Annotated in this window: 47 protein-coding genes, 1 tRNA gene and 1 pseudogene; 17 read left to right on the top strand and 32 right to left on the bottom strand. The window is 66.6% G+C overall.

Annotated features, from left to right (window positions below):
• Nucleotides 1-194: 194 nt before the first annotated feature.
• The 3 genes from RYM47_RS15545 to RYM47_RS15535 form a co-directional block, all read right to left on the bottom strand.
• Entirely contained in the window at nt 195-608 is a 414-nt protein-coding gene (locus RYM47_RS15545) for a pilin (RefSeq protein ID WP_315388957.1), read from the bottom strand.
• Between the two features lie 65 nt (nt 609-673).
• Complete coding sequence (pilB, locus tag RYM47_RS15540) at nt 674-2,398, bottom strand: type IV-A pilus assembly ATPase PilB (protein WP_315388955.1); 1,725 nt, start codon at nt 2,396-2,398, stop codon at nt 674-676.
• A 102-nt stretch (nt 2,399-2,500) separates the two neighbouring features.
• Nucleotides 2,501-2,920 (bottom strand): pilin, encoded by a 420-nt coding sequence (locus tag RYM47_RS15535; protein ID WP_172448096.1) that lies wholly within the window; start codon nt 2,918-2,920, stop codon nt 2,501-2,503.
• A gap of 359 nt (nt 2,921-3,279) precedes the next feature.
• Here RYM47_RS15535 and RYM47_RS15530 point away from each other — a divergent pair, with 359 nt between their 5' ends.
• From RYM47_RS15530 to coaE, 3 genes are read left to right on the top strand one after another with little or no spacing between them, the layout of a single operon-like run.
• A complete protein-coding gene (locus RYM47_RS15530) occupies nt 3,280-4,539 on the top strand; it encodes a type II secretion system F family protein (RefSeq protein WP_315388953.1) in 1,260 nt (419 codons plus the stop codon).
• A 7-nt stretch (nt 4,540-4,546) separates the two neighbouring features.
• A complete protein-coding gene (locus RYM47_RS15525) occupies nt 4,547-5,410 on the top strand; it encodes an A24 family peptidase (protein ID WP_315388951.1) in 864 nt (287 codons plus the stop codon).
• Nucleotides 5,411-5,434: 24 nt separating this feature from the next.
• Nucleotides 5,435-6,040: a dephospho-CoA kinase gene (coaE, locus tag RYM47_RS15520; RefSeq protein ID WP_315388950.1), complete on the top strand. Its 606-nt coding sequence runs from the start codon at nt 5,435-5,437 to the stop codon at nt 6,038-6,040.
• 89 nt (nt 6,041-6,129) lie between these two features.
• Here the strand turns inward: coaE and RYM47_RS15515 are convergent, their stop codons facing one another.
• From RYM47_RS15515 to RYM47_RS15490, 6 genes are all read right to left on the bottom strand, one after another.
• Entirely contained in the window at nt 6,130-7,452 is a 1,323-nt protein-coding gene (locus RYM47_RS15515) for a HAMP domain-containing sensor histidine kinase (RefSeq protein ID WP_315388949.1), read from the bottom strand.
• Nucleotides 7,453-7,456: 4 nt separating this feature from the next.
• Nucleotides 7,457-8,134 (bottom strand): response regulator transcription factor, encoded by a 678-nt coding sequence (locus RYM47_RS15510; protein WP_017356179.1) that lies wholly within the window; start codon nt 8,132-8,134, stop codon nt 7,457-7,459.
• A gap of 7 nt (nt 8,135-8,141) precedes the next feature.
• On the bottom strand, nt 8,142-8,615 hold the full coding sequence (locus RYM47_RS15505; protein ID WP_315388948.1) for a hypothetical protein: 474 nt from the start codon (nt 8,613-8,615) through the stop codon (nt 8,142-8,144).
• 233 nt (nt 8,616-8,848) lie between these two features.
• Nucleotides 8,849-9,754: a 30S ribosomal protein S6--L-glutamate ligase gene (gene rimK, locus RYM47_RS15500; RefSeq protein WP_315388946.1), complete on the bottom strand. Its 906-nt coding sequence runs from the start codon at nt 9,752-9,754 to the stop codon at nt 8,849-8,851.
• 311 nt (nt 9,755-10,065) lie between these two features.
• Nucleotides 10,066-10,139: transfer RNA gene (locus RYM47_RS15495), tRNA-Gly, on the bottom strand.
• Nucleotides 10,140-10,225: 86 nt separating this feature from the next.
• Entirely contained in the window at nt 10,226-12,055 is a 1,830-nt protein-coding gene (locus RYM47_RS15490; RefSeq protein WP_315388945.1) for an autotransporter domain-containing protein, read from the bottom strand.
• Nucleotides 12,056-12,259: 204 nt separating this feature from the next.
• Here RYM47_RS15490 and thiS point away from each other — a divergent pair, with 204 nt between their 5' ends.
• Genes thiS through RYM47_RS15470 form a run of 4 tightly spaced genes read left to right on the top strand, consistent with a single transcriptional unit; the run spans nt 12,260 to nt 15,910 of the window.
• The gene (gene thiS / locus RYM47_RS15485; RefSeq protein WP_315388944.1) at nt 12,260-12,460 is read left to right on the top strand and encodes a sulfur carrier protein ThiS; all 201 of its coding nucleotides are present in this window, start codon (nt 12,260-12,262) and stop codon (nt 12,458-12,460) included.
• Nucleotides 12,461-12,506: 46 nt separating this feature from the next.
• Entirely contained in the window at nt 12,507-13,301 is a 795-nt protein-coding gene (locus RYM47_RS15480) for a thiazole synthase (RefSeq protein ID WP_315388942.1), read from the top strand.
• Nucleotides 13,301-14,035 carry a tRNA (guanosine(46)-N7)-methyltransferase TrmB gene (trmB, locus tag RYM47_RS15475; RefSeq protein WP_315388940.1) on the top strand — a complete coding sequence of 245 codons (735 nt, stop codon included), beginning with the start codon at nt 13,301-13,303 and terminating at the stop codon, nt 14,033-14,035. Before RYM47_RS15480 ends, trmB begins: the two co-directional genes overlap by 1 nt.
• A 27-nt stretch (nt 14,036-14,062) precedes the next feature.
• Nucleotides 14,063-15,910 (top strand): SLC13 family permease, encoded by a 1,848-nt coding sequence (locus tag RYM47_RS15470; RefSeq protein WP_315388938.1) that lies wholly within the window; start codon nt 14,063-14,065, stop codon nt 15,908-15,910.
• Here RYM47_RS15470 and RYM47_RS15465 read toward each other — a convergent pair.
• Entirely contained in the window at nt 15,894-16,250 is a 357-nt protein-coding gene (locus RYM47_RS15465; protein WP_315388936.1) for a Rieske 2Fe-2S domain-containing protein, read from the bottom strand. The genes RYM47_RS15470 and RYM47_RS15465 overlap by 17 nt on opposite strands.
• 177 nt (nt 16,251-16,427) lie before the next feature.
• Between RYM47_RS15465 and RYM47_RS15460 the strand changes: the two genes are divergently transcribed.
• The 4 genes from RYM47_RS15460 to RYM47_RS15445 all read left to right on the top strand — a co-directional run bounded on the left by RYM47_RS15460 (nt 16,428) and on the right by RYM47_RS15445 (nt 19,543).
• The gene (locus RYM47_RS15460) at nt 16,428-16,703 is read left to right on the top strand and encodes a hypothetical protein (protein WP_070207477.1); all 276 of its coding nucleotides are present in this window, start codon (nt 16,428-16,430) and stop codon (nt 16,701-16,703) included.
• A 61-nt stretch (nt 16,704-16,764) separates the two neighbouring features.
• A complete protein-coding gene (locus tag RYM47_RS15455; RefSeq protein ID WP_315388935.1) occupies nt 16,765-17,472 on the top strand; it encodes a fumarylacetoacetate hydrolase family protein in 708 nt (235 codons plus the stop codon).
• A gap of 58 nt (nt 17,473-17,530) precedes the next feature.
• On the top strand, nt 17,531-17,935 hold the full coding sequence (gene mscL / locus RYM47_RS15450; protein WP_102945209.1) for a large-conductance mechanosensitive channel protein MscL: 405 nt from the start codon (nt 17,531-17,533) through the stop codon (nt 17,933-17,935).
• 186 nt (nt 17,936-18,121) lie between these two features.
• A complete protein-coding gene (locus RYM47_RS15445) occupies nt 18,122-19,543 on the top strand; it encodes a M28 family peptidase (protein ID WP_315388932.1) in 1,422 nt (473 codons plus the stop codon).
• Between the two features lie 52 nt (nt 19,544-19,595).
• On the opposite strand, the gene RYM47_RS15440 is transcribed toward RYM47_RS15445, so the two are convergent.
• From RYM47_RS15440 to RYM47_RS15395, 10 genes are all read right to left on the bottom strand, one after another.
• Entirely contained in the window at nt 19,596-21,041 is a 1,446-nt protein-coding gene (locus RYM47_RS15440; protein WP_315388981.1) for an alanine/glycine:cation symporter family protein, read from the bottom strand.
• A gap of 34 nt (nt 21,042-21,075) precedes the next feature.
• A complete protein-coding gene (locus RYM47_RS15435) occupies nt 21,076-22,071 on the bottom strand; it encodes a hypothetical protein (RefSeq protein WP_315388930.1) in 996 nt (331 codons plus the stop codon).
• A 556-nt stretch (nt 22,072-22,627) separates the two neighbouring features.
• Nucleotides 22,628-23,401, bottom strand: coding sequence for a TrmH family RNA methyltransferase (locus RYM47_RS15430; protein WP_315388979.1), 774 nt, complete (start codon nt 23,399-23,401; stop codon nt 22,628-22,630).
• 52 nt (nt 23,402-23,453) lie between these two features.
• Nucleotides 23,454-24,971, bottom strand: a complete 1,518-nt coding sequence (locus tag RYM47_RS15425) for an alanine/glycine:cation symporter family protein (RefSeq protein WP_315388928.1) — start codon at nt 24,969-24,971, stop codon at nt 23,454-23,456.
• A 180-nt stretch (nt 24,972-25,151) separates the two neighbouring features.
• On the bottom strand, nt 25,152-25,691 hold the full coding sequence (locus tag RYM47_RS15420) for a GNAT family protein (RefSeq protein ID WP_315388926.1): 540 nt from the start codon (nt 25,689-25,691) through the stop codon (nt 25,152-25,154).
• Entirely contained in the window at nt 25,684-28,809 is a 3,126-nt protein-coding gene (locus RYM47_RS15415) for an efflux RND transporter permease subunit (protein WP_315388924.1), read from the bottom strand. Before RYM47_RS15415 ends, RYM47_RS15420 begins: the two co-directional genes overlap by 8 nt.
• A complete protein-coding gene (locus RYM47_RS15410; RefSeq protein ID WP_315388922.1) occupies nt 28,806-29,996 on the bottom strand; it encodes an efflux RND transporter periplasmic adaptor subunit in 1,191 nt (396 codons plus the stop codon). The genes RYM47_RS15415 and RYM47_RS15410 overlap by 4 nt, the downstream gene beginning before the upstream one ends.
• A 402-nt stretch (nt 29,997-30,398) precedes the next feature.
• Nucleotides 30,399-32,465: a TonB-dependent copper receptor gene (locus RYM47_RS15405; RefSeq protein WP_315388920.1), complete on the bottom strand. Its 2,067-nt coding sequence runs from the start codon at nt 32,463-32,465 to the stop codon at nt 30,399-30,401.
• 74 nt (nt 32,466-32,539) lie between these two features.
• Nucleotides 32,540-32,992 carry a DUF2946 family protein gene (locus tag RYM47_RS15400; RefSeq protein ID WP_315388978.1) on the bottom strand — a complete coding sequence of 151 codons (453 nt, stop codon included), beginning with the start codon at nt 32,990-32,992 and terminating at the stop codon, nt 32,540-32,542.
• Nucleotides 32,993-33,236: 244 nt separating this feature from the next.
• Complete coding sequence (locus RYM47_RS15395) at nt 33,237-34,220, bottom strand: LysR family transcriptional regulator (protein WP_315388919.1); 984 nt, start codon at nt 34,218-34,220, stop codon at nt 33,237-33,239.
• Nucleotides 34,221-34,456: 236 nt separating this feature from the next.
• Between RYM47_RS15395 and cysK the strand changes: the two genes are divergently transcribed.
• Entirely contained in the window at nt 34,457-35,416 is a 960-nt protein-coding gene (gene cysK, locus RYM47_RS15390; protein ID WP_315388918.1) for a cysteine synthase A, read from the top strand.
• A gap of 117 nt (nt 35,417-35,533) precedes the next feature.
• A complete protein-coding gene (locus RYM47_RS15385) occupies nt 35,534-36,130 on the top strand; it encodes an O-acetyl-ADP-ribose deacetylase (RefSeq protein WP_315388916.1) in 597 nt (198 codons plus the stop codon).
• Nucleotides 36,131-36,232: 102 nt separating this feature from the next.
• On the opposite strand, the gene RYM47_RS15380 is transcribed toward RYM47_RS15385, so the two are convergent.
• From RYM47_RS15380 to gap, 6 genes are all read right to left on the bottom strand, one after another.
• Nucleotides 36,233-37,237: a class I fructose-bisphosphate aldolase gene (locus tag RYM47_RS15380; RefSeq protein WP_315388914.1), complete on the bottom strand. Its 1,005-nt coding sequence runs from the start codon at nt 37,235-37,237 to the stop codon at nt 36,233-36,235.
• Between the two features lie 196 nt (nt 37,238-37,433).
• Nucleotides 37,434-38,900 (bottom strand): pyruvate kinase, encoded by a 1,467-nt coding sequence (gene pyk / locus RYM47_RS15375; RefSeq protein ID WP_315388912.1) that lies wholly within the window; start codon nt 38,898-38,900, stop codon nt 37,434-37,436.
• A gap of 161 nt (nt 38,901-39,061) precedes the next feature.
• Nucleotides 39,062-40,237, bottom strand: a complete 1,176-nt coding sequence (locus RYM47_RS15370; protein WP_315388911.1) for a phosphoglycerate kinase — start codon at nt 40,235-40,237, stop codon at nt 39,062-39,064.
• Between the two features lie 98 nt (nt 40,238-40,335).
• Nucleotides 40,336-41,688 (bottom strand): DUF3999 domain-containing protein, encoded by a 1,353-nt coding sequence (locus RYM47_RS15365; RefSeq protein ID WP_315388910.1) that lies wholly within the window; start codon nt 41,686-41,688, stop codon nt 40,336-40,338.
• A complete protein-coding gene (locus RYM47_RS15360; protein WP_315388909.1) occupies nt 41,685-44,357 on the bottom strand; it encodes a DUF2339 domain-containing protein in 2,673 nt (890 codons plus the stop codon). Before RYM47_RS15360 ends, RYM47_RS15365 begins: the two co-directional genes overlap by 4 nt.
• Nucleotides 44,358-44,592: 235 nt before the next feature.
• Nucleotides 44,593-45,594 (bottom strand): type I glyceraldehyde-3-phosphate dehydrogenase, encoded by a 1,002-nt coding sequence (gene gap / locus RYM47_RS15355; RefSeq protein ID WP_312325319.1) that lies wholly within the window; start codon nt 45,592-45,594, stop codon nt 44,593-44,595.
• Nucleotides 45,595-45,793: 199 nt separating this feature from the next.
• Between gap and RYM47_RS15350 the strand changes: the two genes are divergently transcribed.
• The 3 genes from RYM47_RS15350 to RYM47_RS15340 all read left to right on the top strand — a co-directional run bounded on the left by RYM47_RS15350 (nt 45,794) and on the right by RYM47_RS15340 (nt 48,136).
• Entirely contained in the window at nt 45,794-46,420 is a 627-nt protein-coding gene (locus RYM47_RS15350; RefSeq protein ID WP_315388908.1) for an OmpW family outer membrane protein, read from the top strand.
• Between the two features lie 83 nt (nt 46,421-46,503).
• Entirely contained in the window at nt 46,504-47,319 is an 816-nt protein-coding gene (locus RYM47_RS15345; protein ID WP_315388907.1) for a S1/P1 nuclease, read from the top strand.
• Nucleotides 47,320-47,329: 10 nt separating this feature from the next.
• Nucleotides 47,330-48,136: an MBL fold metallo-hydrolase gene (locus tag RYM47_RS15340; protein ID WP_315388906.1), complete on the top strand. Its 807-nt coding sequence runs from the start codon at nt 47,330-47,332 to the stop codon at nt 48,134-48,136.
• A 9-nt stretch (nt 48,137-48,145) separates the two neighbouring features.
• Here the strand turns inward: RYM47_RS15340 and RYM47_RS15335 are convergent, their stop codons facing one another.
• Genes RYM47_RS15335 through RYM47_RS15325 form a run of 3 tightly spaced genes read right to left on the bottom strand, consistent with a single transcriptional unit; the run spans nt 48,146 to nt 50,299 of the window.
• Nucleotides 48,146-48,700, bottom strand: a complete 555-nt coding sequence (locus RYM47_RS15335) for a hypothetical protein (protein WP_315388905.1) — start codon at nt 48,698-48,700, stop codon at nt 48,146-48,148.
• Complete coding sequence (locus RYM47_RS15330; RefSeq protein WP_315388904.1) at nt 48,697-49,941, bottom strand: TonB family protein; 1,245 nt, start codon at nt 49,939-49,941, stop codon at nt 48,697-48,699. Before RYM47_RS15330 ends, RYM47_RS15335 begins: the two co-directional genes overlap by 4 nt.
• Nucleotides 49,934-50,299 (bottom strand): BlaI/MecI/CopY family transcriptional regulator, encoded by a 366-nt coding sequence (locus tag RYM47_RS15325; RefSeq protein WP_315388903.1) that lies wholly within the window; start codon nt 50,297-50,299, stop codon nt 49,934-49,936. The genes RYM47_RS15330 and RYM47_RS15325 overlap by 8 nt, the downstream gene beginning before the upstream one ends.
• A 125-nt stretch (nt 50,300-50,424) precedes the next feature.
• Between RYM47_RS15325 and RYM47_RS15320 the strand changes: the two genes are divergently transcribed.
• Nucleotides 50,425-52,377 carry an acetyl-CoA hydrolase/transferase C-terminal domain-containing protein gene (locus tag RYM47_RS15320; protein WP_315388902.1) on the top strand — a complete coding sequence of 651 codons (1,953 nt, stop codon included), beginning with the start codon at nt 50,425-50,427 and terminating at the stop codon, nt 52,375-52,377.
• Nucleotides 52,378-53,232: 855 nt separating this feature from the next.
• On the opposite strand, the gene tkt is transcribed toward RYM47_RS15320, so the two are convergent.
• From tkt to RYM47_RS15305, 3 genes and pseudogenes are all read right to left on the bottom strand, one after another.
• On the bottom strand, nt 53,233-55,242 hold the full coding sequence (tkt, locus tag RYM47_RS15315; protein WP_315388901.1) for a transketolase: 2,010 nt from the start codon (nt 55,240-55,242) through the stop codon (nt 53,233-53,235).
• 79 nt (nt 55,243-55,321) lie between these two features.
• Nucleotides 55,322-56,644, bottom strand: coding sequence for a dicarboxylate/amino acid:cation symporter (locus RYM47_RS15310; RefSeq protein WP_315388900.1), 1,323 nt, complete (start codon nt 56,642-56,644; stop codon nt 55,322-55,324).
• Between the two features lie 60 nt (nt 56,645-56,704).
• Nucleotides 56,705-57,157, bottom strand: a pseudogene (locus RYM47_RS15305) (protein BatD); the annotation flags it as partial.

Raw genomic sequence — 57,157 nt, 5'->3', positions numbered from 1 at the left:
GCCGGCACGTGGCCGTATTTGCCCGCAGTGGGGATGCACGCCCAAAGTTGAGCGTCTTCCTGCGTGTAACTCGCTCTCAGCCAAATACGATAACAAGTGTCCGGGCAACAGTCTGGAGCCAGCCTCACAAGCGAAGAGCCCCGCAATCGCGGGGCCCCATGTCCACCTGACCCGCGGCAAGCGTGTCGCCAGCGTCAGGTCCGGCACCCCGACGGCACGTGCCTGTTCTCGCCCGCGGCTCTGACGCACGTCCAGCGAATGGCATCATTTTGCGCGAAGCTCGGCCGGAGCAGAAGCGTTACTCCCCCGGCTACCGGCGTGGTAACGACGGTGAGGACCCCATTCCCGGTGCACGTCATGGACACCACGTTGTGGGAACCCACAGTCTGGTCCTCTACCCCCGAACAGGCGGTAGCGTCCAGCGCGTTTGCGTTGTTGATGTTCTCACCGACGGTTACCTTCGGGCCGGAGGCGATAAGCAACGCCTCTGACACTCGTGCCCTGATCGTATAATCCTGATAGGCAGGTAACGCTATCGCTGCCAAGATGGCAACGATCGCCACCACGATCATCAACTCGATGAGGGTAAACCCCTTCACAATCTTCACCACTCGACTCCCCGGTCGGCTGCTCACCTTACCAGCAAGCACGTTTCGTGCCATGTCCAGGCAGATCAGTCTTTGGTAACGCGATTGATCTCAGCAAGACTGGTCGTACCCGCAGCGGCCTTCACCAGCGCAGACTGGCGCAGATCCCTGATACCGGCACGCTGGGCAGCCTCGGCAATCTGGATGGCATTACCTCCCTCCAAGACTATTACCGATATCTCCTCGCTCATCGGCATCACCTGGTAGATACCCGTACGGCCCTTGTAGCCTTCCGTGCATTCCTCGCAGCCAACCGGCTCGTATAGGGTGACGCCCGCATCCAACTGCGCCTGCGTGAAGCCCTCGGCAAGAAGCGCATTGTCCGGCAGGTCGACCGGGCGTTTACAGTTGCTGCACAGCCGACGTGCCAGTCGCTGGGCGATGACCAGAGTGACCGAACTGGTAATGTTGAACGGTGCGATACCCATGTTCATCAAACGCGCGATGGTCTGCGGGCCGTCGTTGGTGTGCAGGGTGGAAAGCACCATATGACCCGTCTGCGCGGCCTTGACGGCAATTTCAGCGGTCTCCAGATCCCGGATCTCGCCGACCATGATGATGTCTGGATCTTGACGCAGGAATGAGCGGAGCGCGGCGGCGAAGGTCATGCCCCGCTTTACGTTCTGCTGCACCTGGTTCACGCCCGGAAGGCGGATTTCGACCGGATCCTCGGCCGTTGAAATGTTGCGGGTTTCGTCGTTGAGAATGCCCAGCGCGGTGTACAGCGAAACGGTCTTGCCCGAACCGGTGGGGCCGGTGACCAGCACCATGCCGTAGGGCTTATGAATGGCATCCAGGAACAGCTTTTGTTGGTCGGGTTCATAGCCAAGCTTGTCGATGCCCAGCTTGGCTGCACTTCCGTCCAGAATACGCAGCACGATCTTTTCGCCGAACAGGGTCGGCAAGGTGCTGACGCGGAAGTCGATCTGCTTGGTCTTGGACAGGTTTAGCTTGATGCGTCCGTCCTGGGGGACGCGCTTTTCCGCGATGTCCAACTGAGACATGACCTTCAGGCGGGCGGCGATGCGCTGACTGAGCTTGACGGGCGCCTTGGCCACGTTTTTGAGCAGGCCGTCGATACGGAACCGCACGCGGTAGTCGTCTTCGTAGGGCTCGAAGTGGATGTCCGAGGCGCCCTTACGGATGGCGTCCACCAGCACCTTATTGACGAACTTGACCACAGGAGTGTCGTCGCCCTTGGCATCCACGCCTGATTCTGCGCTTCCGCCGTCTTCATCGCCGACGGAAACATCCAAGTCGCCCATGCTGTCGTCGTCGCCGCCCAGCGAACCGCCAAGAGTATCGTGCTTGGCCTGCCACTGCTCCAACGTACGCTTGATCTGGTCTTCATCGACCAGAATCGGTTCCACCACCAGATTGGTGTGGAACTTGATCTCGTCGAGCGAATGGGTTGGGTCGCTGGTACCTACAAACAGCTTGCCACCGCGTTTGAACAGCGGAAGGACATGGTGCTTGCGCAAGAGCTCTTCGCTGACAAGGTTGATCGCGCTCTGCGCGCTGTCGAACACGCCAACATCCAGCAGCGGCATGCCGAACTCCAGCGCATTGGCCGCTGCCAGTTGGGCAGCAGTGACCAGCCTTTTCTCTGCGAAGTACTGCGGTAGCGGCTGTTTGGCGGCCCCTGCCTTCGCCATTGCGTCGCGCGCAGCTGACTCTTCCAGTGCGCCATCCTGGACGAGACGACGGGCAATGCCGGTGATACCTACAAGGTTGGCGGTTATAGCGTTCATCTGTGGGCTCCCGGACGATCTTCAAGCATGCAATAGCGTAACCTACCGCAAAAAAAACCCCGCATGCGCGGGGTTTTTCTTTCGGCAACGAACCGTCAGCTGTTACGGACGGCACTCGGCCGGACGATACTTGGCGGCCAGCGTACCGGTCTTGCAGGTCCAGGTGACGTTGGTTGCCGGCGGCGTGCCAGCGACCAGGGTCGGGGCCGGAATGAAGATGATGGTGCCAGCGCCAGCCTTCGCGGCGGTGGTCAGGGTGATCTGACCATTGCCAGCATCAACTTCCACCGAAGCGACGTTGTCAGTCGCGGTCGGCTCAATGTAGCCACTGTCGAAAGCATTGCCGGTGGAAGCGTTCTCAACGACGCTAACCTTGGCAGCCGAGACCAGGCCCATGCCTTCAGCAACGCGCGAACGGACGGTGTAGTCCTGGTAAGCCGGCAGTGCAATGGCGGCCAGGATGGCGATGATCGCGACAACGATCATCAGTTCGATGAGGGTAAAGCCCTGCTGCTTCTTCATTGTGTACATCCCCTAGAGGTAAGTAAGTAACGAACACCGGTGCGAGGCCTGGCCGGCGGACCGGCTGAGCAAGGCTGGACGCCCGTGCGGATGGTTCATAGCAGGTTGCGTGCCAAGTGCTCAGCAATGCTCCCCAGCATTTCCCCGGCGCAATGATGGCAGCAATCTCCAGAATTGGAACCCCTCTCACAACAAAGTGCGACCTGACCGGCATTGTGACCCTCTGCGTCACCTTGTGACAGATCCAGACCCTGCCACAGGTCACGGATTGCCGTGCAAGAGGGATGCCACTCCGCCCCGGAACCGGCTACCATTCGGCGAGAAGCCCGCCTGGGGAAGGCGAGGCCGGGGAGCCTTACATGTCTGTCAGCCGTAGTGCGATCAAGAAAGAGCCCGTGGCGCGTAGCACCATGGAGCTGCAGCCGTTTGTCTGGGAGGGGACCGACAAGCGGGGTGTGAAGATGAAGGGCGAGCAGGTGGCGAAGAACGCCAACCTGCTGCGTGCCGAATTGCGCCGCCAAGGGATCATGCCCGGGGTGGTCAAGCCCAAGCCCAAGCCCCTTTTCGGTGCAGCCGGAAAGGCAGTCGGGTCAAAGGATATTTCCTTCTTCAGTCGCCAGATGGCGACCATGATGAAGTCCGGCGTGCCGATTGTGAGCGCCTTGGAGATCATCGGCAGCGGGCACAAGAACCCGCGCATGAAGAAGCTGGTAGACGGCATCCGCGCCGATATCGAGGGCGGCTCATCGCTTTATGAGGCGATCAGCAAGCACCCGGTGCAGTTCGATGAGCTTTATCGCAACCTGGTTCGAGCTGGTGAGGGCGCAGGTGTGCTTGAGACGGTTCTGGATACGGTCGCGACTTATAAGGAGAACATTGAAGCCCTGAAGGGCAAGATCAAGAAGGCGCTGTTCTATCCGGCGATGGTTGTTGCAGTGGCGATCATCGTTAGCGGCATCCTGTTGATCTTCGTAGTTCCGCAGTTTGAAGAAGTTTTCGCCGGTTTTGGCGCTGAATTGCCCGCCTTTACCCAGATGATCGTCAACCTCTCACGCTTCGCGGTGTCTTACTGGTGGGTAATGCTGCTGGGCGCAATCGGTGCGTTCGCCGGCTTCATATACACATACAAGCGCTCTCCCAAGCTGCAGCACACCATGGATCGCCTGATCCTCAAGGTGCCGGTGATCGGCGAGATCATGAATAACAGCGCTATCGCCCGCTTCGCCCGCACCACGGCCGTGACCTTCAAGGCAGGTGTGCCGTTGGTCGAAGCCCTGGGCATCGTGGCTGGCGCTACCGGCAACAAGGTCTACGAAGAAGCGGTGCTGCGCATGCGCGACGACGTGTCGGTCGGCTATCCGGTCAATATGGCCATGAAGCAGGTCAACATCTTCCCGCATATGGTCATCCAGATGACCGCCATCGGCGAAGAGGCCGGCGCGCTGGACACCATGCTGTTCAAGGTGGCCGAGTACTTCGAGCAGGAGGTCAACAATGCCGTGGACGCCCTGAGCAGCCTGCTGGAACCGATGATCATGGTGTTCATTGGTACCATTGTCGGCGGCATGGTGATCGGCATGTACCTGCCCATCTTCAAACTCGGCGCCGTCGTCGGCTAAGGTAAACATGGCATTTCTTGACCAGCATCCCGGCCTCGGCTATCCCGCCGCGGCCGCACTGGGGCTGTTGATCGGCAGCTTCCTCAACGTCGTCATCCTGCGCCTGCCCAAGCGGCTGGAGTGGCAGTGGAAGCGTGACGCCCGCGAGGTGTTGGAGCTGCCGGACATCTACGAGCCACCACCGCCCGGGATCGTGGTCGAGCCGTCGCACTGCCCGCATTGCAAGCACAAGCTGTCCTGGTACGAGAACATCCCGCTGTTCAGCTGGCTGGCCCTGCGCGGCAAGTGCCGCCATTGCCATGCGCCGATCTCCAAGCAGTACCCGCTGGTGGAACTGGTCACCTCGCTGTTGGTGGTGGCCAGCGTCTGGCAGTTCGGCTTTGGCTGGCAGGGCTTTGGCGCGATCGTGCTGAGCTGCTTCCTGGTGGCCCTCTCCGGGATCGACCTGCGCACCCAGCTGCTGCCCGACCAGCTCACCCTGCCGCTGATGTGGCTGGGGCTGATAGGCAGCATCGACAACCTGTACATGCCGGCGAAACCGGCGTTGCTGGGCGCGATTGCGGGCTATCTGCTTCTATGGACCGTGTGGTGGCTGTTCAAGCAGATCACCGGCAAGGAAGGCATTGGCCACGGCGATTTCAAGCTGCTGGCCGCGCTCGGGGCCTGGTGCGGGTTGAAGGGCATCCTGCCGATCATCCTGCTGTCGTCGGTGGTCGGGGCGATCATTGGTTCGATCTGGCTGTATTCGCGTGGTCGCGACCGTGCCACGCCGATCCCGTTCGGGCCGTACCTGGCCATTGCCGGCTGGGTCGTCTTCATGTGGGGCGAGCCGTTGATCAATGCGTACCTGCGGATGTCCGGCCTCCGCTGAGGACACCCCGATGAGGGCACGGCGATGAGCCAGTTCGTGGTGGGATTGACCGGCGGCGTGGCCGCCGGCAAGAGCGAAGTGAGCCGCCGGTTCGAGGCGCTGGGCATTGTGGTAGCCGATGCGGACGTGGCCGCCCGCGCGGTGGTGGCGCCCGGTAGCGAGGGGCTGGCGCGGATCGTTGATCATTTTGGTTCCGGGATCCTGCTGGCCGACGGCCAGCTGGATCGCGCTGCGTTGCGCGGGCGGATTTTTGCTTCGGCGCAGGAGCGGCAGGCGTTGGAGGCTATTACCCACCCTGCGATCCGGGCGCTGCTGCGGCGGACCTGCGAGGAGGCTGGGAGCCCGTATGCGATTGCTGCGATTCCGCTGCTGACCGAAGCCGGTGGCCGGCAGCACTATCCGTGGTTGAACCGGATCCTGGTGGTGGATGCGCCGGTGGCGGTGCAGCATGCGCGGTTGATGCTGCGGGATGGGTCGACGGCGGAGTTGGCGGATCGGATGATCGCGGCGCAGGCCAGCCGTGAGGAGCGGTTGGCATTGGCCGATGATGTGGTGGTGAATGATGGGCACCCGGAGCAGTTGCAGGCCGAGGTGGAGCGGTTGGATGCGGTGTACCGTTTGATGGCGTAGGGACACGCCGCGCGTGTCCGACGTAGACCATGGTCGTTCGTTTGCGGCGAACGCGGCCCGGGTGTCCGTGGGACACGCGTGGCGTGTCGCTACGCGGGGGAGAACGTCAGCGTCGCCACCACGCCTCGCTCTTCGCCTGGCCTTACATTCACCTGCCAGCCGTACAGGTCGCACAGGCGGCTGACGATGGACAGGCCGATACCGCCACCCTGCGAGTGGCCTGCATGGGTGCCTCGGTAGCCGCGCTGGAACAGTTTGGCCGCGTCTTCGGCGCTCAGGCCGGGGCCGCTGTCGATCACTTCCACCCGGTTGTCGGTGACGCGCACGCGGACCGAGCCTTCCTGCGAGTACTTCACGGCGTTGCCGATCAGGTTGCCCAGGGCCACTGAGAGCGCCGATTCGGGCGCGTCGATGACCAGTTCGCGGTCGCCTTCCAGGATCAGTTCGAGCGGCTTGCCGCCGAGCTGGGCGCGGTGGGCGTCGAGCAGCTGCTCGGCGACGCGGGCGACGTTGCTGCTGCCCTGCCCGCGCTCGTTGCGCGAGAGCAGCAGCAGCGAGCCGATCAGGTCGGTGCACTGCTGTTCGGCACGCTGGATGCGCTGCAGGCGCTGCAGGACCTTGGGATCGAGGTCGGGCCGGGTCAGCAGCAGCTCGGTGGCGCCGCGGATCACGGCAAGCGGGGTACGCAGTTCGTGGCTGACGTCGGCGTTGAATTCGCGGTCGCGCTGGACCACTTCGGTCAGGCGCGCGGAGTAATCATCCAGGGCCTGGGCCAGCTGACCTACCTCGTCGTCGGGGAAGCGCGGGGCCAGGGGCTCCGGCTCGCTGGTGCCGCCGCGATAGGCGCGCAGCCGCGCGGCCAGGTCCGAGACCGGCTTCATCACCTTCGAGGCCGACCACCAGCCCAGCACCAGCGACAAGGCGCTGAACAACAGCACGGAGAAGAACAGCGCGCGGTTGAGCTGCCCTGCCCCGCGCAGGCTTTCGGTCATGTCGTATGCGAGGAAGAACCAGGCATCGGGGGATTTCCGGACGGCAAGCTTGTACGAGAACGGCTCGTTGTGCTCGTCCACGCCACTGAGCTGGTAGTTGCCCGTGGCAAACGCCGCCCACTCCGGCCGCTCTTCGCGCACGCGGTCGAACTTGTCACTGGGATAGACGAATGCACGGATCTGCTGCACGGGGATGGACGGAGTGCGCCCTGGGCTCTCGTAAAACCGGCGCGCGAATTCGTCGATGTTGCGGTTCATCACATCTTCGACGAGCTGGTTCTCCACCCGGGCCCGCGCCCAGTTGGTGGCAAACGCGAACAGCGTGGTCAGGCAGAAGCCCAACAGCACGAACGACACGATGATGCGGCTGCGCAGCCGGCGCCGGTACGGCGCCCGGCGGCGGTTTCCCCTGTCGCTCACCGGATCAGGCTTCCGGGGCGGCGATGCGGTATCCGATGCCATGGCGGGTCTGGATCAGCGGAACCTCGAACGGCTTGTCGACCACGGCGCGCAGGCCATGGATATGCACGCGCAGCGAGTCGGAATCGGGCAGTTCTTCGCCCCAGACGCGGGTTTCCAGCTCCTGTCGGGTGACCACGGCCGGTGCAGCTTCCATCAACGCCTGCAGGATCTTCAGGGCAGTGGGATTGAGCTGAAGCAGCTTGCCCTGGCGGCGAACCTCCAGGGTGTCCAGGTTGTATTCCAGGTCGCCGGTTTCCAGTACCCGGGTCTGCACGCCCTTGCCGCGGCGCGACAGGGCGTTCAGACGCACCTCCACTTCCTGCAGCGCGAACGGCTTGATCAGGTAGTCGTCGGCACCGGAGTCGAAACCGGCCAGCTTGTTGTCCAGCGAATCCCGTGCGGTCAGCATCAGCACCGGGGTCTGCTTGCGCGCTTCATTGCGAAGCTTGCGGCAGACTTCGATGCCGTCCATGCCCGGCAGATTGAGATCCAGCACGATCGCGTCGAACTCGTGCACAACCGCCAGGTGCAGGCCGGTTACGCCGTCGGCAGCGAAGTCCACGGTGTGGCCGCGGTCTTCGAGGTAGTCGCCCAGGTTGGCGGCGATGTCGCTGTTGTCTTCAATTACAAGAATTCGCATGTGACCTCTAGTTGATAAGGTTGCCGCGTCCGCGCTGCGCGTTGCCCAAATCACGCTCGGCATTGGCTTTGTCGCGTTCGCGCTGGGCAACGGTCCTGCACTGCGTCGTCGAGCGGTTGGAACCGGTCGCCTTTTCGCGCGTGCAGATCTGGCGGCTATCTTCGCGCGCCTGCGTCAAAACCGTGTTCACAATTTGTTGGTCGTTATACAGCTCGAGCTTGGCCGCCTCGGGAATTCCGTGCTGGTTCGGGTACTGGTCGAGCACGCCACGCATGCGGCCCAAGGCTTCGCGGACCTTGCTGCGGTCTTCGAGGCGAAGCTCGGAATAGGTCTCGCCGTCGTTCATTTCCTTTTCGATGCGTTGCATCTGCTCGGCAAGCGGCTTGCCGCGCGCGAACACCTCTTCCTTGGGGGCCGCCTGCGCCGTACCCAGCGCCAGCAGGAGGGCTGCAGCTCCGGCAGCCAGAATCATTCGCTTCATCACAACCAATCCTTAGTTTTACTGAACGGAACCCCGAATGTATCCCCGCTGCCTTGACCTCAGCAAGTGAGCCAAGGCAGGGATGGAAAAAGGCCCAGGCGGATTCCGCCTGGGCCTGAAGTCATTCCCGATTACCGTTATCTGCTGAGGAGGGCAGAGCTGCGGTCCGTTGAAGCCTACGCCGGGGGCGATTAAACCGGTGTTAAAACCAGCCACGCCCGCGCCATTAATTTTCAATGCTTTGATTTTACTGGCTTTTTCACGGCAGCCACCTGCCCCGCCACGTGTTCAATGATGCGGCCAGCCAGGTCGTCCTGGTTGATGCCTTCAATGCCTTCCAGGCCAGGGGTGGAGTTGACCTCCAGCACCAAGGGGCCCCGGCTGGAGCGGATCAGGTCGACGCCGGCCACGCCCAGCCCCAGAGCCTTGGCCGAGCGCACGGCCACCTGCTGCTCGGCCCGGGTGGCCTTGGCCGCGCGGGCGCTGCCGCCTGCATGCAGGTTGGAGCGGAAGTCGCCTTCGGGGGCCTGGCGCTGCATGGCCGCCACCACGTGGTCACCCACCACCAGGCAGCGCAGGTCCGCGCCCTGGGCTTCGCCGATGAATTCCTGCATCAGGAAGTTGGCATACAGACCGCGCAGGGCCTCGACGATGCCGCGCGACGCGCTGGCCTTTTCGGTCAGGATCACGCCCCTGCCCTGGGTGCCCTCATTGAGCTTCACCACGTGCGGCGGCGGGCCGAGCATGGACAGCAGGTCCACGGTGTCGTCCGGGTTGTCGCCGAACACGGTAACCGGCATGTCGATGCCCTTGGAGGCCAGGATCTGGTGCGCACGCAGCTTGTCGCGGGCCCGCAGGATGGCGTCGGAGGGATTGGGGGTCACGGCCCCCATCATCTCGAACTGGCGCAGCACCGCGGTGCCGTAGCGGGTGATGGAGGCGCCGATACGCGGAATCACCGCGTCCACCCCGGTGATCGGCCGGCCCTTGTAATGAAGGGTGAAACCGTTGGCCGCAATGCGCATGTAGCAGCGCAGCGGGTCCAGCACCCGCACGGTATGCCCCCGCGACCGCGCCGCGTCCACCAACCGCCGCGTGGAGTACAGCTTGCTGTTGCGGGAAAGGATGGCCAGTTTCATCGCAGCTTCGGGGGTGGGGAAAGACGCGAAGCATAGCGTGCGACGTGGAAGATCGGATGAGGTCGGAAAATGGCCTGTCAGGCAAAGGATTGTGCGCATCGATCACGTTCGCGCACAGCGTGGCCGAGTGCACCAAATGAATCGAGAAACAAATCCGACAAAAGTTTCGCAGCGAGGAAGCAACACTCGCACAGCTGAAGACACAGAGAAGAACAGGTCGCGAGCAGCCCCCTTTAGTAAAGGGGGCGCGCCGACAGGCGCGGGGATGTGGAGGCATGGCCGCCACGCTCCATGGTTTGCTGCGCAAACCGTGGAGCGGGTGAAGGGAATCGAACCCTCGTCAGTAGCTTGGGAAGCTACAGCTCTACCATTGAGCTACACCCGCATGGTGCGCCGCAATTCTATGCGGCTGAGGCCTTGAAACGCAACGGGCGGCACTGGGCCGCCCGTTGGGTTCATGCCGGTCGGGCCTTAGAAGCTGCCGCTGACCGTGGCGAACAGGCTCACGTCACGCGCGCGCTTCTGCATGGCGGTGGTGCTCATGCCGATGTTGCTGTTCAGGCCGAACATGGTCATGCGCGCACCCAGTACGGCGGTGGCGTAGTCCTTGTCGAACTCCAGGCCCGGCACCTTGTACATGCCAACGTCCGGCATGGTCTGCAGCCAGGCGCTGGCCTGCTTGTCGTCTTCGAACTCGTGGTCGTAGGTGACCTGCACGTACGGCTTGATGCTGCCGCCGTCGAAGCGGGCCTGCCAGCCAAGGCGGCCAACGGTGGAGTCGGCGTCCTGGTTGGCGTAGCCCAGCGCGGTGGCGCTCGGGTTGGATTCCACGTAGCCGTCCAGCTTGACCTGCTGCCAGATCACCGCCGCCACCGGACCGTGGCGGAAGCCGCCTTCGGTGCCGAACTCGTAACCGGCGTTCAGGGCGACGGTGAGGTTGCTGCCTTCCGGCGAACCGGTGTGGGTGCGCTCGGCCGGGCCCAGCTGCACGCGACGGGTCACGTCGTAGTCCAGCCAGCTGTAGCTGACCTGGCCGTTGACCCACACGTTGTCGCCATACCAGCCGGCGAACAGGCCCAGGGTGGCGTCGGACTGGGTGAAGTCGCCCTTGCTGTTGCCGAAGTCGGCGTCCATGCGGCCGTAGCCACCGAAGCCGCCCACCACCATGCCGTCCTTCGCCCAGTCGATACCGAACAGGCCGGCCGGCGCCAGGCCGTCGTACAGGTCGGCGTGGTCATAGCGCTGCATGTCGCCACGCAGGCCGCCCCACCAGCTCAGGCCGTCGGCCGGACGACCGTCGAGGTGCGAACCGACTTGGTCGGCACGCGCGCGGCCCACGGTCTGCGCCGAGTGGGTCAGGATCTGCTGGTTGCGCGGGGCTTCCAGGATCGAAAGGGTGTACTGGCCCAGCATCTGGTGGGTGGCGGTGGTCGGGTGCACGCCGTCGGCGAACACGTAGTTGTTGGCCGCGTTCGGGTTGACGTAGGCAGTCGGGTTGCAGGTCAGCGACGAGGCCGTGGTGCAGGCCGGGCTGGTGACGTTGACGAAGCCGTAGGTGGCCGGACTGGCGACGATTTCCTGCAGGATATGGAAGGTGTCCACCGGAATCACCTGCAGGCCGGCGGCCTTCAGGCCACCGAACAGGGCGTCGTTGTACGCCTTGGCCAGCGCGGTGCCCTGCGCCATGCCCACGGCGCCGCCGGCGCGTGCGGCCGGGGTCAGGCCGATGTCCGGCAGGGTCGGCACTACGATGTACTGGGCGCCCGCGTTCTTCAGGGTGCCGACGATGCCGACCTGGTCGGTCACGGCTGCGCCGAGGGTGGCCTGCAGCGGTGCGCCGGCCTGGATGGCGAACAGGTCATTGGCGCCGCCCCACACGGTGTACAGCGCATTGGCGTCGGCCTTGCCGCCGTTGGCGGCCAGGTACTGCGCGGTCTGGGTCTTGAGCGAGTAGACCGGAATGGCCGGGGTGCCCGGGGCCAGGGTCTGGGTGGTGTCCACGCCGACACGGGCGCCGCCGATGGCGTAGTTGTCGCCATTCTGGCCGTTGCCGTGGGCGGTGGCGTTGGTGCCGTAGTAGTCGGCCACGTACTGGGCCCAGACCCAGCCCGGGTTGGTGGTGAACTGGCCGGTGACCGGCTGCACCGAGGCCGGCAGCAGCGGGCGGAAGTAGCCCTGGTCGGTCAGGCTGTCGCCGATGAAGACGGTGCGCGAATACGGGGACTGCGCCATCGCCGGCACGGCGGCCAGGGCGATGGCCACGGCCATCAGGGAACGCAGGGGACGCTTGCTGAGCTGCATGAAAAAAACTCCATTTCGGGTGAGGACAGCCGACGTACGCCGGCGCACGGTGCCATGGTTCCACTGCACCCCGGGGACATCACGCTGCGTTGCGGCATGGCCGGGGCCAGGGCGTCGCAACAGGCAGGCGGGACACCGCCGGGATGGGTTCCGGTGGGGGCGCAAGGGTACGCAGAAGTGACCACTTTGGGGGACAATCCCGTCATGAACATCGTGCTCAACGGCGAACCCCGCCAGCTTCCGCAAAGTGCCACCGTCCTGGACCTGCTGCAGACCGAACAGTTGACCGAACGTCGGGTGGCGGTGGAGGTCAATGGTGAGATCGTGACGCGCAGCCTGCATGCGACCCGTGCGTTGGAGGAAGGCGACCAGGTGGAAATCGTGCACGCCTTGGGTGGTGGCTGACCGCCGGACCGGACAGGAATGGTCGGGTTGGGCGATAATTCGTGGCATGACTGCTCATTCTTCCCCCGATTCGCTGGTGATCGCCGGCAAGACCTATGCATCCCGGCTGCTGACCGGGACCGGCAAGTTCAAGGACCTGGATGAAACCCGCGCTGCCACCGACGCAGCCGGCGCCCAGATCGTGACCGTGGCGATCCGCCGCACCAACATCGGGCAGAACCCGGGCGAGCCGAACCTGCTGGATGTACTGCCGCCGGACCGCTTCACCATCCTGCCCAATACCGCTGGCTGCTACACCGCTGAAGATGCGGTGCGCACCTGCCGGCTGGCGCGCGAGCTGCTGGACGGCCACAACCTGACCAAGCTGGAAGTGCTGGGTGACCAGAAGACCCTGTACCCGGACGTGGTGCAGACGCTCAAGGCCGCCGAGCAGCTGGTCAAGGACGGCTTCGATGTCATGGTCTACACCTCGGATGACCCGATCCTGGCCAAGCGCCTGGAAGAGATCGGCTGCGTGGCGGTGATGCCGCTGGCCGCGCCGATCGGTTCGGGGCTGGGCATCCAGAACAAATACAACCTGCTGGAAATCATCGAAAGCGCGAAGGTGCCGATCATCGTCGATGCCGGCGTCGGCACCGCCTCGGACGCGGCGATCGCGATGGAGCTGGGCTGCGACGGCGTGCTGATGAACACCGCCATCGCCGGCGCGCGTAATCCGGTGCTGATGGCCAGCGCGATGCGCAAGGCCGTTGAAGCCGGGCGCGAGGCGTTCCTGGCCGGGCGCATTCCGCGCAAGCGTTATGCGAGCGCGTCCTCCCCGGTGGAAGGGTTGATCGGCTGATGACCAATCCCTTCGACAGCGCAGGCGCCAAGGCGCCGCCCAAGCCCTTCACCGCCACCGAGGGCCGCCGCGAGGTGCGCAGCTTCGTGCTGCGCCAGGGCCGCTTCACTCCCGCCCAGCAGCGCGCGTTCGACGACGCATGGCCGCGCTTCGGGCTGGACTACACCGGCCAGCCGCGCGACCTGGATGCCACCTTCGGGCGCGACGCGGGCAAGGTGCTGGAAATCGGCTTCGGCAACGGTGCCGCGCTGCGCTTTGCCGCGCAGCAGGACCCGAGCCGCGACTACATCGGGCTGGAAGTGCACGCGCCCGGCGTGGGCCGCCTGCTCAACGCGCTGGCCGAGGACAACGCCGACCACGTGCGCCTGTTCCACCACGACGCGGTGGAAGTGCTGGAAAAGGAAATCGCCGATGGCGCGCTGGACGAAGTGCGCATCTATTTCCCGGACCCGTGGCACAAGAAGCGCCACAACAAACGCCGCCTGATCCAGCCGGGCTTCGCCGAGCTTCTGGTGCGCAAGCTGCGCGTGGGTGGCCGGCTGCATTGCGCCACCGACTGGGAAGACTATGCCGAGCAGATGTGGGACGTGCTCGACGCCACCCCCGGCCTGAGCAACCGCGCCGGTCCGCGCGGCCAGGTGGAGCGACCGGCGTGGCGACCGCAGACGCACTTTGAAACCCGCGGCCAGAAACTTGGCCACGGGGTGTGGGACCTGCTGTACGACCGTACCTGATCCCATCCCAAGGAACCGCACCACCCCATGGACACCACGCTGACGCTGACCACCGACATGAAGCTCGTTCTCGGGCTGGTCGGCTTCACGATGGCGATGTTCCTGTTCGAACGCATCCGCGCCGACGTGGTGGCGCTGGTGGTGCTGGTGGTCCTGGGCGTGACCGGCCTGATCGCGCCGGAGGAAATCTTCGGCGGCTTCAGCGGTAACGCGGTGATGAGCATCATCGCCACCACCATCCTCGGCGCCGGCCTGGACCGCACCGGGGCGCTGAACCGGCTCGCGGCGTGGCTGCTGCGACGCGGGCATGGGGTGGAAACCCGGCTGCTGATGATGACCACGGCGATTGCCGGTTTGAATTCGTCGTTCATGCAGAACCCGTCGGTGATGGCGCTGTACCTGCCGGTCGCCTCGCGGCTGGCGGCGCGTACCGGGCTGACCCTGCAGCGGTTGCTGCTGCCGATCGCCGCCGCGATCGTGATGGGCGGCGCGCTGACCATGGTCGGCAATTCGCCGCTGATCCTGCTCAACGATCTGCTGGCCTCGGCCAACAACAACCTGCCCTCCGGCCTGGCCACCATCGAGCCGCTGCGCATGTTCGCGCCGCTGCCGATCGGCGTGGCCCTGCTGATCGCCTCGCTGCTGTATTTCCGCTACTACGGCGACCGCAAGCTGATCGAGGAAGAGAACCTGGTCAACGACGGGGTCACGCCCGCACGCACCGAGAGCTACTTCGCCAAGACCTACGGCATCGAAGGCGATGTGTTCGAGCTGGTGGTCAGTGCCGAAAGCCCGCTGGTGGGCATGACCCTGGGCGAGGCCGAGAACCTGCACGATGCCCCGCTGCTGCTGGCCCTGAAAACCGGCAACGACACCCGCCTGGCGCCGCCGGCGGAAATGCGCATCTGGGTCGGCAGCGTGCTCGGTGCGATGGGCCCGCGCGAGCAGATCCACGATTTCGCGCAGAACCAGTTCCTGCGCATGTCTTCGCGCCTGAAGCACCTGGGTGACCTGTTCAACCCGAGCCGTGCCGGTATTTCCGAGGCGGTGGTACCGCCGACCTCGAACGTGATCGGCAAGAGCGCCGCCGACCTGCGCCTGCGCAAGGAGCGCGGCATCAGCCTGCTGGCGATCAACCGCGACAAGCAGGTGATCCGCGAGGACGTGCGCGACGTGCAGCTGCGCGCCGGCGACATGCTGGTCTTCCACAGCATCTGGACCGACCTGGCGCAGGCCGCGCGCAGCCGTGACTTCGTGGTGGTGACCGACTACCCGACCGGCGAGCAGCGCCCGCACAAGTTCAAGATCGCGATGGCGATCTTCGCGCTGACCATCCTGATCGCGCTGACCAGCAAGCTGCCGGTGGCGCTGACGCTGATGACCGGCGTGGCCGGCATGCTGCTGACCGGCGTGCTGCGCATGGACGAGGCCTATGCCTCGATCAACTGGAAGACGGTGTTCATGATGGCCGGGCTGATTCCGCTGGGCTGGGCGATGGACAGCAGTGGCGCGGCCGCGTGGGTGGCCGGGCACACCATCGACCGCCTGCCCACCGGCATTCCGGTGTGGGTGCTTGAGATCGCGCTGGCGCTGTTGACCACGGTGTTCTCGCTGGTGATCAGCCACGTGGGCGCGACCATCGTGATGGTGCCCATTGCAGTGAACCTGGCGCTGGCGGCCGGCGGCAGCCCGACCGCGTTCGCGCTGATCGTGGCGTTGTCGGCGTCCAACAACCTGATGACGCAGTCCAATCCGGTGATCTCGATGATCACCGGTCCCGCGAATTACACCCCGCGCGAGTTGTGGCGCGTAGGCGCGCCCTTGTCCTTGATCTACACCGCCGTGGTGGTGGTGATGATCAACCTGATGTTCTGAGGAACACCTGTCCCTCGTGCACCTGCACGGCTACGGATCGCAGCCTGTCCCCCTTGCACGGCCCCGCAACGCACTCGCCGTCGGTCAACGAGAACGACGCCCCATGCGCGGCGCACACAAGATCGCCCGCCTTGCTCTTGAGGAACTGCCCCGGCGCCCAGTCCAGCCGACGGCCGGCATGCGGGCAGATGTTCAGCCAACCGCGCACCTCGTCGCCTTCGCGGTAAAGCACCAGCGACTCATGGTCGCCGTCGATGCAGCCTTCCACCTCGGCAAAACCCTCGTCGGTAATACGTTCCAGCGCGATCAGCGGGGTGGCGGAAACATCGGAAACAGACATGGCAACACGATCCAGCACAGGGTTCGCCATTCTCGCACGCCCTCATCTGGCTGGCTCCGCGATGAACACAAGTGATTGATTTCAAATGAACGAGCGTCGCGATTAACGTATTTTTCACTCAATGACAGAAGGGTGTCGGGATACTGGCAGCTCGCTGACTTCAGCCAAAGAACCGCCATGTACAACCGCTTCCAGTTCAACCAGTTCCGCTCCCTGTTTGCGCCGCGCAAGCCGCGCCATCCGTTGGTGCGTGTTGCGGTGGGCCTGCTCGGTCTGGCGATCCTCGCCGCGTTGGTGTTCGTGGGTGTGTTCGTGGGCGCGGCGATGATCATTGCCGGCGTGGCCTGGAAGCTGCTGGCCAACCGCAAGCAGGCGGCGCGTGCGGCCGACCCGCAGGTGGTGGAAGGCGAGTACCGCGTGGTGCGCAAGCAGGCGCTGCCGTTGTCGCGTTGATGTGTTCTGCCGGGCAGAGCCCGGCGCTACACTGCGGGCATCCCTCACTCTGGATGCGCGCATGACTGATGTAATCCCCACGCCCGAACCGACCCGCATTCCGGTTGTCGGCGGCGGTACGTTCCCGGTGCGCCGCGTGTACTGCGTGGGCCGCAATTTCGCCGACCATGCCAAGGAAATGGGCGCTGCGGTTCCCGCGGCGGACGATCGCGGCCGCCCGATGTTCTTCAGCAAGCCGGCCGATGCGATCGTGGTCGGCCATGACGATGTGATCCCCTACCCGCCTGCGACCCACGACCTGCACCACGAAGTGGAGCTGGTGGTGGCGATTGGCCGCGATGCGCCGGCGGGCGAGCTGCCCGTGGACCAGGCCGAGGCGCTGGTGTTCGGCTACGGCGTTGGCCTGGACCTGACCCGCCGCGACCTGCAGGCGGCAGCGAAAGCCAAGGGCCATCCGTGGGATACGGCCAAGGGCTTTGATTATTCCGCGCCGATGAGCGAACTGGTGCCGGCCGCCGAAGTCGGCGACCTGGCCGCGCTCAATCTTTCGCTGGAGATCAACGGCGAAGTGCGCCAGCAGTCGCTGCTCGACCAGATGATCTGGAACGTGCCGGAGATCCTGCACGAGCTGTCGAAGCTGTGGGCGTTGCGTGCCGGCGACCTTGTGTTCATGGGCACGCCGGCCGGCGTTGCGGCATTGAAGCCCGGCGACCGTTTCAGCGCGCGGCTTGAAAACGTGGCCGAACGCCACGGCATCATCGCCGGATGACGACATGCGCTGCGCTATGGTGCAGCGTCATTTGATATCCCCGCTACAGGAGAACCCGATGGGAATGCTGACTGAGTTCAAGGAATTTGCCATGCGTGGCAACGTCATCGACCTGGCGGTCGGTGTGGTCATCGGTGCTGCGTTCGGCAAGATCGTTACCGCGCTGGTCGAAAAGATCATCATGCCGCCGCTGGGCTGGTTGATCGGCCGGGTGGATTTCTCGGAAATGGCGTGGACGCTGGCGCCGGCGCGGGTAGCCGCCGATGGCACCGAGATCCCGGCGGTGGTGATCGGCTATGGCGATTTCCTGAACACGCTGGTGCAGTTCGTCATCGTGGCGTTTGCGATCTTCCTGTTGATCAAGGTGATCAACCGCATCGCGCGCAAGAAGGAAGCTGCGCCCGCTGCGCCGAAGGAAGAGATCCTGCTGCTGCGTGAGATCCGGGACAACCTGAAGCAGTGATCGGCTGATCCGGGCAGTGCGTCGAGCCGGGCAGAGCCCGGCTCCACCCCACCAGAGCCCCCGCGTTTGCGGGGGTTCTGCATTTTGGGATACAGCGTCCGCCGGACCATGACCTTGCGCCCATGTGCGGCGCGGGCAGGCTGCTAAGCTCGAAGGCTTCCGCCCTGTTGCCCCGGAGTCCGTCCCATGCGTCGCCGCGTTCTTGCCATCGCATCTTCCCTTGCCCTGCTGGCCGCCCCGGCGTTCGCCGCGACCGGCACCACCACCCTGCCGCCGAAGTCGCTGGCCACCGCTGCCGAGCTGCGCGAACAGGCCCTGAAGGACGACACCGGCTGGAAGGTGGTGGAATCGCTGACCACCGAGATCGGCCCGCGCATTGCCGGCAGCGAAGCCGACGCCCGCGCGGTGGCCTGGGCCGAAGCCAAGTTCAAGGCACTGGGCTTCGACAAGGTGTGGAAAGAGCCGGTGACCTTCCCGAAGTGGGAGCGCCGCAGTGAACATGCCTCGGTGACCGGGAAGCATGCGCAGCCGCTCTCGATCACCGCACTCGGCGGTAGCCCGGGTGGCACGGTCGAGGCCGAGGTGGTGCGCTTTGCCGACCTCGCCGCGCTGCAGGCCGCGCCGGAAGGCTCGCTGAAGGGCAAGATCGCTTTCGTCGATTACCAGATGACCGCCTACCGCGACGGCCGCGATTACGGCAAGGGCGGCGCGGTGCGCAGCAAGGGGCCGTCCGAGGCGATCCGCAAGGGTGCGGTGGGCTTCGTGATGCGCTCGGCCGGTACCGACTCGCATCGCGTGCCGCATACCGGCATCACCCGTTTTGATGACGGCCTGACCCCGGTGCCGTCGGCGGCGCTGTCGGTGCCCGATGCCAACCAGCTGGCGCGCCTGGTCGCGCTCGGTCCGACCACGGTCAAGCTGAGCCTGGATTGCGGCTGGGATGGCACCGCCACCTCGTACAACGTGATCGGCGAGATCACCGGGCGCAGCCTGCCGAAGGAAGTGGTGGTGATTGGTGGCCACCTCGATTCGTGGGACCTGGGCACCGGTGCGATCGACGACGGCGCGGGCGTGGCCCTGACCATGGCCGCCGGCCACCTGATCGGCCAGCTCAAGCAGGCGCCCAAGCGCAGCATCCGCGTGGTGGCGTTCGCCAACGAAGAACAGGGTCTGTACGGCGGCAAGGCGTACGCCGAAGCGCACGCCAAGGACATCGCGCTGCACCAGCTGGCCGCCGAGAGCGACTTCGGTGCCGGCCGCATCTATGCGTTCAACACCGGCTCGCCGAACCCGGAAGGCTCCCGCGAAGCAACCCGCCAGATTGCGGAAGTGCTGAAGCCGCTGGGCATCGAGTACAACGCCGACAAGGGCGGCCCGGGCCCGGACATCGGCCCGCTGGCAGCCAAGGGTGGCGCGTGGGCGTGGCTGGCGCAGGATGGGACCGACTACTTCAACCTGCACCACACTGCGGACGACACCCTGGACAAGATCGAGCCGGCCGCACTGGCGCAGAACGTGGCCGCCTACACGGTGTTCGCCTACCTGGCGGCGGAGGCCGACGGCACCTTCGGCAGCGAAGCGAAGGCAACCACGCCGCCGAACGAGTGAGGGTGGAGGCGAAGAGCGGATCTTCGATCCGCTCTTCGCCGCCGGGCACCGTTTACCGGGCGCCCACCCATACCGTGCAGCCCGGTACGCTGTGCGGGTCGGGACGGTACACCGGGTCCTGCCCCAGGCCACGCGACGCCTCGTAGTCGCGCAATGCCGCAAACGCCGGCTTCTGCAACAGCAGCAACGCGATCACGTTGAGCCAGGTCATCAGGCCAACGCCGATGTCGCCCAGCGACCACGCCACCTCCGCGGTGTTCAGCGCCGAATACAGCATGGCGCCAATGAAGGCACAGCGGAACAGCGCCATCACGACCGGCGCGTGCCGGTTGCGCACCATGTACACCACGTTGGTTTCAGCGGTGTAGTACAGCGCCAGGATGGTGGTGAAGGCGAACGGGATGATCGCCAGCGCGATGAACGAGCGCCCGAAGCCGGGCAACGCCGATTCCACCGCCTGCTGCACGAAGCGCGGTCCGGCTTCCAGACCGGGCACGTTGGCGACCATCAACTGCGACGGCAGCGTCGGGTCGTACACGTTGTAAGCGCCGGTGGAAAGGATCAGGAACGCCGTTGCGCTGCAAACCACCATGGTGTCGATGTACACCGAACACGCCTGCACCAGGCCCTGCTTGACCGGGTGCGAGACTTCGGCGGCGGCGGCCGGATGCGCACCGCTGCCCATGCCGGCTTCGTTGCTCATCACGCCACGGCGCACGCCCCACTGGATGGCGGTGCCGATCATCGCGCCGAACGCGGCGTCCTGGCCGAACGCGCTGCGCAGGATGATGGCGAACATTTCCGGGACCGCATCCAGGTTCAGCGCCATCACCACCGCTGCCACCAGCAGGTAGCCCACCGCCATGAACGGCACGATCACCTGTGCCACCTGGGCGATGCGGCGCACGCCACCGAAGATCACCATGGCCACTACGGTGCCGATACCGGCGGCGGTGATCCAGCCGGGCACTGCCCACGCTTCATCCAATGCACTGACGATGGCATTGGACTGCGTGCCAGGCAGCAGCATGCCGCAGCCGATGACCGTGCTGATCGCGAACAGCACCGCATACCAGCGTTTGCCCAGGCCCTTTTCGATGTAGTACGCAGGACCGCCGCGATACATGCCGTTGCTGTCGCGCTGCTTGTAGATCTGCGCGAGGGTGGACTCCACGAACGCGCTGGACGCACCGAGGAACGCGACGATCCACATCCAGAAAATCGCGCCCGGGCCACCGTAGGCGATCGCCATGGCGACGCCGGCGATGTTGCCCACGCCGACGCGGCTGGACAGCGACAGACTGAGTGCCTGGAACGAAGACACCCCGGCGGCCGAGCTGCGGCCCTGGAACATGAGCTTGAGCATCTCAGGCAGACCGCGCAGCTGGATGAAGCGGGTGCGCACGCTGAAGTACAGTCCGACCAGCAGGCACAGGCCGACCAGTGCCGGACTCCAGACGATACCCAGCAGCTGGGCCACGGTCTTTTCAAGGGTCATATCGAACATGGATCACTCCCTTGCAGCGCGCGCATCAGAAGAACATGCCCAACGCGATCTGCGGATTGACGTAGCTGCCGGTGTTGCGGCCAGCCACGGTGAACTCGACACCGGCGATCAGACCGACGCTGGGGCTGAAGTGGTACTGCACGGCCGGCGCCAGGGTGACGTTGCGGCTGCCGGGACGGCGTTCGTCGATGCGCTGCATGGCGCCGTCGGCGTCGGCGGCGTAGCCGCTCAGGTGACGTTCGCTCTGGCGGCTGACCGCGAACTCCATCACGCCGACCCACTTCGAATTGAAGCTGTACTCACCGGCGGCGGACAGGCCGATCAGCGAGCCGGGCGCGAAGCTGCCACGGAAGCCTTCGGGGGTGCCGTACACGCTGTGGTCGTTGATCGCCACGCGCGCGGGCGCGGGGCTGGCACTGAGCTGGCTGCGCCAGCGCAGCGGGCGGCCGTTGGGCAGCCACACCACCTGCTGCATGCCCAGCCCGAAGGTGGTGCGCTGTACGCCGTCGCCCTGGGCGTTGAGCGGGTTGCCGTCGATGCGGTCATAGCTGCCGGTGGCGTAGCGCTGGCTCAGCGATACCGAGATGGCCGGGCGGGTGCCGTCGGCATTGGGCGCCTGCAGCAGGTATTGGACCATGGCGGTGGTGTCGCCAGCGCGGAAGCCACGGCTGCGTTCGCTGCCGGTCTCGGCACGCGAGGCGCTCAGGTTGACCTGCGCGGTGACCCGCTGGCCCAGGCCGTAGGCGATCGGCACCACGGTCAGCCACGCGCTGCTGCGGCCGTCGCTGTCGTGGCGTCGGCCGTCGCCGTCGAAGTGGCTGTCGCTGTTGATCCGCACCAGGTACGGCTCGACGAAGAGATTGCCCTTGGGCATGCCCGCCGGGTTGGGGGTGATCAGCGGCCCCATGAAGTTGACGCCGTCCAGCGTGCGCTCGTCGGCGGACGCAATGGCGGGCAGGCACAGGCCGGCGATCAGGGCGAAAGAAACAGGGCGCAGGGAACGCAGCGGGAAAAGCGTCATGGATTGCCTCCGGGGTGACAGGGGTGGTGCGGCAGGCCAACCCGCCGCACCGGCAATCTGCACAGGAAGCAATCTCGGAAAAATCGGTAAATCGCGCGAATATCGTGTTCTGTGCGCGAACGCACGCACGAAAATGCCTATCACGCCAACGGTGGCTTTGACCTTGTGGCGCACGCTGGACGCGCTACCGGAATTCCATCGAAAGCCGCGCGAAACGACGCGCTTGAGGGGGTGACGAAAACCCTGCGCACTGCGCGATGCTGTCGCTTTTCGCCGGTGCGGTTACGACAGCCATAAAAAAAGCCCGGCCAGAGGGCCGGGCTACCGGGATTCGTCACACCCCACGCGGTGAGCGCCACGGACAGACCGTGATCCGGACAACGGCGCCGCACTGGGTGGGTGTCTCTCCTCACCTACGCAGTGCAGTGCCGCTCTTGACTGTGACGCAGCGCGAACGCTGTGCACCATCCGAAAAATCCGAATCCGTTGTAAGCGCGACTTCATTGGAGAAGTCGATCACATCGCGTGGGGCAGCGCGCGTCTGCGTTACCCCGAATTACCGTTGCGCGTACCAGTGCGACAACAACACCGCCGTTGCCGAAGCAACGTTCAAACTTTCCACCGCACCGCTGCCCGGGATCGAGACCTGCATGTCGCAGGCCTGTGCCAGTTCGCGATCCATGCCCTCGCCTTCGGCACCCATCACGTACACCAGCCGCGCTGGCAGCGTGGCCTGGAACAGGTTGTCGCCGCCTTCAACCAGCGTCGCAGCGAGGCCGAAGCCCGCGGCGCGCAGCTCGTCCATGGCCTGCGGCAATGCCGGCAGTCGCACCAGCGGCACGGCTTCCGCACCGCCTTCGGCAACCCGCGCAGCCGCGCCGGACAGCGCCAGCGTGGCATCGGGCGGCAGCAGCAGCCCGGCCACACCGAAGTGCGCGGCCGAACGCAGGATCGCGCCGAAGTTGTGCGGATTGCCCACGCCGTCCAGCCACAGCGCCAGCACCGGCTTGTCGCCGGGAAGATCGGCCATCCACTCGGCCAGCGACAGCATCGGCGCGCGCAGCACGTCGGCGACCACGCCTTCATGGTGGGTGGTGGCGGCGAGCTTGTTGAGGTCGCCCTCCTCCACCACGCGATAACCCACGCGGTTGGCCACGCACCACTTCAACAGCGGCTGCAGGCGCGGGATCAGTGCTTCGGCCAGGTACAGCTTGCGCAGTGCCTGCGGCCGACGTTCGAACAGGGCCTGCACGGCATTCCAGCCGTACAGGCGCAGCTCGTCATTGCCGCGCCCCGGCGGTGGCGGGGTGCCGCCTTCGCGCGGCGGCAGCGGGGTGGCCCGCGGCGGTCGCGACGACGGGCGGCGGGCGTTTTTCCAGGGATCATTCACTACGGGACGGCTCCAGCTTGCGTTGACGCCAGAAATCGGCGTTCTTGATGCCCAGGGCATCGGGGTCGAAGATCGGATCGAGGCCGAGCTTCTTCTGTCGTTCGTAATCACGCAGGGCCAGCATGGCCGGCTTCTGGATGATGAGGATGGCAATGATGTTCAGCCAGGCCATCAGGCCCACGCCGATGTCACCCAGCGCCCAGGCCAGGGTGGCATTGTGGAACGCGCCGAACACCACCATGCCGATGATGCCCAGGCGCAGCAGCAGCACGGTCAGCGGGCGCTTCTTGTTGTGGTTCACATAGCTGAGGTTGGTCTCGGCCATGTAGTAGTACGCCATGATGGTGGTGAAGGCGAAGAAGAAGATGGCGATGGACACGAACGCCGAGCCCCAGCCCGGCAGCACGGCTTCAACGCCGGCCTGCGCGTAGCCTGCGCCTTCCGGGATGCCGGCCAGGCCCTGGAAGATCGGCGCGGCGCCGGGCACCGGCGAGTACACATTGTAGGTGCCGCTGGCCAGGATCAGGAACGCGGTGGCGGTGCACACCATCATGGTGTCGAAGTAGATGGCGAAGGCCTGCACGTAGCCCTGCTTGGCCGGGTGCGAGACTTCCGAGGCGGCTGCAGCATGCGGGCCCGAGCCCTGGCCGGCTTCGTTGGCGTAGATGCCGCGCTTGATGCCCCACTCCACTGCCAGGCCCATCATCGCGCCGAACGCGGCGTGGGTGCCGAAGGCGCTCTTGAAGATGATGCCGAACATTTCCGGCACGCGGTCGTAGTTGATGATCATGATGACGATGGCCATCAGGATGAAACCGGCGGCCATGAACGGCACCACCACTTCGGCGAAGTTGGCGATGCGCTTGACGCCACCGAAGATCACCACGCCCAACAGCAGCGCGACCACGATGCCGATGCCCAGCTTCAGCGCCTGCACCGACTCCATGCCGAAGGCCTGGCCATCCAGCGGGCCGCACAGCGCGGTGCCACGGCAGGCGTTGATGATGCTGTCGGCGATGGCATTGGCCTGCACGCCCGGCATCAGGAAGCCGGCGGCGATGATCGTGGCGATGGCGAAGGCCAGCGCGTACCACTTCAGGCCCATGGCCTTTTCGATGTAGTACGCCGGGCCACCGCGGTAGCGGCCTTCGGCGTCCTTGGTCTTGTAGATCTGCGCCAGGGTGCATTCCACGTACGAGGTGGACGCGCCGAGGAAGCCCATCACCCACATCCAGAAGATGGCACCGGGGCCGCCGAAGGCGATGGCGGTGGCCACGCCGGCGATGTTGCCGATGCCCATGCGGCCGGCCATCGACATGGCCAGGGCCTGGAACGAGGACACGCCGGCGTCGGATTTCTCACCCTTGACGGTGAGGCGGCACATCTCGACGAAACCACGGATCTGCATGAAGCGCGTGCGCAGGCTGAAGAACAGGCCGGCGGCCAGGCACATGAAGATCAGTGCCTTGCTCCAGATGATGCTGTTGATGAAATGTACGGTAGCTTCCACGCGCGCTCTCTCCAGTCGGCGGGTTGTAAGGACGTCCCGTCGGCTGGAGGGGACCGGTCGATTCTCCCTGATCGAAGGCCGCTGCGGTAGCGCTGTTTTGTAGAGCCGAGCCCATGCTCGACTTGGGCCCCCGAGGGCAGCCGAGCATGGGCTCGGCTCTACAGCGGCCCGCCCGCGCGTTCAGGGCAGCTGCGTGCGCACCCGGGCGAAGCGGCGCAGGTCGTGCAGCTCACCCCGCTTGTAGATCGCGCAGCGATCCACGCCCTCTTCCTGGAAGCCGTTCTTTTCCAGTACCCGTGCCGAGCCGAGGTTGAAGTCGACCACCCCGGCCTGCAGCCTGAACAGGCGCAGTTCGTCCATCACCCACGGCGCGAACAGGCCGACCACCCGGGTCATCAGGCCCCGGCCCCAGTAGGCCTGGCCCAGCCAGTAGCCCAGCTCGGCCATGTGTCCGCGCTCGGCCACACCCTGCTGGGCGCCGACGCTGCCGCAGGCCTGGCCGTCGATCTCGATGGCCAGGTTCAGGGTGCCGGGGGCCAGTACGCGGCCAGCGAGGAAGGCCTCGCCATCCTCGCGCGTGTACGGGTACGGGAAGCGATCACGCAGGCCCCGCGACACCTCGGCGTCGTTGGCATGGCGCAGCAGCGATTCCAGATCATCCGCGCGCCAGGGGCGCAGCTGGAAGCCATCGCCCCGCAGCAAAGTGGTCGGATCAAGCATGGCCACCCACCGAGGGCGACTCGGCTTCCTGCTTCTCCAGCTCGCGCTTCACCGCTTCAGGCGAACGGGTGTACGGGGCCAGCCGCGCGTAGAACGCCGGCACCACGAACAGCGACAGGAAGGTGGAGAGGGTCACGCCGAAGATGATCACGATGCCGATCGTGCCACGGCTGGCCGAACCGGGGCCACCGGCCACCACCAGCGGGATCGCGCCGACCACGGTGGCGATGGAGGTCATCAGGATCGGGCGCAGGCGCACCATGCACGATTCGACGATGGCGCGGTGTACGTCGCGGCCTTCGTCGCGCAGCTGGTTGGCGAACTCGACGATCAGGATACCGTTCTTCGCCGCCAGGCCGACCAGCATGACGATGCCGATCTGGCTGAACAGGTTGATCGTGCCTCCACTCACGTACAGGCCCAGCAACGCGCCGAGCACGCCCAGCGGCACGGTGAGCATGATCACCAGCGGGTGGATGAAGCTTTCGAACTGCGCGGCCAGCACCAGGTAAACCACCAGCAGGGCCATCGCGAAGGTCAAAAGCACCGCGCTGCCGGCGTTCTGGTACTCGCGCGATTCGCCCTTCCAGTCGATCTGCGCGTGCTGCGGCAGTTCTTCGCGGGCCGTCTGCTGGGCCCAGGCGATGGCTTCACCGAGCGGGTAGCCCGGGGCCAGGCCGGCGCTGATGGTGATCGAGCGCAGGCGGTTGAAGCGGTTGAGGTTGCCCGCTTCGGCCACTTCGCTGAGCGTGACCAGGTTGGACAGCGGCACCAGTTCGCCACTGTTCGCACGCACGCGGATGGCGGCCAGATCGTCAGGGCTGGCACGGCCTTCGCGACCCGCCTGGACCAGCACGTCGTACTCTTCGCCGTTGTCGACGAAGGTAGTGACGCGGCGCGAGCCCATCATGGTTTCCAGCGCCGAACCGATCGCGGTGACCGAGACGCCGAGGTCCGCCGCACGCTGGCGGTCGATGTTCACCCGCATCTGCGGGCGGGTTTCCTTGTAGTCCGAGTCCGGACCAACGAGGCCCGGGTTGGCCGCCATGCGTTCGAGCATGCGGTCGCGCCAGCCGGCGATCTCCGCGTACTCGGGGCCGCCCAGCACGATCTGGAACGGTTGGCCGCCACTGCGGACCAGGCCGCCGCCCACCTGCGTGCGCACGCGCACGCCGCGGATGCCATCCAGGCTCTTCTGCAGTTCGGCCGCGACTTCCGGGGTATCGGTGGTGCGTTCGCGCCACGGCTGCAGGAACACGCTGATGCGGCCGGTGTGCATTTCCTCGCTGGCACCGAAACCACCGGGCACGCGCGGGTTGGCGCGCACGATGGGTTTGTCTTCGCCGACGAACCCGGCGACGATCTTTTCCACTTCCTGGACCTGGCCGACGGTGTAGTCGTAGCCGGCGCCTTCCGGGCCGTCGATCATGATCTGGAACGAGCCACGGTCTTCGGCCGGGGCCAGTTCCGAGGGCAACACCTTGAGCAGCAGTGCGCTGGCGGCCAGCGACAGCACCATCACCGCGACGTACACCCAGATCTTGCCGACGTGGGCGTCGAGCACGCGCCCGTAGGCAGCCGAGACGCGGTCCAGATTGCGGTTGATCAGCCCATGCAGACCCTTCGGCGCCTGACCGGTGTGCGGCTTGAGCAGCTTGGATGCCATCATCGGGGTAAGTGTCAGCGAGACGAACGCCGACAGCGCAACCGCCGAGGCCAAGGCCACCGCAAGCTCGCGGAACAGGCGACCCGTGTTGCCCTCGAGGAAGCCGACCGGCAGGAACACCGCGACCAGCACGGCGGTGGTGGCGATAACCGCGAACGCCACCTGCGCGGTACCGCGCTTGGAGGCGACCAGTGGCGGTTCGCCGAGGTCGATGCGCCGTTGCACGTTTTCGACCACGACGATGGCGTCGTCGACCACCAGGCCGATACACAGCACCAGCGCCAGCAGGGTGAGCAGGTTGATCGAGAAGCCGAAGGCATACAGGGCGATGAAGGCGGCGACCAGGCAGACCGGGACGGTCACGGCCGGGATCAGCGCGGCGCGGAAACTGCCCAGGAACAGCCAGATCACCACCAGCACCAGCAGCATCGCTTCTACCAGGGTGGCGTAAACGCGGTCGACTGCGGCTTCAATGAAGGTCGTGTTGTCGAAGGCGACGAAGATGTGGGTGCCTTCGGGCAGGGTCTGCCCTACCCGCTCGGCTTCGGCGCGGGCGGTGCGGGCCACGTCGAGCGAGTTGGCCGTGGAGGTCTTGACGATGCCCAGGCCGATGCCGGGTTCGCCGTTGCTGCGGTAGTAGGCACGGCGCTCGGACGAGGCCAGTTCGATCTTCGCGACGTCGCCCATGCGCACGACGTAGCCGTCGCTGCCCTTGCCGAGCGGGATGGTGGCGAAGTCTTCGGGCTTTACGTAGTTGCGTTCGACGCGCAGGGTGAAGTCGCGGTCGGCCGATTCGATGCGGCCGGCCGGCAGTTCGACGTTTTCGTTGCGCAGTGCGGTTTCGACGTCACCGACGGTGAGGCCGCGTGCGGCGAGCTGGTCGCGGTCGAGCCAGATGCGCATGGCGTAGCGCTGGCGGCCACCGATGCGGACCTGGGCGACGCCGTCGAGGCTGGAGAAGCGGTCGACCACGTAACGGTCGGCGTAGTCGCTCAGCTCCAGCGTGTTCATGCTGGAGGAGGTCATGTTGAACCAGATGATCGGGTCGGCGTCGCTCTCGACCTTGGCAATTTCGGGCGGGCGCGCCTCTTCGGGCATGCGGTCGGCGACGCGGCTGACGGCGTCGCGCACGTCGTTGGCGGCCGCTTCGATGTCGCGGTTGGAGGTGAATTCGATGCTGACCTGCGAGCGGCCGTTGGAGCTGCGCGCGTTGATGGTGTCGATGCCTTCGATGCCGGCCAGGGCATCTTCCAGCACCTGGGTGATGCGGCTTTCGATGACGGCGGCGGAGGCGCCGGTGTAGTCGACCGAGACCGAGACGATAGGCGGGTCGATCGCTGGCAGTTCGCGCAGGGTCAGGCGGGTGAACGACATGATGCCGAGCACCACCAGCAGCAGGCTCATCACTACGGCGAACACCGGCCGCTGGATGGAGATGTTGGAGAGTTTCATCCGGCGGTGCCCGTGGCGGCCGCCGGTGCGGTGGTGGCACTGACCGGGCTGCGGACGGTGCCGGCCGGCGCCGGATCGGTGGCCTTTTCAGCCGGTGCCGGTGCCGGTGCATCCGCAGGCGCTGCGGTCGGCGCATTGCCCGGCGCGGGGGCGGCACTGTCTTCGACCTTCAGGCCGGGGCGCAGCTTGCCGGTGCCGTCGACGACGATGCGCTCGCCGGCCTTGAGGCCTTCGCGGATCTCGACGACACCGGAGCGGCGCGCGCCGCTGACCACGTCGACCCGTTCGACCGTGTGGTCGGGTTTGACGCGGTAGACGAAGGAGTCGCGGCCAACCTGGACGACGGCGATTTCGGGAATGACCAGCGCCTGGCGCTCGGGGCGGAACATGCGCACGTCGAGCAGCATGCCGGGACGCAGGGCGTGGTCGGCGTTGATGAAGTCGGCGCGGACGGTGACGGCGCGGGTGCCGGGGTCGACGCGGGTGTCGATGGTGGCGACTTCGCCTTCGAAGGTGCGGCCCGGGTAGGCGACGCTGGTGGCGCTGACCTTGTCGCCCTTGGCCAGCGAAGCGAGTTCGGCTTCGGGGACCTGGAAGTCGACGTGCATGCGTTCGATGTCGTCGAGGGTGGCGATGACGGTGGTGGGGGTGACCAGAGAGCCTTCGCTGACCTGGCGGATGCCGAGCACGCCGGCGAACGGTGCACGGACGCGGCGGTCGCCGATGTCGGACTGCATTTCGCGGACGCGGGCTTCGGCGGCATCGCGGATGGCGCGCTGGGTATCGAGGGTGGCGCTGGCGACGAGCTGCTGGGAGGCCAGTTCGCGCTGGCGCTTGTAAAGCTGGTCGGCTTCGGCAAACGTCGCCTGGGCCTGGACGAGCGCCGCTTCCTGGGCTTGGCCGCGCAGGGTGACCAGGGGGGTGCCGGCGGAGACCTGCTGGCCGCTGTCGAAATGGACGGCTTCGATGATTTCGCTGACCTTGGCGGTGACGGTCACCGATTCGCGGGCCTTGGCGGTGCCAAGCGCCTGCAGGGTATCGCTCCACGCGGAGGTCTGGACGACCTGGGTGGTCACCGGGACGACTTCGGCCTGCTGGCGGGCGTTCTCGCCTTTGCCGCCGCCGCACCCGGCCAGGATGACCAGGCCGAGGCCAGCTACGATGCGCGCGATGATGCGTCCCGACATGAAAAACAACCCTTGATCTTTCTTGACCGGCAAGTGTAGCCACCGGGGCTGTCGGGTATATGTGCCAAGCGTTTACCGGCCCCTTCACATCGGCGGGTGACATGCGCAACCCCTTTCGTGCTGGGGGTTTTCCGACGTGTAACGGCGTGTGTCAGCGCGTGTCGGATTACGTCGGGGCGGAGGTTGGGCCCGGAAGGGATGCCAGGGCGGTAGGGTCGGTTCCCAAACGACTGCCGATATATCCCATCGGCACGGTAACGCATGACCTCCGAACGAAAAAACGCCGTTGCCGTCCAGGTCCATGCGTCACCGTGCCGATCACCTTCCCGTGCGGTCGTTTGGGAACCGACCCTACCCGTGCGAGGCCCGCGCCGTTGATCACGGACGCGGACACTTCCGCCGTCAGTACATGTAATTCACCTTCATCCACAGCGTCCTGCCCGGTTCGTTGATGCGGACCGGGTCTGCCGGGAAGCCGAAATCCGCGCTGCCGGCAAGGTTGAGGTGTTCGCTGTAGGCGCGGTCGAACAGGTTGTCGATGCCGGCGCTGAGTTTGAGCGCGTCGTTGAAACGATAGGCCGCATTCAATGCGAACGTGGCGAAGCCGGCGCTGGGGCCGAGGTCGCGGGCGACGACGTTGCCCTCGCCTTCCGCCACGCGGTGCTGGTGGGAGACTGCGCGCAGCAGGGCGCCGGCGCTCCAGCGCTGGCCTTCCCAGCCGCCGCTCAGGCGCGCTTCGAGGGGCGGCATCTGCGGCAACGGGCCGCCGTCGCTGCGGTTTTCGCCCCAGGCGTAGGCCAGGGTGCCGCCGAGCTTCCAGCCCCGGCCAAGCGCGAATTCGGCACCGGCTTCGGCGCCGGCGATGCGGGCGTCGACGTTGCTGGCCTGGGCGGTGCTGCCCATCATGCCGCCGTCGCGGTAGGTAAACAGGATGTAGTCCTGGATGCGCCCGGCGTAGGCCGACACCCAGGCGTTCATGCGCGCGTCGCGGTATTGCAGGCCGATGTCGAGCTGGGTGGTCTTCTCCGGCTGCACCGCGCTGAAGGCGTTGATGCTGCCGGCCGGGCCCATGTCCGGCGAGAACAGCTCCCAGTAGTCGGGCATGCGCTCGCTGTGGCCGAGACCGGCGTACGCGGTGAGCGCGCTGCTGTAGTCCCGCTCGAAACGCAGGAAGCCGCTGCCCAGGTCCTCGCGCCGGGTCTGCCCGGCGGTGGGGTTGGGCATCGGCATCATGCCCATGCCGCTGGTGGCGCGTTCGTCGGTGACTTCGGCGCGGTCGATGCGCAGGCCGCCGACCCAGCGCTGGGAGGTGCCTTCGCCCAAGGTGATTTCGGTGAACACGCCTCGGTTCTGCTGGCGGGCGTCGGTGGACCAGGGTGTCAGTGTGTAGGTGTTGCGGCCCATGCCGTTGCGGCTGCGGTGGCGGCTGTCCAAGGCGTCCACGCCTGCGACGATGGCGATGTGCTGCCAGCGCCATTCCGAGGCGATGCGCCCGCCAGTGGTGCGTCGGTCGACGTTGGAGGCCATCGGCATCGGCATGCTGCTGTTCGGGTTGGGGTCGCGCAGGGTGTAGTTGTCCATGACGTGGTCGGCGTCGTTGTAGTACACGTTGGCCTGCAGCGTGTCCCACGCACCGGGCAGGTTGTCGCGCTCGAAGCGCGCGGCGTAGCTGGTGCGCTTGAAGGCGGCGCCGTCCATGCCGCGACCGGCGTAGCGCGCGAGGGCGTCACCGGTACCGGCGGAAAGTTCCAGCACGGTGTCGGCGTCAGGGGTCCAGCCGACGGCGACGTCGCTGTTCCACTTACGCCATTTCGAGGGGACCACGTCGCCGTTGCCGTCCCTGTAGTCGTCCGCTTCGGAGCGGTTGCCGTTGACCCGCACGTAACCCTGCGAGGCCCCGGCGGTGAGGTCGAGCACCTGGTCGTTGCGGTTGCGCGAACCGACCAGTGCGCTGGCGTCGAGGTCGATGCCCGGCGCGTCGAAACGCGGGGTGTCGCGCTCGAAACGTACGGTGCCGGCCGAGGCGCCTGCGCCCCAGCGCACGCTCTGCGGGCCCTTGATGATGGTGAGCCGGTCGAAGGTTTCCGGCGCGATGTAGGACAGCGGGTTGTCCATGCGCGAGGGACAGGCGCCGATCAGGTTGCCTTCGTTGCTGACGATGTTCAGGCGCGAACCGAACATGCCACGCAGCACGGGATCGCCGTTGGTGCCGCCGTTGCGGATGGCGGCGAAGCCGGGCACGGTCTTGAGGTAGTCGGCACCGTCACTGGCCGGGACCGGCTGGCGCGGCAGGCGTGGGTCGGTGACCCAGTGCAGCGGCGAGGACGGCGCGCTGGCAGTGACCACCATCGTATCGAGGGTACGGGCATCGTCGCGTTCGGCGGCGTGCAGGGGCAGCGCGGCAAGCGCCAGGGACAGCGAAACAGACAGGCGCGTCAGTGCGCCCGCGCTGCGGGAAGCAGGCATCATGTTGGAACTCCGGAAAACGCACAGGCGCACGGCGCCTTCAAGGCGTCGCGCGGCAGGAAAAGATGTCGGCGGTTTCAGGCGTAAAGCGGGGGGCCACGCGCGGCGTGCGCGGGCCAGCGCAGGCTGCGGGTGGCAACGGTGCGCGGCACCGGCGGGGCAGACAGCTGCAGCGCGTGCAGCAGGACGAACAGCACGGCCAGCCACGGCATCAGCCGCGAGGCCATCATGCAGTATTCGCAGGCTTCGCCATGGCCCGCGTGCGGGTCGATGGACGGCTTGGGCGCGGGCTCGGTCGAGCCCGTCGGCGATGTCGCCGGGCCATGCGTGGCCATCGCCTGCATGGAGGTGTCGTGCATGGCCATGTCGTGATGGCCCATGCCGTGATGATCCATCGCGGGCGCCAGCGCTTCGGCCGGCTCATCAGCGACAATCGCGGCAGCCATCACGTGCGCCATGCCGCCCGGCATCAGCATCACCTGCGGCCCCTGCGCCTGCTGCCAGCGGCTGACCAGCGGCGCCAACACCATCAACAGCGTCGCCACGAAGGCGAGCTGGAGCAAGGCGGCGTACGGGGCGCGGCGACGGTTCACCGCGCCATGATAACGCCCGGCATTCACAGGGGCCTCAGTATTTCGTGCGACCAACGGTCGCAGAGGCCGCACCGGCCCGCGGCGGGATCCAAATGGAGAAAAGCCCCCTTCTGTTGAAGGGGGCGCGCCAACGGCGCGGGGTAGAGGTGGAATGCTCGGGGCAAACCATTGCCGTCGCTTCTCAGACGGTAATGGTTTGCGTCAACGATTCCCACGTCGGCGGCACCGGCCAATCCGCCTCCTGGTTCCCATCGATCACGCGCCTCAAATCCCGCGTATCGATCTGCGGCGCAAGCACATGCACCAGCTCCAGCGCGTAATCGCGCAGCACCCGGTCGCGTGGCAGCACCGCCCAGGCGATGCACTCGTCGATCGGCGATGGCGCCGGCCAGGAACGCAGGTCTTCATCGCCGGCATTCACCGCCATTTCCGCCAGCAACCCCACGCCCAGCCCGGTGCGCACATAGGTCTTGATCAGGTCCGCGTCCAATGCGGTCAGGGCGATGTCCGGGGTCAGCCCGGAAGCCGCAAACGCCCGCTGCAGCGAGGAGCTGCCACGGGTGGACGATTCGTAGCTGATCAGTGGCTGGTGCGACAGCGCCTCCAGATCCGGCGCAGCCCCCGGGCGGTCCAGCGCGTGCCCGCGCGGAACCAGCACCAGCCGCCGCCAGCGGTACAGCGGAATGGCGATGCCGGCGGTGGGCTCGGCACCGGCGGTGCTGATGATGGCGATGTCCGCATCGCCCTGGCTTAGCAGGTCCAGCGCGTCGCTTTCGGCGGCCTGTTGCAGGTGCACGCTGACCTGCGGGTAGGCCTGTTTGATGCGCGCCACCGCCGGCGGCAGCACGAAGCGCGCCTGGGTGTGGGTGGTGGTCAGGACCAGCTGGCCCTGGCTTTCGCGGCGCTGGTTGGCGGCGTAGGTGCGGATGTTGTTGGCTTCCGCCAGCACCGCGCGGGCGCGGCCGATCACCTCCACCCCGGCCGGGGTCACCGCTTCCAGGCTGCGGCCCTTGCGCACGAACAGCAGGAAGCCCAGTTCATCTTCCAGCTGCTTGAGCTGCTTGGACAGCCCCGGCTGGGTGGCGTGCACCCGCGACGCGGCCAGGGTGATGTTGAGCTCGGCGTCGGCAATGGCGACCAGGTAACGGAGTTGGGTCAGCGTCATGGGCGTGCGCACGGCAGGAAGGAAGGGGTCAGGCCGACTGTAAAACAGTTGCCGTCACCAGCTTATAACCAAATGTTGTTTATGAAGGTAATCAGGTGATTTCGCGCGGTCATATGCTGGCGCTACGGTCTGGCGGAGACCCGGCGGCGCCCTGAGCGCGAAGGCTGCCTGCCGCTTCATCCCTCCCCTGCCGCGGCGTGCCCGTGGCCTGTCATTCTTTTGCGGAGAGCGTCCCCATGGCCCTGTACAACTCGATCCTGGACACCATCGGCAATACCCCGGTTGTCCGCCTCAACCGCATCGCCCCCGACCACGTCACCCTGTATGCCAAGGTCGAATCGTTCAATCCCGGTGGTTCGGTCAAGGACCGCCTGGCGCTGGCAATCATCCTGGATGCCGAAGCGCGCGGGGTGCTCAAGCCCGGCGACACCATCGTGGAGGCGACCTCCGGCAACACCGGCGTCGCACTGGCCATGGTCGCGGCCGCGCGCGGCTACAAGTTCGTGGCGACCATGGTGGAGACCTTCTCCATCGAGCGCCGCAAGCTGATGCGCGCCTACGGCGCCAAGGTGATCTTGACCCCTGCCGCCGAACGCGGCTCGGGCATGGTGCGGCGCGCGAGCGAGCTGGCCCAGGAACATGGCTGGTTCCTGGCCAGCCAGTTCACCAACCCGGCCAACCCGGCCTACCACCGCAACACCACCGCCGCCGAGATCCTGCGCGATTTCGCCGGCAAGCAGCTGGATTACTTCGTGACCGGCTGGGGCACCGGCGGCACCCTGACCGGCGTGGGTGAAGTGCTGAAGGTGGCCCGCCCGGAGACCCGCATCATCGCCACCGAACCGGAAGGCGCGGCGCTGCTTGGCGGTGCCGAATGGAAGCCGCACAAGATCCAGGGCTGGACGCCGGACTTCGTGCCGGACGTGCTGAACCGCGACGTGTTCGACGAACTGCTGAGCATCGACGATGCGCGTGCGATCGAAACCTCGCGCCGGCTGGCGGCCGAGGAAGGCATCTTCGTCGGTATCTCGGCCGGTGCCACGGTGGCCAGCGCGCTGGATGTGGCGGCCAAGGCCGCGCCTGGCAGTGTGCTGCTGGCGATGCTGCCCGACACCGGCGAGCGCTATTTCTCCACCCCGCTGTTTGCCGACATCAACGAGGGCTCGGACGACGACTGGCTGGCCGGCCTTCCCTGAATACGAGCGCCCTTGCTGAATACGACACACCGGGTCGCATGGCCTGAGACGACGATGACGCAACCTTGATGCCCTGGCCGCCACCTTATGAGGCGGCGGACATAAGGAGCGGCACGCATGAAGATCGAAGTGTGGCAGGGCGACATCACGACCCTGGCGGTGGATGCGATCGTCAATGCGGCCAACGAGTCATTGCTGGGCGGCGGCGGCGTGGATGGGGCGATCCATCGCGCCGCCGGCCCGCAGCTGCTGGCCGAATGCGCGGCACTGCCGGAGATCCGGCCGGGCATGCGCTGCCCGACCGGCGAGGTGCGCGCGACAGCCGGCTACAACCTGCCGGCGAAGCACGTGCTGCACACGGTGGGTCCGGTGTGGCAGGACGGCCAGCGCGATGAGCCGGCGCTGCTGGCCAACTGCTACTGGAAATCGCTGCAACTGGCCGAAACGCTGGGGCTGCGTTCGATTGCGTTCCCCGCGATCAGCTGCGGGGTGTTCGGCTATCCGCTGTACCAGGCCGCGCAGATTGCGGCGACCGAGACGGTGACGTGGCAACGCTCGCATCGGGAGCCCCAGCGCATCATCCTGGTCGCGTACAACGCGGCGACGTTCAAGGCCTACCAGCAGGCGCTGGTCGCGCTGGGACAACCGATGGAGATGCCGGGGCCGGCGATGACGGCATTGGCGATCGGGGTACCACCCGCAGCGCCTGCGTGATGTGAGGCAGCCGGGCAGAGCCCGGCGCTACGGTGAGTCGCCCCATGAAAAACGCCGGCATCTGCATGCCGGCGTTTGTTCATTCTGCGGTGACGGCGTGGATCAGCCGTTCCACTTGCCCAGTGCGGCCTGGCCGTTTTCCTTGGCGCGGTCGTACACGGTCTGCTGTGCCTTGGCGACGTTGGCCTTGGTGTCCTTGGCCCACAGCTTCAGCGCAGCCTGCTGCATGGCGCGGCCGTAGGAGAAGCTCAGCGGCCACGGCAGGTTGCCCAGCTGGTTCATCGCGTTCAGGTGCTCGGTGGACTGCTCGTCGCTCTGGCCACCGGACAGGAACACCACGCCCGGCAGGATCGCCGGCACGGTGCTCTTCAGGCACATCACGGTCGACTCGGCCACTTCCTCGACGTCGGCCTGCTCATCGCAGCCCTTGCCGGAGATGACCATCGAGGCCTTCAGGATGGTGCCTTCCAGCAGCACGTTCTGCTGGTACAGGGCGTCGAACAGCGAACGCAGGGTGGCTTCGGTGACTTCGTAGCAGGTCTCGATGTCGTGGTCGCCGTCCATGATCACTTCCGGCTCGACCATCGGCACCAGGCCACATTCCTGGCACAGGGCGGCATAGCGGGCCAGCGCGTGGGCGTTGGACTCGATGCAGGTGCCCGACGGAATGCTTTCGCCGATGTTGATCACCGCACGCCACTTGGCGAAGCGCGCACCCAGCTTGTAGTACTCCTGCAGGCGCTCGCGCAGGCCGTCCAGGCCTTCGGTCACCAGCTCGCCCGGGCAGCCGGCCAGCGGGTGCGCACCCTTGTCCACCTTGATGCCCGGAATCATGCCGTGGTCGGCCATGTACTTGGCGAACGGCACGCCGTCCTTGGTCGACTGACGGATGGTTTCGTCAAACAGGATGGCGCCGGAAATGTGCTCGTTGAGCTTCGGCGTGGTCAGCAGCAGTTCGCGGTAGGCACGACGGTTCTCCTCGGTGTTCTCGATACCGACGCCAGCGAAACGCTTGGCGATGGTAGCGGTGGATTCGTCGATCGCGATGATGCCCTTGCCCGGGGCAACCATGGCCTGGGCGGTTTCAGCCAGCTGTTCGATGCTCATGTACTTCCTGTGGCGGGTGCGGGAAAAACGTAAGTATAGCCCCGCCGCCCGTTGCGCCGACGTGCAGGCCAGTCTGGAAACGATTCCAATGTCCGCACCGGACAGGCGATGTCCTGTTGCGCGGGGTCAGAGCCCCTTTGCGGATCTGACCCTGGGCCGGATCCGCACAGCGGCTCCGACCCGGGGCCGACGGGGTTTACAGATCGCCCAGGCCGCTGGCGCGGCCGTCTTCGCCCACTTCCAGCAGGCGCAGGGTGTTGGTCGCACCCAGGGTTTCCATGTGCTCACCGCTGGTGAACACGACGCGGTCACCGGCCTGCAGCAGTTCGGCTTCCACCAGCAGGCGGATGCTGCCGCGCGCGGCTTCGCGCGGGGTCAGGCCACGGCTGTCGAAGTTGATCGGGTAGACATCGCGCATCAGCGCCATCTGGCGGCGTGCACCGTCGTGGCGGGTGACCGCGAACACCGGCGCCTTGGCACGGAAACGCGACAGGTAGCGGGCGGTGCCACCGGATTCGGTCATTGCCACGATCGCGCGCACGCCCACGTGCTGCGACAGGAACATGGTGGCCATGGCGATGGCCTGGTCGGCACGTTCCAGGTTGCGCGGCGAAGCGTTGAAGTCGGTCTCGGTCTGGAACTGGCGCTCGGCGCCCAGGCAGATGCGTGCCATCGCTTCCACCGCCTTGACCGGGTACGCACCGGCGGCGGTTTCAGCCGACAGCATCACCGCGTCGGTACCGTCGATGACCGAGTTGGCCACGTCCAGCACTTCTGCACGGGTCGGGATCGGGCTTTCGACCATCGACTGCAGCATCTGCGTGGCCGTGATCACCACCTTGTTCTGTGCGAGCGAGGCCTTGATGATCTTCTTCTGCAGGCCGGGCAGTTCGGCGTCGCCGATTTCCACGCCGAGGTCGCCACGGGCCACCATCACCACGTCGCTGGCCTCGACGATCTCTTCCAGGTTCTCGATCGCTTCGGTGCGCTCGATCTTCGACACCAGCGCAGCATCGCAGCCATGCAAGCGGGCGATGTCACGCGCGTCGTTCATGTCCTGCGCGTTGCGGCAGAACGACACGGCGATGAAGTCGACACCGATCTTGGCGACGATGCCGATCAGCTCCTTGTCGCGCTCGGTCAGCGCGCCCAGCGAGAGGCCACCGCCCTGCTTGTTCAAGCCCTTGCGGTCGGACAGCACGCCGTCGTTGAGCACGGTGTTGACGATGCGCTCGCCCTGCACTTCCACCACCTGCAGCTGCATCAGGCCATCGTCGAGCAGCAGCACGTCGCCCGGGGCCACGTCCTGCGGCAGGCCGAGGTAGCTCACGCCCACCTGGGTGGTGTCGCCGGCCGGCGCGGTCGGCGAGGCGACCAGGTCGAAGCGGTCGCCCGCCTTGAGCTGGATCTTGCCTTCGGCGAAGCGCTCGATGCGGATCTTCGGGCCCGGCAGGTCGGCCAGGATGCCGACTTCCACGCCCACGCGGGCGGCGGCGGCGCGCACGTCGGCGGCACGCTTGGCCTGGCCGGACGGGTCGCCGTGGCTGAAGTTGAGGCGGACCACGTTCACGCCGGCGCGGAACAGATCCTCCAGCACGCCCGGCGGGTCGGTAGCCGGACCGAGGGTGGCAAGGATCTTCGTACGGCGCTGACGCTCAATCATGGTTAATGGGCTCCCGGGAAAGGATCGAAATTACCACACCCTTCACGTCCCATGAATACGTTTACAGCATTGTCGCGTCTGGGTTTCGATGATGTCCTGCAGACATGGCGAGACCCGAACGCGACATGCGGCGGCGTACGGACGCCGCCGCATCATCGAACTCAACCGCCGCGTGCTTCCAGTGCAGCTACCGCCGGCAGGGTCTTGCCTTCCAGGAACTCCAGGAACGCGCCGCCGCCGGTGGAGATGTAGCTGACCTGGTCGGCGATCCCGTACTTGTCCACGGCGGCCAGGGTGTCGCCGCCGCCGGCGATGGAGAACGCCGGCGAGCTGGCGATCGCGCGGGCCAGCGCTTCGGTGCCGTGGCCGAAGGCTTCGAACTCGAACACGCCGACCGGGCCGTTCCAGACCACGGTACCGGCCTTGGCGATCAGCCCGGCGTAGTGCGCTGCCGTCTGCGGGCCGATGTCGAGGATCAGGTCGTCTTCGGCCACGTCATCGACCGCCTTGACCGTGGCCTGCGCATCGGGAAGGAACTGCTTGGCCACCACCACGTCGGTGGGCAGCGGAATGTCGGCGCCGCGCGCCTTGGCGTCGGCCACGATCTTCTTCGCCGTGTCCAGCAGGTCCGGTTCGTACAGCGACTTGCCGACGGAGTACCCGGCAGCAGCAATGAAGGTGTTGGCGATGCCACCGCCGACGATCAGCTGGTCGACCTTGCCCACCAGGTTGGCCAGCAGCTCCAGCTTGGTGCTGACCTTGCTGCCGGCCACGATCGCCAGCAGCGGCTGCGCCGGTGCGTGCAGGGCCTTGGCCAGCGCGTCCAGTTCGGCCATCAGCAGCGGACCACCGGCGGCGACCGGGGCGAAGCGGATCACGCCGTGGGTGGAGGCCTGCGCGCGATGCGCGGTACCGAAGGCGTCCATCACGAACACGTCGCAGAGGGCGGCATACTTGCGCGACAGCGCTTCGTCGTCCTTGCCCTCGCCCACGTTCATGCGGCAATTTTCCAGCAGCACGATCGAACCCGGGGCCACCTCGACGCCGTCGACCCAGTCACGCACCAGCGGCACATCCACGCCGAGCAGGGTGGACAGGCGCAGGGCGACCGGCGCCAGCGAATCGGCTTCGCTCCACACGCCTTCCTTCGGACGGCCCAGGTGCGAGGTGACCATCACCGCGGCGCCCTTTTCCAGCGCCAGCTTCAACGTCGGCAGCGATGCGGTGATGCGCTGTTCGGAAGTGATGCGGCCGTTTTCGATCGGCACGTTCAGGTCTTGGCGGATCAGCACGCGCTTGCCGGAAAGGTCGAGGTCGGTCATGCGAACGATGGACATGGGGCAGCAACTCTTTGGCGGAAAGGGAAATGCGCCGCGCACGGCGCAGAGGGTCATTGTAACGATGTGCGTGCGCGCGGGCCGGCCAACGGCCGGCGCTACCTTTCCTTCTGGCGTAGCAGGCTGACGGCGAATCCGCCCACCACCAGCACGCCGAGCAGCAGCAGGCCCCACAGCAGCCAGCGCTTCCAGTCGCGTTGCGCCTGCACGGCGGCGTCGCCGGCGAGCACCTGCGCCGGCCCCTGCACGGTCGCTGCGGCCGGTTGCCACTGCGCGCCCTGCTGCTCGCGCAGCTGCGCGATCACGGTACCCACCGGTGCGTCGGTGCGCAGCGCGCGCACGCTGCCGGCGGCGACCGTGAAAGGCGCGTCGCCCTGGCTGAGGAACACCAGCGCCTCGGGCTGGTAGCCCAGCTTCAGGGTCGGCGCCTGGCTGGGCTGGGCCTGGCCGGCCATCAGTTTCCAGTAGCGGTCACGGCTGGGCACGGCCAGCGACTGCGCCTGCGACTGGCGCCGCGCGGCGCTGTCCTGCAGCTGGTAGGCCACCCACGGGCCGGCCCGGACCTGCCAGGGCCGATTGGGGTCGTCGCGGCTGAGCAGGGTCCACTGCACCACGCTGTTGTCGGCGGTCGCGATGTCGACCTGGGCCACCGGGAAGCGGCCGTCCAGTGTGTATTCGAATTCGCCGGGCTTGCCGGTGGTACCGGTCAGCGTGCGCCACTGCCAGTCGATCGCCTGCGCGGCGGCCACGCGTTCGACCTGCACGGCGGTCAGTACGGGCAGGCGCGCGCCCGCCAGCGGCAGGATGCGGAAGTACTTCGCCTGGTGGCCGATCTCGATGCGCCGCTGCTGCAGGCGGTTGCCGCCCTGCTCGAGGTCGACCAGCGGAACCACGTCGGCCACACGCTGCCAGTCGCGCAGGTCGTCGCTCGCTTCCACCGCCACGCGCAGCTGCAAGGGCCCGGTCGACTGCCAGTCCAGCTGCAGGGCCTGCACGCCGGTGCGCAGCGCGCTGGCGTCGACCAGCCAGCCGCCCGGTTCGGCGCTGGCGCCGCTGCGACCCAGCCGCGCTTCCACCCGGCGCACGCTGCCGTCGGTGTTGCGTTCGGTCAGCAGCTGCAGGTCTTCGCCTGCACCGCCGCCCTGCGACGGCAGCGCGAACCATGGCAGTGACTGCCACTGCGCCGGACGCGCCAGCGGCTGGTCGGCCGAGAACAACGCCGACGGCAGCGCCTGGCCCTGCGCGTTGAAGACCTGCACGTCGGCCAGCTGCGTCGACACCGCGCTGCGGTACTGGGCCTCGCCCAGGATCAGCCGGTAGGCGCCTGCCTGCGGCGCGGACAGCTGCAGCGGCCATTGTTCGCGGTAGTCCTGGCGCGCGTCGGCGGCCCACAGCGCAGGCGCGGCCAAGGTCAGTGAAGCGGCGGCGATGAGGCGGCACAGAAGGTTCACGGTTGCGGCTCCACGGTAGCGTCCGGCGCACGCGGCGGCGCCGGTGCCAGGTAGCCCACGACCGTGCACAGCAGGCCGTAGGCGATGAAGGAAGCAATGCCCAGCAGGTTGCCCAGGTGTTGGCGGTCGATCAGCACCAGCTTGGCCAGCACCACGCCCATCAGCACCGCGCCGACCAGCCACAGCGCGCGTTGCCCGCGCCGCGAGCCCCACACCCAGCTGATCACGCCGAGCACGCTCCACACGACGGTCAGGCTGGTCTGGGCCAGCGTGGACGACCACAGCCGCTCGCTCCACGGCACGCCGCCCCAGTGGTGCACGGCATGCAGGGTGATGCTGGTCAGCGCGACGAAACCGGCCAACGCAAGCAGCGGCACGCGCTTTGCCTGCAGTGCGGCCGGCGCCTGGCCGCGCCACAACCAGCGCGCGAGCAGCACCAGCACCGCCAGCTGGGCCAGTTCGAGCGGATTCAACAGCGGTATCCACGGCAGCGGCGATGCGCCGCCGCGCGCGAACAGGAAGCCGACCCAGGCCAGCCCCAGCACCGCGAACAGCGTGCACTGCAATGCCGGGCGGGCCGCATCGAAGCGCTCGCCCAACGGCACGCTCAGCCAGCGCCAGCGCTGCAGCGAAATGGCGGTCACCACCAGCCACGGCAGCAGCATCGCCGCCAGTGCCCAGCCTTCGGCCAGTTCGAAACGGTCGGCAAGCCAGCTGGCCGTGAGCGAGACCACGGTGGGCCACAGCAACCACCAGACGAACTGCGCGACCACGGCGGTGCGGTCCTGCCCGCCGCGCAGGCACCACAGGCTGCGCACGCCGAGCACGGCAAACACTGCCCAGGCCAGCGCACCGTAGCCGGCAAACGGCTGGCGGTGGACGTCGGCCTGCCACAGCGCCAACGGGAACGCGCACAGCAGCATCGCCAGCGTGGTCAACACCAGTGCGCGTGCCGGGAAACGGCGCTGCGATTCCGCAGCGATCCAGCCGGTGACCGCCACCAGGATCAGCAGGGCATCCGGCCGGCTGTCCCAGGCAACGAAGCGGCTGATCTCGTGGCTGGCGGTGCCCAGCCACCACAGCAGGCCCCACAGGTAGTACACGATGGCGGGCGCGTCGCGCCCGGCACGGCGGTAGCTGAAGGCCGACGCGAAACCCGCCAGTGCCAGCAGGAGGCCGCTCATGAAGGTGGGATTGGCGATCGCGGTGGCGTCGTGCAGCCAGTAGTCGGCACCGACCACGAAACCGAACGCGGCGCCCAGCTGCAGCAGCGCACCGGCGATCTGCGGCAGCAGGCGCGACTGGCGCAGGCCCAGCCAGACCAGCGCTGCGCCTTCCAGCGCGAACACACTGGCGGTGGCACGAGCGGACAGCGCCAGCGGCACCGCGAGGGTGGCAAAGCCCACCGCCAGAACTGCGTGCGACTGGCCCAATGCCGTGTAACGCTCGCGCTTGATCAGCGCCCAGGCCAACCCTGCATACAACGCGGCCAGGCCCACCGAACAGAGCGCCAGCAGCAGGCGGTCGTCATGCAGCATGCCGGCCTGCAGCGAGAACGCGATCAGCGGCGTGCCGAACACCAGGCTGCCGTCGACCAGGTCGCGCTTTTCGGCCGGCTGGCGGCGTGCGTACAGGATCGGGATGAGCAGGTAGAAGGCGAAGAACAGCAGCAGGAACGGTTCGGTGCTGTTGAACTTGTCGGCGTTGTACTGCAGCACGCCCCAGGCGGTGCCGATGCCGAAGGTGAAGGCAAAGCCCAGCAGGTTGAGCGCGCGCCACGGGCGCCACCAGGCAATCGCGAGGATCGCGGCGTTGAGCACGGCGTAGTACGAGAACAGCGCGACATGGTTGCCACTGCCGGTGGAGAGCCAGATCGGCGCCATGAACCCGGCCAGGATACCCAGCACCGCCAGCGTGCGCGAATTCTGCACGACCGCGAGGACGCCCATGCCGGCAATCAGCGCGATGCTCATTGCAAAGGCGATGCCCGGTTGGATCAACTCGTAGCGTTTGAAGGCGGCAAAGATGGTCAGCAGCAGGATGCCGATTGCCCCGCCCTGCAACGCCAACGCAAACATCCGCCGGCGTTCGCGCTGCACCCAGCCGAACACCAGCCCGGCCAGCGCACCTGCCGCAATGGCCGCCAGGCGCAGCTCGATCGGCGCATTGAGCCAGCCCTGGTCGCTGGCGTACTTGAGCAGTGCCGCCACGCCGGCCAGGAGCACCAGCATGCCGATCTTGACCGGCACGTTGCCTTCGGTGAACCAGCGTTTGATCGTGCCGACGACGCGCTCGCCCAGGTCCGGGCCGCGCGGTGGTGGGGGAACGAAGGGTTCGGGCGGAGCCTGCGGCGGGCCCGGGGGAAGCGGCGGCGGCGCGGTGCGGGTGGCGGCGGCCATTCGCTCAGGCTGGAGCGCTGGTTCTGGCTCTGGCTCGGGCACCGGCGCAGGTGCGTCCGCGCGGAACGGAGACACGATCGGCGGCGGCGCAGGCGCGCGGGCCTCCCACGCCTCAGCGACCGGTTCGGCGGGCGCCACGACGGTTTCTGCCCGTGCCTGTTCCAGCGCGGCAACCCGCCGGCGCAGGCCGGAAATCATCACCAAGGCGACGATCAGCAACACCGGCACGGCCAGCAACAGCAGTACCGCCAGGACAATCAGTGCTTCCATTCCGCGTCATCCTCGAGGGAAACGCCACGGCCCACCTGGACGAGCATGGCGCCTGCGGCACGGGGACATCGTAACTGAATTGGCGGGGGTGAAAAAAAACGCCCTTCCTTGCGGTTGGGCGTTTTGTTTCGATCATTACCGCCTGGAGCCGGGCAGAGCCCGGCTCTACCGGTGGGTGGTCCGGCGCAGGCGGAGGGCGAACCTGACGCAAACGACCCGGCGCGCGGTCCGCGTTTTACGCGGCGACGACCTTGGCCATTTCCAGGCACTTGTTGGAATAGCCCCATTCGTTGTCGTACCAGGACACCAGCTTGACGAAGGTGCCGTCCAGCGCGATGCCGGCTTCGGCGTCGAACACCGAGGTGTGGGTCTCGCCGCGGAAGTCGGTGGCCACGACCTTGTCTTCGGTGTAGCCGAGGATGCCCTTCAGCGCGCCTTCGCTCTGTGCCTTCACTTCGGCGCAGATCTCGGCGTAGGTGGCTTCCTTTTCCAGCTCGACGGTCAGGTCGACCACCGAGACGTCCGAGGTCGGCACGCGGAAGCTCATGCCGGTGAGCTTCTTGTTCAGCTCCGGAATCACCACGCCGACGGCCTTGGCCGCGCCGGTCGAGGACGGAATGATGTTTTCCAGGATGCCACGGCCGCCGCGCCAGTCCTTGTTGGACGGGCCGTCAACGGTCTTCTGGGTAGCGGTGGCGGCATGCACGGTGGTCATCAGGCCGCGCTTGATGCCCCACTTGTCGTTGATCACCTTGGCCAACGGCGCCAGGCAGTTGGTGGTGCACGAGGCGTTGGAGATGATCGCCTGACCAGCGTAGGTCTTGTCGTTCACGCCGTACACGAACATCGGGGTGTCGTCCTTCGACGGCGCCGACAGGATCACCTTCTTCGCGCCCGCGTCGATGTGCTTCTGCGCGGTTTCCTTGGTCAGGAAGAGGCCGGTCGATTCGATCACCACGTCCACGCCGACCTCGTCCCACTTGAGGTTGGCGGGGTCGCGTTCCTGGGTCAGGCGGATCTTCTTGCCGTTGACCAGCAGGTCGCTGCCCGAGACCGACACGTCGGCCTTGAAACGACCGTGCACGGAGTCGTACTTCAGCATGTAGGCCAGGTAATCCGGCTCCAGCAGATCGTTGATGGCGACGATTTCGATGTCATTGCCGAAATTCAGCACGGCCGAACGCAGCACGTTGCGACCGATGCGGCCGAAACCGTTGATGCCAACCTTGATTGCCATGTTCACAAGCTCCTGCAGCCGCGACAGTGCGGCCCAATGGAAAGGGGCGGTCATTCTAGCAAAGGCCAATCGCATACGGCCCCCGGCCCGGAAAGGGTAAGCGGTTACAACGAAAAATTTACGATTTGATCCGGATCAAGGCGCGCTCGGGCGGCGGCGGGAACACTGGCCCCATTCCACCCCGCCACGAGACAGCACCATGCGCACCCCCTCCCCCCTCCTGCCCGCCAGCCTCGCCGTCGCCCTGGCGCTGGCCGCCAGCCCCGCCATGGCCCAGTCCAAGGGCGACTGGACCATCGCCGCAGGCGTGCACCAGGTGGCACCCAAGTCCAACAACGGCACCCTGGCCGGCGGCCTGAAGGTCGACGTGGACAGCGACATCAAGCCGACCATCACCGGCGAATACTTCATTGCCGACAACCTGGGCATCGAGGTCCTGGCCGCGCTGCCGTTCAAGCACGACATCAACATCGACGGGCTCGGCCGCGTGGGCAGCACCAAGCACCTGCCGCCGGTGGTGTCGCTGCAGTACCACTTCAACAGCAAGGGCAAGGTGTCGCCGTTCCTGGGCGCCGGCCTGAACTACACCACGTTCTTCAGCGAAGAGACCGGCGGCGCGCTGGCCGGCAGCAGGCTGAAGCTGGAGGATTCCTGGGGCCTGGCCGCGCACGCCGGCCTGGACTTCGCCGTTGGCGAGAAGGGCGCGCTGCGGGTCGACGTGCGCTGGATCGACATCGACAGCGACGTGAAGCTGGACGGCGCCAAGCTGGGCACGGTCAAGATCGACCCGCTCGCCTACGGCGTGGCCTACGTTTTCAAGTTCTGATCGCAGGGACACGGCCCCGGCTTCTGCCGGGGCCGACAACTACGGCAAATGCTCCGGTGCAGGCGGGTCGTTAGAATGGGCCGATGAAAATCGCCCCCGTGCTCTCCTGTTCCGCGCTGCTGATCACCCTCACCCTGGTTTCCACCGATGCCCTGGCCTGGGGCGCACAGGGCCACCGCCTGGTGGCTCGCGTGGCCGAACCGAAACTGACCCCGCAGACCCGCGCCGAAGTGGCCCGCCTGCTGGCCAACGAACCCACTCCGACCCTGGCTGCGATCGCGCCGTGGGCCGATGAACTGCGCGCCAAGGATCCGGGGCTGGGAAAGCGCTCGGCCGGCTGGCACTACGTGAACATCGGCGAGGACGACTGCCAGTACGAAGTCGAGCGCAATTGCCGCAACGGCAACTGCGTGGTGGAAGCGTTGAAGACGCAGACCGCCATCCTCGGCGACCGCAGTCGTTCCGATGCCGAACGCGCACAGGCGCTGAAGTTCGTGGTCCATTTCGTCGGCGACATCCACCAGCCGATGCACGCCGGCTACGGCCACGACAAGGGTGGCAACGACTTCCAGGTGCAGTTCAACGGACGCGGTACCAACCTGCATTCGCTGTGGGACAGCGGCCTGCTGAACACCCTGAAGCTCGATGACGACGCCTGGACGAAGCGGCTGGCCGCATTGCCCAAGCCGAAATTCGGCAAGCGCTCCGCCATCGACACCGACGCGGTGCAGTGGGCGGAAGCCAGTTGCCGGATCGCGATTGCACCTGGTGTTTACCCGACCAGGCGTACGCTGGAGCCGGACTACACCGCGACCTACCTGCCGGTCGCCGAACGCGAGCTGCGCCTGGCCGGCGAACGCCTGGCGGTGCTGCTCAACGACACACTGGGTAAACGCTGAGGTCACCGTCATGTCGCTGCATGTTGCCAGTTTCTTCCACCGCGACAGCCACACCTTCAGCTACGTGGTGCATGACCCGGCAACGCGGCAGGCGGCGGTGATCGACCCGGTGCTGGATTACGACCCTGCCACCGACGCACTCGGTGCCGCGCCACTGCAGCCGCTGCTGGCGCATGTGCGGGAACAGGCATTGGACGTTCGCTGGCTGCTGGAAACCCACGCCCACGCCGACCATGTCAGCGCCGGGCGCTGGCTGAAGCAGCAGTGGCCGCAGGCTGCGCTGGCGATGGGCGCGGGGATTGTCGAGGTACAGCGTACGTTCGCGCCGCGGTATGCGCTGGACGTGGCTACCGACGGGTCGCAGTTCGACCATCTGTTCGCCGATGGCGAAACGTTTGCGTTGGGCGGTATCGCGGCGGAAGTCATCGCCGTGCCCGGCCATACCAGCGACAGCGTGGCGTACCGCATCGGCGATGCGCTGTTCACCGGCGATTCGCTGTTCATGCCCGACGGCGGCACCGCGCGCTGCGATTTCCCGGGTGGCGATGCGGCGCTGCTGTACCGCTCGATCCAGCGCCTGCTGGCCCTGCCCGATGCGACCCGGGTGTTCATCTGCCACGACTACGGCCCGGGGGGTCGCGAGGTGGCCAACCAGACCACCATCGGCGACCAGCGCGCACGCAACATCCACCTGCGCGACGGGATCAGCGAAGCGGAATTCGTCGCGACCCGGCAGGCACGGGATGCAACGTTGGCCGAACCCAAGCTGATGCATCCCTCGGTAAAGGCGAACCTGCAGGGCGGCGCAGCGCCCTGATGCCGCGGTTCACCGCCGATGGACGACGTGCTCACCCTTCACGATTTCGAAGGTGAAGGCGTAGAACAGGCTGACCGCCACCGGCTCGATGCGTTCGGCATCGCTGCAGTCGCCCGGATCGCGCGGGGTAGCCCCCCTGGCGAAATGACATACCGCCGCAGGCAGGTATCGCCACGCTGCCACGGCTTCCTGCGCGGCAGCCACCAATACCTGGTTCTCTGCCGCGCTGCCAGCCGCACAGTCGCTGCGTTCGGCCACCGGCGCGCTGCGCTCCACCCTGCCCTCGGCATCCACCACGACCTGCAGGCACACCGTGGTCGGTGCCAGTTCCCGCCGCGTATCCCGGTCGCCCACCACCGGGTCCGGACCGGCGTACAGCTGAGGCATGCGGTAGCCCTCGCTGGGCTGCAGCGTGTATGCCTGCACGGAACCGGCGCCACCGGCCGCGTCCATCTTCAGGCGCTGGTAGCCAACATTCTCGGCCCGGGTTTCCAACCGGGTCAGTGCCGGCTGACTCGCACATCCGGCCAGCAGCAGCACCAGCGCGCCGTAGGCCGCCCTCACGGCGCGGTCGCCGGCTCGGGTTCGTCCAAGGCGAAGGTCAGCGGTATCTGCAGGGCAGACGCCACCGGCTTGCCATCCTTGCGCGCCGGTTCGAACGTCCACTGCTGGGCGGCGGCGATCGAGACCGCGTCGAACACACCGGCCGGAGTGGAGCTGATCACGCTCACGCCGGCGGTGCGCCCTTCGGCATCCACGTTCACGCGCAGCACCACCTTGCCGGAAATGCTCTGCTCGAACGCGCTCTTCGGGTAGACCGGTGGCGACATCAGTTTTGCCTGGGGGCCACTGTCGGCATCCTCCGTCGCGGTCTTCCCGGCGTTGTCGGCGTCAGGTTCGGCGCTGATGCGCGTCTGCACGTCGGTGCCACGCTGGCTGGCCCACGCCATCGTGCTCAGTCCGACGAACAATCCCAGCACCAGCAGCTGGCCCGACCACCGCGGCACTGCGTTTCGCTTGTGTTCCTTCAACATGCCTATCCGCTCCTTCAACATCGGTTGGCTGCGCCAGTGGCAGGCCATGGGCGCAACCGGGTGGACCAACTGCGCCTTGAGCAGGGCGTTGGCGTAGAGCCGGCGCAGGGCCGGATGCGGGTCGACCGTGCGCGCGTCGCAGGCCAGCTCCTGGTCGAACAGGAAGCGGCGCGTCGCCCACGGCAGCAACGGGTGGAACCAGAACAGGCAGCGCAGCAGTGCCAGTGCGGCGTTGGCCCAATGGTCGCCATGGCGACGGTGCTGGTGTTCGTGCTGCAGGATCAGGTCGCGCTCGGCGGCGGCGAAGCGCTGGTCGAAATCGGGGCCGACCACCACGCGCGGGTCGAGCAGGCCGACCAGCGCCGGCAGGCCCGGATCGGCACTGGCCTGCCAGCTGCCGTCGGTGCGGGGTTGCAGTGTGCCGAGCGCGCGTTCGAACCTGCGCTGGCCACGCCATTGCGCAACCGCTACCCACACAGCGCCGGCAGCCCAGAGCGCGATCAGCAGCGTCGGCCACAGGACCGCATCAGTCGGTACCACGGCCACGTGCAGCATCGTTCCGAGTGCAAGCAGTGGCGCGCTGTCGGTGAACGCGGGTGCGGGCGAAGGCAACAACGGTGCGATCAGCACCAGCGGCAGCAACCACCAGCTGCGATACACCAACGCGGCGCCGCCGAGTCGCCGCAGCAGTGTCCGCGCCGCGCCCAGCAGCAGCACCGCCAGCGTGGCCCAGGCGCTTGCCTGGAGCAGTCCGTGCAGCACGTCAGTCATGGTCGAGCTCCTGGATCAGCTTTTTCAGCTCGGCAATGTCCTGTGCGCTGAGTTCGCCGCGCTGGCTGAAATGCGCCACCAGCGGGGCGACCCGGCCGGCGAACAGTTTGTCGAGCAGGCCGCTGCTCTGTTCGGCGACCCAGGCCTGGCGTTGCAGCACCGGCGAGTAGAGGTAGCGCCGCCCTTCCCGGCTGGCGCTGATCGCGCGCTTGGTGAGCAGGCGGTTGAGCAGGGTCTTGATGGTGGGCTCGGCCCAGTCGCGGTCGGCCAGTGCGGCGACCACGTCGTCGGCACCCAGGGGGTGCCGGTTCCAGAGCACTTCCATGACAACGGCCTCGGCTTCGCTGATCTGGCTCATCATTTACATCCGTAATCGACGGACCGATTACGCGCGTAATCCTTTCCGGTGTCAAGCCCCCGTGTCGAGAGCCGTTCAAACCGGAAATGCTGTAATGCCGGAAAGCCTTTGCAGGAACGCACCGCATGACCGAACACCTCACCGACCTGGACGCCGCCACCGACTGGTTGCTGGAGCGCGTGGAGGGGCCATTGCGCATCGGTGCGCCGCTGGCGCTGGGCAAGCCGCATCGGCTGCTCAACGCGCTGTACGCGCGGATCGAGAACGATCCGTCGCGGCCGCTGCAGATCTATACGGCGCTGTCGTTGAACCCGCCGAAGCCGGCCGCCAATGGCTTGGAAGGGCGCTTCATGGCACCGTTCGCGGCGCGCCACTTCGGCGAGGATTTCCCGCGCCTGGCCTATGCCGACGCGATGCTGCGCGACCGCCTGCCGGCGCACGTGCAGGTGGAGGAGTTCTACATGCAGTCCGGGGCGCTGCTGAATTCGACGCAGGCCCAGCGTGGGTATACGAGCCTGAACTACACGCATGCGGCGGACGCGGTGGCGCAGCGCGCGCCGCATGCGATCGTGCAGAAGGTGGCGATGCGCCCGGACGACCGGCGGTTGTCGCTGTCGTGCAACAACGACATCACCCAGGACACGATCGACGCGATGCTGGCGCGTGGGCTGCCGCGTCCGCTGCTGATCGCGGAGATCGATCCGCAGCTGCCGTATCTTGGCGGCACGGCCACGGTCGATGTGTCGTTCTTCGATCTGGTGATCACGCCGCCGGCGCCCTACCCGGCGCTGTTCGGGCTGCCGCGCCAGCCGGTGAGCGATGCGGACTATGCCATCGGCCTGTATGCGAGTGCGCTGGTCCGTGACGGTGGGACCCTGCAGATCGGGATCGGGACGCTGGCCGATGCGATCAGCCATGCGCTCGTATTGCGCCACACCGACAATGCGCGTTACCGGCAGATCCTGCACGCGCTGGACCCGACGCTGGCGAGCAACCCGACGGTGCTGGAGTGCGGTGGGCTGGATCCGTTCGAGGTAGGCCTGTACGGCTGCAGCGAGATGCTCAACGAGGGCTTCCGGCGGCTGGTGCAGACGGGGGTGATCCGGCGCAAGGTGCACGACGACCTGGCACTGATGGAGCGGATCGAGAGCGGCAGCACACTGACCATCGACCACGCGACGCTGGAGGCGGAGGGCGAGTACCTGCATGGCGCGTTCTACCTGGGCTCACCGGAGTTCTACCAGTGGCTGCGCGAGCTGCCGGAAGAGCAGTCGCGGGCGATCGGGATGCGCCGGATCAGCGAGATCAACCAGCTGTACGGCGGCAACGAGACGTTGGAGCGGCTGCAGCGACGGCACGCGCGTTTCTTCAATTCCTGCATGATGGCGACGGCGCTGGGCGCGGCGGTATCGGATGCGCTGGAAGACGGCCGGGTGGTCTCTGGCGTGGGCGGGCAGTACAACTTCGTGGCGATGGCGCACGCGCTACCGGAGGCACGCAGTGCGCTGATGTTCCGCGCGGTGCGGGAGGACAAGGGCGGGCTGCAGTCGAACGTGCGCTGGAACTATGGGCACACGACGATCCCGCGGCATCTGCGCGACATCTACATCAACGAGTACGGCATCGCGGATCTGCGCAACCTGACCGACGAGGATTGCGTGATCGGGATGGCGTCGATCACCGATGCGGGGTTCCAGGCGGGGCTGCTGGAGACGGCCAAGGCATCGAAGAAGCTGGCGGGCGATTTTGTAGCGCCGGAGGAATGGGCACGCCGCAATACACAGGCGGCCGTGAGTGCGACCCTGGCGCCGTTCCGCCAGTCGGGGGCCCTGCCCGATTATCCGCTGGGCAGCGATTTCACCGAGGTCGAGCAGCATCTGGTGAAAGCGTTGGGGTGGTTGAAGCAGAACACGCAGACACGCGGCGCGAAGTTGCGCACGGTGTTTGCGGCGCTGACCCAGCCGGCCGGCGATGGCGACGTGGTGTACCTGCAGCGGATGGGGTTGGATGCGCCGGTGGGCTTTGGCGAAAAGCTGGAGGCGCGGTTGGTGCGGTTGGCGTTGGCGCGTACGGCGTGATTGCCGTTGTTTCGTACATCGTCTGATTGCGAGGGCTGCGTAGAGCTGGGCTCTGCCCAGCTGCTGTTGGATTCAGGCGAAAAGCTGCGGGCTGCAGGTGTTCCCTGGTCAGGGCCGTCGGGGGCAGGTTCGCGGGGGACGCCGTGAATCGCCCTCCGGGCCCCGGCCCAATCGCCAGCGATTGGGCGTTCAGTCGCACGCGAGGCAGTGCCTCGCAAGCAGTGCGCCTTCACCCATGGAGGCTAAGTCGCGGCATCCATGCCGCTCATTCCCCCGCAAACCTACCCCCGCCGACCCTCCGATAGGGCGGCGGTGAGCATGGGAAACGCGGGGGCCGGCCGTTGGCCGGCCGTCGGTTCCGTCTTGTTTTCAGTCGTTACCGGGCGTTGAAGTTTTCACGGCGGTTGTTTGGGAACCAACCCTACCCACCAGCTCGAAGCGAACCGCGTAGTGACACGCCATGCGTGTCCACCGTAGACCATCAGCCCACGCATTCGTGTCGACCAACGGTCGACACGACCGCTTTTCCAATGGCCTGCGACCCACTATCGGAGGGTCGCCGGGGGTGGGTTGGTGGGGGAATGAGCCGCATGGATGCGGCGACTTAGCCCCCATGGACGGGTTTACGGCGTCCCCCACCAACCCGCCCCCGGCGGCCCTGACCAGGGAACACCTGCAGACCCCGGCTTTTCGCCTGAATCCAAAAAGCAGCTGGGCAGAGCCCAGCTCTACGGATCGTGTGCAAACGCAGGGTGTGCAATGCGATCAGACGGATCGCATTCAAATCGAGCCACCAAGAAAAACGGCGCTTCCGTTTCGGGAAGCGCCGTTGCTTTTCGCGTCAGTGACGAACGCTTAGTTCGCCAGCTGGGCCTTGGCTGCCGCCACCACGTGCTCAGCGGTGATGCCGAAGTGCTTGTACAGCTGGTCGGCCGGGGCCGAGGCGCCGAAGGTGTCGATGCCTACGACTGCACCGTCCAGGCCCACGTACTGGCGCCAGAAACCGGTGACGCCGGCTTCCACCGCCACGCGGTTGCGGATGGCGTTCGGCAGCACGGACTCGCGGTAGGCCGCGTCCTGGCGCTCGAACACGTCGGTGGAGGGCATCGACACCACGCGGGTCTTGATCCCGGCCGCGTCGAGTTCCGCCTTGGCGGTCATCGCCAGGCCCACTTCCGAACCGGTGCCGATCAGGATCACGTCCGGCACGCCGCCTTCTGCGTCGGCCAGCACGTAACCACCACGCGCGATCTGCGCCACCTGCTCGGTGCTGCGCTGCTGGTGCGGCAGGTTCTGACGGCTGAACACCAGGCAGCTCGGGCCGTCCTGGCGGGTGATCGCCGCCTTCCAGCTCACTGCCGACTCGACCGCATCGCACGGACGCCAGACGTCGTTGTTCGGGATGTAACGCAGCGACGCCAGATGCTCCACCGGCTGGTGGGTCGGACCGTCTTCGCCCAGGCCGATCGAATCGTGCGTATACACGTGGATCGCATGCGCCGGGATCAGCGCGCTCATGCGCACGCCATTGCGGGCGTAATCGCTGAACACCAGGAAGGTCGCGTCGAACGGAATGAAACCGCCGTGCAGCGCCAGGCCATTGGCAATCGCGGTCATGCCGAACTCGCGCACGCCGTAGTACACGTAGTTCGCGTTCGGGTCGTCGGTCGCGACCGACTTGCTTGCCTTCCACAGGGTCAGGTTCGAATGCGCCAGATCGGCCGAACCGCCCACCAGTTCCGGCAGCAGCGGCGCGAACGCCTCGATGGCCAGCTGCGACGCCTTGCGCGACGCAATCGTCTGACCTTCGGCCTGCACCTGCGCGATGTAAGCGTCAGCCTTGGCGACGAAATCGGCCGGCAGCTCGCCGCGCGAACGACGGGTCAGTTCTTCAGCTTCGGCCGGGAACTGCGCCGCGTACTTGTCGAACTGCTGTTCCCACTCCGCCTGGCGCAGCGTGCCGGTGCCGCCTGCACGCCAGCCCGCGTAGATCTCTTCCGGGATCTCGAACGGACCGTAGTTCCAGCCCAGCTGCTTGCGGGTGGCTTCCAGTTCGTCCTTGCCCAGCGGCGCGCCGTGGCTCGATTCCTTGCCCGCCTTGCCCGGCGAACCGAAACCGATCGTGGTACGGCAGCAGATCAGGGTCGGCTTGTCCGACTGCGACAGCGCGCTTTCGATCGCCGCCTTGATGCTGTCCGGATCGTGGCCATCGACGCCGCGCACCACGTTCCAGCCATAGGCCTCGAAACGCTCGGGGGTGTTGTCGGTGAACCAGCCTTCGGTGTTGCCGTCGATGGAGATGTGGTTGTCGTCCCAGAAGCAGACCAGCTTGTCCAGGCCCCAGGTGCCGGCCAGCGACGCTGCTTCATGCGACACGCCTTCCATCAGGCAGCCGTCGCCCAGGAACACCCAGGTGCGGTGGTCGACGATTTCATGTTCCGGACGGTTGTAGCGCTGGGCCAGCAGCTTCTCTGCCAGCGCGAAACCGACCGCATTGGCCAGGCCCTGGCCGAGTGGACCGGTGGTGGTCTCCACCCCGGGGGTTTCGTGGTGTTCCGGGTGGCCGGCGGTCTTGCTGCCGAGCTGGCGGAACTGCTTGAGCTGCTCGATCGGCAGGTCGTACCCGCTCAGGTGCAGCAGCGCGTACTGCAGCATCGAGCCGTGGCCGTTGGACAGCACGAAACGGTCGCGGTTGAACCACTGCGGGTTGTTCGGGTTGTGACGGAGATAGTCGTTCCAGAGGACTTCCGCGATGTCCGCCATGCCCATCGGCATGCCGGGGTGACCGGACTTGGCGGTTTCGACCGCATCAGCGGCAAGGAAGCGGATGGCGTTGGCCAACTGGCGGCGGGTGGGCTGCGTCATGATTCAGAAGGGGTCGGGAGGCGGCCGCGAAGCTGCGGGCCGCCCATTGTCCCATAGTCCACCCGCCGGGTCAGGCGGGTCAGGCTTGTGAAGACGACCCGGGGACCGGACTTTCTTCAGTTTCGCCCTTGGCCACCAGCGTGGTCAGGGCCAGGTCGCCGGTGACGTTCAGCGCGGTGCGGCACATGTCCAGGAAGTGGTTCACGCCCAGGATCAGGCCGATGCCCATCGGGTCCACGCCAACCATGGCGCAGATCATCGCCACCACCGGCAGCGACCCGGACGGCACGCCGGCCGTGCCGATCCCGCCCAGGATGCAGACCACCATCACCATCAGCTGCTGGGTGATGCTCAGGTCCACGCCGAAGAACTGGGCCAGGAAGATCACCGTCACGCCCTCGAACAGCGCGGTACCGTTCTGGTTGGCGGTGGCGCCCACCGTCAGCACGAAGCGCGAGACTTTCTGCGGCAGGCCCATCTGGTCGGCCACGCGCAGTGCGGTCGGCAGGGTCGCGTTGCTCGACGCGGTGGAGAACGCCATCACCGTCGCTTCCTGGGTGTCGCGGAAGAACGCGATCGGCGAACGGCCCGACAGCCACACCGCCACGCCGTAGCTCACCACCATGTGCAGGCCCAGCGCCAGCACCACCACGCCCACGTACGCGCCCAGGCGGATCAGCAGGTCGAAGCCGAAGATCGCCGCCAGGTTGAACATGAAGCAGGCCACCGCGTACGGCGCCAGCCGGATCACCAGGTTGATCAGGGTCATCGAGACCTCGAACACGCCTTCGATGACCTTGCGCAGCGGCGCGGTCTTTTCGTCCGGAGACAGCACCATGCCGATGCCGAACATCAGCGCGAAGAACATCAGCGACAGGATCGCGCCGTTGTCAGACGCCGCCTGCAGCACGTTGCTCGGCACGATCGACAGCAGCATGTCCATGCCCTTCGGCGTGCCGTGGATGCCCGCGACGATTTCCTTGCTGCGCTCGGCGTTCTCCGACAGCATCATCGCGGCGACCTGCGGATCGACGCCCGCGCCCGGCTTGAGCAGGTTGACCAGCACCAGGCCGATGCCCACGGCAATGCCGGACAGCAGCACGGTATACGCCAGGGTCTTCCAGCCGATGCGGCCGAGGGCGCGGATGTCGCCCATCTCCGACACGCCCATGATCAGCGCCGAGAAGATCAGCGGCACGATCAGCATGAAGATCAGGTTGAGGAACAGGCCCGACAGCGGCGTGGTCAGGTAGGTCATCACCGCACGGGCGGCGTCGGGCAACCAGGGGATGCCGCCGCCGATGGCGTGCACGATCAGCCCGAGCACCAGGCCGAGCCCGAAGCCGATACCCATTTTCCAGTGCAGTGGCAGCTTCTGCCGGGGTGTTGCGGCCTCAGTCATGGAACGGCATTCCTTGAAGATAAGTAAAAGAGCTTAGCAAAGCCGGCCGTCCCGCCCGCTTCAGCGGGACGGCGGGTACAGCGGCGGCAGCGCAGTATTGGTGGCCGCCGGCGCGGGCTGCCAGTGCGGTCCGTCATGGAAGGCGCGGCGCAGCGCCTGCCGGGCCTGCGCCGTATCGCCGCCATCGGCACTCCAGCGCGCGGCCTGCAGGTCCTGCAGCGCCTGGCGTTGGGCCGGGTCGGTCAGCTGCGCCAGTACCGCCTCCAGGCCGCCGCGGATCCCGCCCATCGACGCCAGCAGCGCGACGATTTCATCCAACCCTTCGTGATCCAGCGCGCGGCGCAGCTCGGCGCGCGAGGGCCGGTCGACTACCAGGGCAGCCTCGCCCACCGGACGGCCGCCGACCGCGACAGGCCGGCGGCGGCGGCGCCACGCCCAGGCCAGGGTCAGCAGCCACAGCGCGGCAAAGCCCAGTGCGGCGGCGATCCAGCCCCACGGCGGGCTGCCCGGGGC

This window comes from uncultured Stenotrophomonas sp. (genome assembly GCF_963519125.1).
Lineage (GTDB): Bacteria > Pseudomonadota > Gammaproteobacteria > Xanthomonadales > Xanthomonadaceae > Stenotrophomonas.
Note: the sequence above shows the minus strand (reverse complement) of the source record. Positions and strands in the feature narration are given on the sequence as shown.

What these genes read in the sequence shown, in the direction of transcription:
- pilB (WP_315388955.1), bottom strand. Translation starts at nt 2,398, where the DNA reads ATGAACGCTATAACCGCCAACCTTGTAGGTATCACCGGCATTGCCCGT.
- RYM47_RS15535 (WP_172448096.1), bottom strand. Translation starts at nt 2,920, where the DNA reads ATGAAGAAGCAGCAGGGCTTTACCCTCATCGAACTGATGATCGTTGTC.
- RYM47_RS15530 (WP_315388953.1), top strand. Translation starts at nt 3,280, where the DNA reads ATGTCTGTCAGCCGTAGTGCGATCAAGAAAGAGCCCGTGGCGCGTAGC.
- RYM47_RS15525 (WP_315388951.1), top strand. Translation starts at nt 4,547, where the DNA reads ATGGCATTTCTTGACCAGCATCCCGGCCTCGGCTATCCCGCCGCGGCC.
- coaE (WP_315388950.1), top strand. Translation starts at nt 5,435, where the DNA reads ATGAGCCAGTTCGTGGTGGGATTGACCGGCGGCGTGGCCGCCGGCAAG.
- RYM47_RS15510 (WP_017356179.1), bottom strand. Translation starts at nt 8,134, where the DNA reads ATGCGAATTCTTGTAATTGAAGACAACAGCGACATCGCCGCCAACCTG.
- RYM47_RS15505 (WP_315388948.1), bottom strand. Translation starts at nt 8,615, where the DNA reads ATGAAGCGAATGATTCTGGCTGCCGGAGCTGCAGCCCTCCTGCTGGCG.
- rimK (WP_315388946.1), bottom strand. Translation starts at nt 9,754, where the DNA reads ATGAAACTGGCCATCCTTTCCCGCAACAGCAAGCTGTACTCCACGCGG.
- RYM47_RS15490 (WP_315388945.1), bottom strand. Translation starts at nt 12,055, where the DNA reads ATGCAGCTCAGCAAGCGTCCCCTGCGTTCCCTGATGGCCGTGGCCATC.
- thiS (WP_315388944.1), top strand. Translation starts at nt 12,260, where the DNA reads ATGAACATCGTGCTCAACGGCGAACCCCGCCAGCTTCCGCAAAGTGCC.
- RYM47_RS15480 (WP_315388942.1), top strand. Translation starts at nt 12,507, where the DNA reads ATGACTGCTCATTCTTCCCCCGATTCGCTGGTGATCGCCGGCAAGACC.
- trmB (WP_315388940.1), top strand. Translation starts at nt 13,301, where the DNA reads ATGACCAATCCCTTCGACAGCGCAGGCGCCAAGGCGCCGCCCAAGCCC.
- RYM47_RS15470 (WP_315388938.1), top strand. Translation starts at nt 14,063, where the DNA reads ATGGACACCACGCTGACGCTGACCACCGACATGAAGCTCGTTCTCGGG.
- RYM47_RS15465 (WP_315388936.1), bottom strand. Translation starts at nt 16,250, where the DNA reads ATGTCTGTTTCCGATGTTTCCGCCACCCCGCTGATCGCGCTGGAACGT.
- RYM47_RS15460 (WP_070207477.1), top strand. Translation starts at nt 16,428, where the DNA reads ATGTACAACCGCTTCCAGTTCAACCAGTTCCGCTCCCTGTTTGCGCCG.
- RYM47_RS15455 (WP_315388935.1), top strand. Translation starts at nt 16,765, where the DNA reads ATGACTGATGTAATCCCCACGCCCGAACCGACCCGCATTCCGGTTGTC.
- mscL (WP_102945209.1), top strand. Translation starts at nt 17,531, where the DNA reads ATGGGAATGCTGACTGAGTTCAAGGAATTTGCCATGCGTGGCAACGTC.
- RYM47_RS15445 (WP_315388932.1), top strand. Translation starts at nt 18,122, where the DNA reads ATGCGTCGCCGCGTTCTTGCCATCGCATCTTCCCTTGCCCTGCTGGCC.
- RYM47_RS15440 (WP_315388981.1), bottom strand. Translation starts at nt 21,041, where the DNA reads ATGACCCTTGAAAAGACCGTGGCCCAGCTGCTGGGTATCGTCTGGAGT.
- RYM47_RS15435 (WP_315388930.1), bottom strand. Translation starts at nt 22,071, where the DNA reads ATGACGCTTTTCCCGCTGCGTTCCCTGCGCCCTGTTTCTTTCGCCCTG.
- RYM47_RS15420 (WP_315388926.1), bottom strand. Translation starts at nt 25,691, where the DNA reads ATGCTTGATCCGACCACTTTGCTGCGGGGCGATGGCTTCCAGCTGCGC.
- RYM47_RS15415 (WP_315388924.1), bottom strand. Translation starts at nt 28,809, where the DNA reads ATGAAACTCTCCAACATCTCCATCCAGCGGCCGGTGTTCGCCGTAGTG.
- RYM47_RS15410 (WP_315388922.1), bottom strand. Translation starts at nt 29,996, where the DNA reads ATGTCGGGACGCATCATCGCGCGCATCGTAGCTGGCCTCGGCCTGGTC.
- RYM47_RS15405 (WP_315388920.1), bottom strand. Translation starts at nt 32,465, where the DNA reads ATGATGCCTGCTTCCCGCAGCGCGGGCGCACTGACGCGCCTGTCTGTT.
- RYM47_RS15400 (WP_315388978.1), bottom strand. Translation starts at nt 32,992, where the DNA reads ATGGTGTTGGCGCCGCTGGTCAGCCGCTGGCAGCAGGCGCAGGGGCCG.
- RYM47_RS15395 (WP_315388919.1), bottom strand. Translation starts at nt 34,220, where the DNA reads ATGACGCTGACCCAACTCCGTTACCTGGTCGCCATTGCCGACGCCGAG.
- cysK (WP_315388918.1), top strand. Translation starts at nt 34,457, where the DNA reads ATGGCCCTGTACAACTCGATCCTGGACACCATCGGCAATACCCCGGTT.
- RYM47_RS15385 (WP_315388916.1), top strand. Translation starts at nt 35,534, where the DNA reads ATGAAGATCGAAGTGTGGCAGGGCGACATCACGACCCTGGCGGTGGAT.
- RYM47_RS15380 (WP_315388914.1), bottom strand. Translation starts at nt 37,237, where the DNA reads ATGAGCATCGAACAGCTGGCTGAAACCGCCCAGGCCATGGTTGCCCCG.
- pyk (WP_315388912.1), bottom strand. Translation starts at nt 38,900, where the DNA reads ATGATTGAGCGTCAGCGCCGTACGAAGATCCTTGCCACCCTCGGTCCG.
- RYM47_RS15370 (WP_315388911.1), bottom strand. Translation starts at nt 40,237, where the DNA reads ATGTCCATCGTTCGCATGACCGACCTCGACCTTTCCGGCAAGCGCGTG.
- RYM47_RS15360 (WP_315388909.1), bottom strand. Translation starts at nt 44,357, where the DNA reads ATGGAAGCACTGATTGTCCTGGCGGTACTGCTGTTGCTGGCCGTGCCG.
- gap (WP_312325319.1), bottom strand. Translation starts at nt 45,594, where the DNA reads ATGGCAATCAAGGTTGGCATCAACGGTTTCGGCCGCATCGGTCGCAAC.
- RYM47_RS15350 (WP_315388908.1), top strand. Translation starts at nt 45,794, where the DNA reads ATGCGCACCCCCTCCCCCCTCCTGCCCGCCAGCCTCGCCGTCGCCCTG.
- RYM47_RS15345 (WP_315388907.1), top strand. Translation starts at nt 46,504, where the DNA reads ATGAAAATCGCCCCCGTGCTCTCCTGTTCCGCGCTGCTGATCACCCTC.
- RYM47_RS15340 (WP_315388906.1), top strand. Translation starts at nt 47,330, where the DNA reads ATGTCGCTGCATGTTGCCAGTTTCTTCCACCGCGACAGCCACACCTTC.
- RYM47_RS15330 (WP_315388904.1), bottom strand. Translation starts at nt 49,941, where the DNA reads ATGACTGACGTGCTGCACGGACTGCTCCAGGCAAGCGCCTGGGCCACG.
- RYM47_RS15325 (WP_315388903.1), bottom strand. Translation starts at nt 50,299, where the DNA reads ATGAGCCAGATCAGCGAAGCCGAGGCCGTTGTCATGGAAGTGCTCTGG.
- RYM47_RS15320 (WP_315388902.1), top strand. Translation starts at nt 50,425, where the DNA reads ATGACCGAACACCTCACCGACCTGGACGCCGCCACCGACTGGTTGCTG.
- tkt (WP_315388901.1), bottom strand. Translation starts at nt 55,242, where the DNA reads ATGACGCAGCCCACCCGCCGCCAGTTGGCCAACGCCATCCGCTTCCTT.
- RYM47_RS15310 (WP_315388900.1), bottom strand. Translation starts at nt 56,644, where the DNA reads ATGACTGAGGCCGCAACACCCCGGCAGAAGCTGCCACTGCACTGGAAA.